Genomic DNA, 57,026 nt, shown 5'->3' on the forward strand with positions numbered 1-57,026 from the left:
GTCGCCCACACCGTCGGCCGGGCCCTCAAGCGCGCCTTCGACGCCCCGCGGGTCGGCCTGATCGTCGCCGGTTTCGAGGTGCCACACGCCCACATCCACGTCTTCCCCGCCTGGTCCATGTCCGATTTCGACTTCGCCAAGGTCCAGCACGACGTCCCGGCGGCCGACCTGGACGCGGCCCACCAGAAGCTGCTGACCGCCCTCCGCTGACCCCCGCTCCCGGCCGGCGCCGCGGGATTACCCGCACGCCGGCCGAACAACGCGAGCCCACCCTCCCAGCCGGTGCACGGAGGTCGTCCTGTCGGCCCATCCGGTGCGGGCCAGGCGACGCACGCACCCAAACGGCAGCGACCGAGCCGCGGGCACACACGAACAACGCCGACCGGGCGGCACGCACACACCAACACCGCCGACCGGGCGGCACGCACACACGAACAGCGCGGGCCGGGCGGCGCGCGCACACGAACAGCACCGACGGGGCCACGGGTGCACACGATCAAGCGGGTGCCGGGGCGGCGGGCGAGAGATCACACGTCGGACTCGTGGCCCATCGCGCGGTTGCGGCCCATCCGCTTGGCCTCGTACAACGCCTCGTCGGCCAGTTTGATCAACTGGTCGGGGACGGCGCCCGGGAACGGGACCGCGGAGGCCACGCCGATGCTGATCGTGACGATGCCGATGGCCGAGGCCTCGTGCGGCTCGCGCAGGTCGGCCACCGAGCGGCACACCCGCTCGGCCATCACCAGGGCGTTCGCCGGGGCGGCGCCGGGCATCACGATGCAGAACTCCTCGCCGCCGTAGCGCGCGACCAGATCCGTGCTGCGTACCCCGGTCCGCAGCGCACCGGCCACCAGCCGCAGGCAGTCGTCCCCGCCCTGGTGGCCGTAGTGGTCGTTGTACTTCTTGAACTCGTCGATGTCGATCATCGCGAGGCCGATCGGTTCGCCGGAGCGCTGCGCCCGCCCCCACTCCTGGTCGAGGGTGTCGGTCAGGTGGCGGCGGTTCGGTAGTTCGGTGAGCGGGTCGGTCACCGTGAGCAGTTCCAGGCGCTGGTTCGCCACGGCGAGTTCCGCGGTACGCTCGGCGACCTTGCGCTCCAGCGACGCGTAGAGCCGGGCGTTGTCGAGCGAGACCGAGAGCTGCCCGGCCAGCATGGTCACCGCGTTCAGCCGGGCCGTGGTGAACGCCCGCCGGATCAGCGTGTTCTCCAGCACCAGCATCGCCCCGTGCACCGGCACGACCAGCAGCGAGCAGTGTTCCTTCCCGGTCAGGTACGGGTCCCGTGCCACCCGGTCGTCGCGCGCCGCGTCGTCCACCAGCATCGGTTCGCCGAGCCGTTCGGCGTAGTGCACGGCGGACATCGGCACCACCTCGGCGAGCGCCTGCGACGGCAGCCCCGCGGCGGTCGGCAGCGTCCAGCCCCCGGCTTCCGGGTCCGCGATCAGCAGACGTACGGAGGTCGCCCCGGTCATCGCGCCGAGCACCCGTTCGACGGTGGTGCGCAGGCTATCCAGATCGGTCTCGGAACTCAGCACACGGGCGGCTTCGAGCATCCCGACGACGTCGATCGCCTCGATCGACAGGTTGACGCTGTGTGAGGTGTCCACCCGGCCCTCGGCGAGGAACGGGTACTCCCGGGCGAGCCGGACGGTCTTGCCGTGCGCGCCCCAGGCGGCGTACGCCCGCAGCGCGGTGCCGAGCAGCTGGCGGCCGGTGTGCTCCATCCCCTGCTCCAGGTGGAACCGGGCGGCGTGCTCGGCGATCAGCGCGGCGTGCCAGGGCCGGTCCACGCCGGCGACGTCGGTGAGCGCGATGTTGAAGGCACGGGCGGCGGTCAGGTGGTCACCGGTGGCCCACGCGTGGACGGCCTCGGCGAACCGGTGCAGGTGCCCGTAGTTGCGCACCTGGTCGGCGGCGCGGGCGGCGAGGAAGTCGCGACACTCCGTGAGATCGGCGAGAGCCCGGGCCCGTACGTCGGAACCGGACTCCCGAAGCCGGACCGCGGCACCCAGCGCGCCCATCAGATGGGCCTGCGGGACCACGTAGGTGCCGGGGACGGCCGGGGTGAGCGCGACCGCCGCGGCGCCGGACCGGGCCAGCGCCCGGTCGTCGAGGAAGACCGCCGCGGCGATCGCCCGGACCGTTTCGAACCAGCAGTGCAGCGGCGGGTTCTCCGCCAGGCCCGGCGGCGGCGCGAGATCACCGGGATCCGCCTCGCCCCGCAGCACGCTAACCAGCTGACCGTGAATGGCCGCCGCCTGGATGATCACGCCGTAGCCGATCCGCTCGGCCATCGCCCGGACCGTGCCGACCTCGGCGGCGTAGGTGTCGACGTCGGCGCAGTCCAGGATCTGGGGCACCGAGGCGAACGCGGTCGACACCGCACCGGTCACGTCGCCGCCGCGCAGCAGCCCGTCGCGGGCCTCGTGGGCGGTCCGCAGCCCGTGCTCCACCGGTTCGAAGTAGGTCAGCCCGGCGAGCGCGTGCAGGTACCGGGCGTGCGAGACGGCCGGCTCCCAGCCCCGGGCGGCGCCCACCGCGATCAGCCGCCGGTTCGCCTCGTAGCCGCTGCGGAAGTCGCCCTGAGCTGCGGTGATGAAGCTGATGAAGGCTGCCGCGCCGACCAGTTCGGCCGCCGTGCCGTGCCGCCACCAGAGGTCGACGGCGAGCATCACCAGCCACGCCATCGTCGTCTTGTCGGCGTAGAACGCGGCCGGCCCGAGCCGGTCGATCAGCCGCGCGGTGACCAGCAGCCGCTGATCGGTGATGGTCGGCCGCCGCAGGTCACTCTCCGCGTCGCCGTCGGCCAGCCAGGCGTGGAATCCGGCGAACCCGGCCGCCACGGCCGCGCCCGGATCCTCCGGGACATCGACGCCGAGCGCCGCGAGCTTGGCCCGCCCGAGGTCGAGGGCGGCCAGCATCTGACCGCGGTTGACCAGGCTGACCACCTGCTCGGCGGCGACCGCGGCGACCAGGACCGGATCGGCGCCCGGCTTATCGATCTCCGCGTAGACCTCGTCCGCCTCGTCGAAGCGCCCGAGAACGCACAGCGCGGTGTGCCAGGCGGCCAGGGTCTCCCGCCGGTCCGGGTCGCCGGTGCCGAGCAGGGCGACGGCGGCCGCGAGGAAGGTGCCGGCCGCCGCGTGGTTGGTGTACGAACGGGCGATCGCGCCCGCCTCGCGCAGCAGCAGACCCACCGCGTGCCGGTCGTCCGGCTCGGTGATCAGATCCAGACACACGAGGTACTGGGTGGCCGCGGCCAGCTCGCATCCGGGAGTGCCGGCGAGCCGGACCGCCACCTCGTGCGCCAGCCGGGCGTGCCGCTCCGGCCCGATCCTGCGGTACGCGCTCTGCTGCACCCGGTCGTGCCGGAAACCCTCGGCGGTGACCAGGCCGTCCTCGACCGCGGGCGCCAGCGCGACGTCGACGTCCGGCATCCCGGCGGCCGCGCAGAGCAGCTCCCGGCCGACCTCCCCGCCGAGGCACGCCATGATCTCCAGAAGCTCCCGGGTGGCCTCGGGCAGCGCCTCGATCCGCGCGTCGAGCAGGTCCGCGACGTCGGTGCTGCCGACGAAGCGGCGCAGCTCGTACGCGTCCCAGATCCAGCGATCGCCCTCCGGCACCAGCCGGCCCTCGCCGCGCAGCGCGTTGACCAGCTCCACCGTGTCGAACGGGTTCCCGCCGGTGCGTACCGCCAGCTCCGCCGCGAGACCTTCGGTCTCGACGACCGACATCCGCAGCATCTCCGCGAGCAGCTCACTCATCTCGGCCGCCGGCAGGTTCTCCAGTCTGATGTACGCGGTATTGCCCGCATCCCGCTGCAGCCGTGAGACGACGGCGGCAAGCGGATGGGACTCGTCGACCTCCGCCTCGCGATAGGCGCCGATCGCCAGGACGCCCGGCAGATCCGGGTGTTCCAGGATGTCGTCGAGCCAGCCGCTCGCCGCCGGGCCACCCCACTGCAGGTCGTCGACGACGATGACCAGCGGCCGCGCCGGGCTCGCCACGGTGCGGAGGATGTCCCGCCCCATCTGCCGGATCCGCGCCGTCGCGTGCCAGGGGTCGTCGACCTCCTCGGGCGGCACCCCGAGCAGCGCCGCGAAGGTCGGCAGCACGGCCGCGGCGAGCCCGGCGTTGACCCCGAGCGCGGTCCGCAGCTCGTCGGCGTCGAAATCCGATTCCGCCAGCAGTTGCCCGCCGAGCGCGGTGAACGCCTGCCGTACCGCGTCCGCGCCCTGATCCCGCCGGAACTGATCGAACTTCCCGGTCACGAAGTGCCCGCCCGCCGCGGTGACGACGGGCCGCATCTGCTCGATGACCGCGGTCTTCCCGACGCCGGGCGGCCCGCTGACCAGCGCGAGTCCCCGCTCCCCCGCGTTCAGGAGGGCCCGCAGCCGGGCGACCGGCTCCTCCCGCCCGACCAGCCGGACCGGCGGCGTCAACCGGATCGGGAAGTCCCGCTCGCCGAGGAGGAACCCGGTGTTCCCGCTCTTCAGGCGCTCCAGGTCGTACGCGAGCCCCTCGCCGCTCTGATACCGCTGCTCGGGCTCCTTGCTCAGCAGTCGCAGCAGGATCGCCGACAGCTGCCCGGGTATCCGCGGATCGATCCGGCTCGGCGACTCGGGCTGCTTCGCGAGGTGGTCGTGGACCAGGTGCAGCGGCTCCCGGTCCCGCCCGAACGGCGGCTCCCCGGTGGCGAGCTCGTAGAGGGTGGCCCCGAGCGCGTAGAGGTCGGCCCGGTGGTCGACGGCGCGCCCGGTCCGCCCGGACTGCTCGGGGGCGAGGTACGGCAGCGTCCCGGAGAGCATGTCGAACTCCGCCCCCGGCACACCCGCCAGGTCGAAATCGATCAGCGTCGGCCCACCGCCGGACTCGCCGCCGCTGGGCACACCGCCGGACTCGCCGCCGCCGATCCCACCGCCGCCGAGTCCGGCGGCCGGGATGAGCACGTTGGCCGGGCTCACGTCCCGGTGCACGACGCCGCGCCGGTGCACCGCGGCGAGGATCCGGGCGAGCCCGTCCCCGAGCTCCAGCAGCGCGGCGACATCCCAGGGTTTGGCCTGCTCCGCGAGGGGAACCCCGTCGGCACCGAGCAGCCGCAGCGCCCCGGCCTCCTGATCCACCGCGAGCTGCGGCACCCCGTGCACCCCGGCGAGGCGGCGCAACATCGCGAGCTCATTGCTCAGCCGTTTGGGCGCATCCGCTCCGAACGGCTGCTTCCGCACCACTTCCCCGTCACGCACCACACGCGTCCGGGCGCCGTCGTAGAGGACATCGCTCACAAACCTCTCATCGGCCCGACCCCCGCCCTCGTTAACGCCGCAGCCACCGGCAGGCACGCACGCGGGTGACACCGGAGCCATTCCGTACCCAAGCGCAGGTTCGTGTAGGTCGACACCCCGGCGTTGTCGACCAGCAGGGTCACGTCGGTGGCCCGCTCGGCCACCGCGGCGATACACACTCGGATAGCCTCTTTACATATGTAAGTAGTTTACCTATGGTGGCCGGATGAGGGAGCCGACCTACTTCATCCTGGCCGCCCTGCGGGAGGAGCCCCGGCACGGTTACGCGATCATCAAGCGCGTCGCCGAGCTCTCCGGTGAGCGGGTGGCGCTCGCGACCGGCACGCTCTACCAGGCACTCGACCGGCTCGGGCGCGAGGGCCTGGTAGAGGTCGTCCGCGACGAGGTGGTGAACGGGCGCGCCCGGCGGCACTACGCGCTCACCCCGGACGGCGAGGACGCGCTGCTGGCGGAGGCCGCGCGGATGGCCGAGGCGGCCCGGGTCGTGCTGCGAGCGAGGCCCGCGTGACCACGAACAGGATGACCGGTTACGACCTGCTGGTCCGCCTCTACCCGGCCGGGCACCCGCGCGACGAGATGCTCGGCGTCCTCGAGGAGAGCGGCCGCCCCTGGCACACCGAGGCGCCCTCGCTGATCGTGGGCGGGTTGCGGGCCCGGACCGGCGCGGGTCAGCCGGTCACGCGGCGCTGGCTCTACGCCGCCCGGGCCGCCGCACTGATGCTGCTGACGGCGAGCGCCACCGCCCCGCTACCGGACCTGCGCTACGGCACGGTCCTGCTCAGCACGCTCATGATCGCCACCTGGGTCTGCGCCGGACTCGCCGCCGCGGCGGTGGTGTTCGGCGCCCGGCTGCCCGCGTTCGCGCTGGCCACGAGCGCTCTCGTGCTGTGCGCCACCGATCAGTCCAGTGTGCCGGCGGTGGCCGGTTACACCCTCGCCGCCGTCCTGCTGCTCCTTCCCGGAACCCCTTCTCCGGTACGCAATCCGCTGCCGATCCTGCTCGGGCTGGCCTGGTCCGCCGACTACCTGCTGCCCGGCTGGCTGCAGAACGCGCTGCTCGCCGCCGTCCTGCTCTGGACCCTGATCGACGAGCGGGTGCTGCTCGCCGCGGGCCTGGCCCTCTTCGCCGGCCTGATCACGGTGACCGACGAGGTGGCCGCGCTCGACAGCCCTCTCAGCGCCCTGATCCTGGCCGGCTGGCGTCTGGGCGCCCCCGCCCTCCTGGTCGCGATCGCCACCACCCTGTCCCACCACCGCGCAAAGATCTAGATCAAGTGCAGTCTCCGGTACGCCGTACCGCAGGCGTCGACGCACCCGGCCAGGATCAGGTCGGCCGGGAGGCTCTCGCCCGTACCGAGGAGAAAGGCTTCGCGATCCACGCGCTCGACCGTTGTCGTCCAGGGGGCCGCGGCCAGGACCTGCTCGAACGTGTCGGTGCCGGGCCGCGACAGGTCGAAGACGATCAGCATCCCGTCCTCGAGACTGAGCGCCCACTCCCGCCCGTCCCGGGTGGCGACGGCCAGGTAGCCGGGCAGGTCCGCCAGCACCGGCTCCGCGGGCAGCCGGGCGACCGCGGCGGCCACCGCCGGACGCCCGGCCAGGCTCTCCCCGGCATAGACGTCCCACCCGTCACTGCGCACCGGCTCGACCCCCTCGACGGCGTACACGGGACGGGACCGTCGCCACCAGCTCATGGCGTCCACTATCGGGCAGCGGGGCCGGGGTCACTCGGGCAGGGCGTCCCGCAGGGGCGCGGCGGGCGACGGGATACAGTTCGGCGGGGTTCCGAGCAGTGGGATTGGGCAGTGGAATGGGGAGTCGGGCGTGAGTCAGAACGTGCTGTCGTCGGTAACGGGTGTCGCCGCGGAGGCGGGCCGGAGGCGGACGTTCGCGGTGATCTCGCACCCGGACGCCGGCAAGTCGACGATGACCGAGGCGCTGGCGCTGCACGCGCGGGTGATCGGGCAGGCCGGCGCGGTGCACGGCAAGGGTGACCGCAAGGGCGTGGTCTCCGACTGGATGGCGATGGAGCAGGAGCGCGGCATCTCCGTCACCTCGGCGGCGCTGCAGTTCTCCTACCGGGACGTCGTGATCAACCTGCTGGACACGCCCGGCCACGCCGACTTCTCCGAGGACACCTACCGGGTGCTGACCGCGGTCGACAGCGCGGTGATGCTGCTCGACGCGGCGAAGGGCCTGGAGCCGCAGACGCTGAAGCTGTTCGAGGTGTGCCGGCAGCGCGGCATCCCGGTGATGACGTTCATCAACAAGTGGGACCGCCCCGGCCTCGACGCGCTCGCGCTGATGGACGAGATCGAGCAGCGGATCGGGCTGAAGCCGACCCCGCTGACCTGGCCGGTCGGCATCGCCGGGCACTTCCGTGGCGTGGTCGACCGCCGCACCGGCGCGTTCGTCCGGATGGAGCGCGCGCCCGGCGGCGCCGACCTCGCCATCGAGGAGGAGATGAGCGCCGAGGAAGCGGCCGAGCGGTTCGGCGCGGACTGGACCACCGCGACCGAGGAGCTGGAGCTTCTCGAGATGACCGGCGCCGACTTCGACGAGAAGGACTTCCTCGCCGCCAAGAGCACCCCGGTGCTGTTCGGCGCGGCGGTGGCCAACCTCGGCGTCAGCCAGCTGCTGAACATCCTGGTCGAGCTGGCCCCGCCGCCCACCGCCCGGCCGACCGTGGCCGGCGGCGAGCATCCCGTCGACGGCGCGTTCTCCGGTTTCGTCTTCAAGATCCAGGCGAACATGAACCGTACGCACCGCGACCAGCTCGCCTTCGTCCGGATCAACTCCGGCAAGTTCGAGCGCGGCATGATCGTCACGCACGCCGGCACCGGCAAGCCGTTCGCCACCAAGTACGCCCAGCAGATCTTCGGCCAGGGCCGGGACACCATCGACGAGGCCTACCCCGGCGACGTGGTCGGCCTGGTCAACGCCACGACGCTGGGCATCGGCGACACGCTCTACGTGGGCACCGCGGTGCAGTACCCGGCGCTGCCGTCCTTCCCGCCGGAGCACTTCGCCGCGGTGACCGCCAACGACACCTCGACCTACAAGCGCTTCCGCCGCGGCATCGAACAGCTCGACGGCGAGGGCGTGGTCCAGGTCCTCCGCTCCGAGCAGCGCGGCGACGGCGTCCCGGTCTTCGCCGCGGTCGGCCCGATGCAGTTCGAGGTCGCGACCCACCGCCTCGAGGCCGAGTTCAACGTCAAGGTCACCCTCAACCACCTCCCGTACGAGATCGCCGCACGCACCGACGAGGCCGGCCGCGAGATCCTCCGCAAGGAGTCGAACGTCGAGGTGATGACCCGGGTCCGCGACGGCGCCCTGCTCGCCACCTTCCCCCACAAGTGGCGCATGCGCTCGATCGTCGGCCGCTACCCGGACCTCAAACTCGACGTCTGACCCCCAGGCCCACTGGCTGACTCCCGAGTCGGAGATCATGCTGCACTGCGACATGTCATCGCACCCGTCAGCACCGCGGAGCCGATGATGAGATGCATCGCAATCCCTCTCCGCTCCGGCGCGATGCCCCGAAGGCGGTGCGCCGGAGCGGAGAGGGAACCGCGCGTCAGGCGGCCGGGATCTCGCCGGTGGCGACGATGGTGGCGCGGGCCAGGGTCTGGGTGTGCATGGTGAAGCCGAGCACCGCCGGCGTGGCGTCCGGGCCGACGCCGATCTTCTCCGTGCTCAGGGCGTGCACGGTGATGAAGTATCGGTGCTGCCCGTGCCCGGCGGGTGGGGCGGCGCCGATGAAGCCGGGCTGGCCGGCGTCGTTGCGGAGCTGGTAGGCGCCCTCGGGGAGGTCGCCGCCCTCGGGCAGGGACGTGACCGAGGCCGGGATGTCGGCGACCGACCAGTGCCAGAAGCCGGACTGGGTCGGGGCGTCCGGGTCGTAGACGGTGACGGCGTAGCTCTTCGTGCCCTCCGGGGCGCCGGACCAGCTCAGCTGGGGCGAGACGTCCTCGCCGCCGGGGACGCCGAAGGCGCCCGAGTACTGCGCGGACTTCCACGCCTCGCCGTCGGCCACGGTGGTGCTGGTGACCGTGAAGGTACCCGTCTCGGGATGACGGGCGAACGGGTCGTTCATCGTGCTGAGTCCTTCCACGAACGATCAGGTGGGATCGACCGTAGCACGCAAAATCGATTATCGAGCAGATGGTCTACGATGTTCGGCATGGTCGAAGCGAAGCAGATGCTGTCGGAGCGGGTCTACGCCTCGCTCCGGGAGCGGATCCTGAGCGGGCGGTTCGCGCCCGGCGCGGCGCTCAAACCCCAGGAGCTGGCGAGCGCGGACGGGGTCAGTCTCGCCGTGGTCCGGGAGGCGCTGGTCCGCCTGGTCGGGGACGGGCTCGCCGACCGGCTCACCAACCGGGGCTTCGCCGTGCCGGCCGCGTCCGACCGCCGCTGGCAGGACCTCGCCGAGACCCGCGCCACGTTCGAACCCGCGGTGCTGCGGCTCGCCGTCGAGCGCGGGGATCTGGAGTGGGAGGCCCGGGTCAAGGCTTCTCATCATCGGCTGGCGCGCACTTCGACGTACGATGAAAAGGTTTGGAACGGAGCCCATCGGGACTTTCATCGGGCCCTGCTGGAGGGCTGCGGCAATGCGGTGATGCTGGAGACGTTCGACCGGCTGTGGCTGGCGAGCGAGCTGGTCCGGGCGTGGGCGACCGATCTCGCACCCCCGCGCGACCATCTCGCCGAGCATCGCGCGCTGGAGGAGGCGGCGCTGGCCGGCGAGATCGACGCCGCGGCGGATCTGCTCGCCCGGCACATCACGCTGACCGCGGCGGGCCTATGCGAATGAGCGGGTCACTGGGTCCGCTGGAAGGCGTCCAGCCGGGCGCGGGCCTCGGCGTCCACGTCCACGAAGAGCAGGCGGACGTCGCCGACCTCGTCACTGCCGCGCACGTGACAGGTGAAGTCCGCGGGGCCGTCCGGCAGCAGCACCTCGAGGGTGACCAGCTGGCCGGGGGCCAGGCCGTCGACCAGGTCGAGCAGCGCCGCGTCGCCGAGGTCGTCGACGTCGAGGTCGACGATGACGCGCGCCCCGCCGAGCGACAGGTCGATCGCCAGGCCGGGGAACATCTGGCCGGAGGGCAGGATCAGCACGACCGGCACCTGCACCGAGACGCGCCGGGAGCGCCGCCGGTCGACGGCACCCACGTTCTTGTCCACCCGCACGTACACGCCGGGCATGCCGCCGGCGGGCGGGGTCACCACCGTGCCCACGATGCTGAAACCGGTGCCGTTCTGCGTCCAGAGCAGGACCACGTCGACACCGACCATGGCGAACCCGGTGAGGTCCAGCCGGAGAGTGCCGTCACTCTCCCGCGAGACCCGGCAGGCCCGGGTCGGACCGCCGCCGAGCGACGCGCTGGCGGTCGGGGCGGTCCACGGCTGCGGTTCCTCGGTGGTCTTGACCATCGCTGTCGGATCTCTCTGGGCGTACGAGTCGCGGGTCCTCTTCACCGACGGTACCGCCCGCACGGGTCGATACTGCCGGAATCAACCGCCTGCCCGGGCACGACGGCGGGCCGCGTCGACGATGTCCGGGCGCAGCAGGTGACCGAAGGCGGCCCGGTCCAGGCGCTGCGCCAGCCCCTGGCGGCCAGCCCGGCCGCGATACCCGTACGGCCGTTCGAGGCGCGACGGGATATCGGGCCGGACCGGCCGCCCGGGCTCAGCGGACCTGTTTGACCGCGAACTGCAGGCGCGGGGACGCGTAGAACTCCTGGGCCTGGATCAGCTGGAGCTCGCGCTTCCCGGAGCTGAAAGTGGCCTCCAGCAGATCGAACACGCTCGACGCGGTCCGCTCCAGCGCCACCGCCGCGCTCTTGGTCTCCACGTAGTGCGCGGTGAACAGGGCGGCCGTGACGTCGCCGGACCCGTTCGCCTTGAACGGCAGGTGCGGCGTGGTCACCAGCCAGGCACCGGCACCGTCGACGGCGAGCATCTCGATCGTGCCCTCGTCCCGGTCCGGCCGCTCCACGCTGGTGACCAGCACGGTCGACGGCCCCATCGCCCGGGCCAGGTCGACCGCCTCGAGCGTCGACTCGATGCTCGCCGGCTCGGTACCGGTCAGGAAGCCCAGCTCGAACTGGTTCGGCGTGATGATGTCGGCGACCGGCACCACGGTGTCCCGCAACAGCACCGGGATCTCCGGCGCCACGAAACAGCCGGACTTGGCGTTGCCCATGACCGGGTCACACGCGTACACGGCCGCCGGATTCGCGGCCTTCACCCGGCGGACGGCGTCGACGATGACGTCACCGATGCCCACCCCGCCCTGATACCCGGAGAGCACGGCGTCGATCTCCGGAAACACACCCCGCTCCTCCACCCCGAGGAGGATCTCGGCCACATCGGCCGGCGGGATCAGCGGCCCGCGCCAGGCGCCGTACCCCGTGTGGTTAGAGAAGTTCACGGTATGGACCGGGACGACCTCGACCCCGATACGCTGCAACGGGAACACGGCCGCGGAGTTGCCGACATGACCATGGGCCACCGCCGACTGGATGGACAGAACCTTCATCCTCCCAGCGTAGATTGCCTCCCACCCCCGCTCCCCAGTCGGTGCCGCCGCCGTGAAAAGATCGGGATCAGTCAACGGCATAGTGCCGTACGATGCCGCGCCGCCCGCGCCCCGCGAGCCGCCCTGAGCATGCTGGTCAATGCCGGTCAGGGTCCTCGCCGCGGTCGTGCCGATCCTTGCTCGTGAGCTCACCCGACACGGAGTTATCCACAGACGGCCCTCCAAGATCACCAAGTTTCCGGCAGGATGCCTGTTGGGATGGGGGACTCCCCCGGTATGGGGTGGGCCCCTCTCCAGACGGTTTGCTCCACCAAGATCCATATCGACTCATGATCTTCGACTTACCGGGTGCGGGCACGGGGCGGTCCGGGTTCACGATCATGCTCCGCGGCGGGCGGCAGGGATCCACAATCGGCGCCCGTGTCCTTCCGGCGCCCCCATGACGGCTGCGGGCGCACACGATCACGGATTGTGTACGCCCGCAGCCCTTGCACCCGCTTGATCGTGAGCACCCACCGCCCCGCCAGCGCCGACCGCGTGCACCCATCGCCTCAGGACTGCTGGACCACGGCGCCGCAGACCACACGATGCGGGGCCGACGCGACTGCGGGTCACCCCGCCCGAGATCGACTGCCGGTGTACGCGACTCACTCCATCGGAAACGCACTCCCCGACCCGGGAAGTCAGTGGAGCTCGACCTCCCAGCCCTCCAGATCAGGTTCCCCAGGGGGCAGCGAGCCGGTGCAGTACTGGTAGAGGAAGACGGCGGCGCGGTGCTCGGCGTGTTTCTCGTTGAGCGGGTTGCCGGTCTCGTCCAGCTCCAGGACGTTGGCGAAGACGGCGAAACACGTCTCCATCTGGGACGGGGAGTCGGCCAGCTCGGACCAGTAGTCGATGCCGGTCAGCAGCGGGTGGCCGACCGAACCCTGGGCGACCCAGCCGGCGAAACGGCGGATGGCGCCGGACGTGCCGGGAGTCAGGTGAGAAGGCATGGGGACAACCTAAACCGGTGGGGTACGGCTGCCGACAGGGTGCGGCATGCAGCCGAAACGGTGGAAGCGCTGGGCCTGGATCGCCGATGTCGGCGGGCGGAGACCGGTGGGGCGGTTCTGCGTGATGGGGATCAGGGTCGTCAATGTGAGTGATGCGACGCGGGAGCCCGGGATCTCGTTCGCGCGGCTGCGGGATCGGCAGGGGAAGGAGTATCTCGCGGATGCCGCGGCGCAGATTCGGGCGCGGTCGAATCTGTTCGACGAGTTCCCGACGGGCGGGAGTATCGACGGGCGGCTGATCTATGACGTACCCGTGGATTCGGTGGTTGATGGGGTGATGCTCAGGGAGACGCCGGAGTCGGCGGGGACATACGTGCCATTGGGCTGAGTCGCGGCGGCGATCTCCAGGGCGGCGCGGCGCGGGTCGCCGTGCCAGCGGGTCGGGAAGGCGTCGAGTAACCGCCAACCGGCGCGGTGCAGGGCGCTCTGGCGGGCCAGGTGCGCGGGGACGCCGTCCGGGTGGACGCCGCAGAGGACGCCGACCGGGTGGGCCGGTGCGCCGGCGACCAGGTCGATCGTCCACGGGCCGACCGTGTAACCGGCGAGCACCGGGATCTCCAGCTGGGCGAGTTCGGTGGCGATCCGGGCGGCCCAGCCCATCGGGGAGAACGGGGCGGCGGGGACGGAGAAACCGGCCGCGTACGTGAGGAAATCGCCGATCAGGCCGGACGGTGCGGTCAGGGAATGGACCACCACCAGGCGTTTTCGGGCGCGTGTCACCATCACGTTGAACAGTTGGGGATCGGTGACGAAACGCCGGCGGCTCGGGCCGTCCGTGTCGTCGAGGCCGAGGGAGACGACCACCGCGTCGGCCTCGCTGCCCTGGAAGGCGTGCACCGTGCCGACCCGGAGCCGGAGGTCCTCGATCTCCGCGGCGGAGAAGGAGGTGATCAGGGCGGCTTCGAGAGCGTCCGCCTGGGCGCGGAACGGCGAGATGACGGCGATACCGCGGTGGCCCGACGATGCCAGGGAACGGATCTCGCGCAAGGCGGCGGGGACCTCGTCGCCGGGGGCGTGCACCACGTCGATCGCGTCGAGGGAATCGGAGGTGGGCGTACGCGTCATCACCGCGACGCGGTCCTGGTAGAAGCGCTTCGCGGAGAAGCCGATCAGGTGTGGGACGCTGCGGAAATGAGAAGCGAGCCAGGTCACCGGGGCGGCGCCGGCAGCCAGGTCGTACGTGCTCATCCGGCGGACGTCGAGGCGCTCGTCGGCGCCGTGCCGGTCGAGGACCTGGGATACGTCGACGTCGCTGACGAACGAGACGAAACGGAGCTGGCGGGGATCGCCGACCACCAGTGCGCGCCGGGCGCGGGAGAGGACCGGTGCGGCGCGGATCTGGTCGACGTGTGACGCCTCGTCGATGACGACCAGGTCGAAGAGGCCCGGGGACGGCGGAAGCAGGTCCTCGACGTCGGCGACCGTTCCGATCCAGAGCGGCAAGGCGCGGACCAAGGGCGCCGCGTCCATTTTCGTGAGCAGTTCGCGGCGACGGTTCCGGCCGGCCCGTAGGGCGGCGGCGAGGGCTCCGGCGGCGCGGCGGGACGCGTGGTCCCAGCGGGCGGCGCTGCGGGCGTCGTTGCGCATCGCCGCGCCGATCGCCGTTCGTAACGCGTCCTCGGCGGCGTGCAGGGTGGCCCATCGCCGGGCGAGATCGGTGCCCCCGGTCGCGGCGAGATGGGCCGCGGCGCGCTGCGCGGTGCTCGCGGCGAGGGCTTCTTCAACCCTTTCCCGGGGTACGCCGGGAAGCGGGCGCACCATTCTCCGGGCCCGCCGATGGGCTGATCGGGCACGCAGACGGGACCACCAGCCCCCGGCCGCGGACCTGCCCAGCAGATCTCGGACGAGAGCCGGATCGACGTCGTCGTGGAAAGCGCCCGGAACGTCGGCGGCCAGCCCGGGGAGACGGGGCGCAAAGGTGTCCAGCGTGGCCGCATTCTCCGCCTGGGCCAGGGCCTCCTGTAGCGCGGTGCGGATAGCGCGTACCGCGGAGAGAGCGGAGGCGACCGCCGCGCGATCGGCCCGCAGCACGCCGGCGGAGACGCCCTGATCGGCGCCCCTGGTCAGGTCGGTGGCGAGGTTGTCGCGGGCCGCGGCGTCGCCGAAGAGGACCGGGACCGGGCCCGGATAGCGGGCGAGCAGACCGGCCAGCACCTCGGCGGCGTGCGGTGACTGGGTCGCGACCAGGACCGATCCGCCGCGGTGGACCACCTCGAGGGCGGCGGCGACCACCGTGTGACTCTTGCCGCTGCCGGGCGGGCCGGAGACCACGGTGACCGGGGCGGTCCGGGCGTGCCGGACGACGTCCTCCTGGTCCTCGCTCAGCGGGAGCGGCGAGACGACCGGAGTCTCGTCCTCGACAGCGGATGACCGATTCACACCATAGATCGCGGCGAACGCCGTCCCGGTCAGATCACGGGCGGACCAGTTGCGGAGGCTGTTGCCGAGGCCGCCGCCGAAGACGTCGCGGACCACGAAGAGCGCGGAACCGGTGATCAGGATCAGCCGGTCGGTGGGCATCCGGCGCGGCGGCTCGGTGATCGCGTCGAAGCGCAGGCCGGTCGCCTCGGCCACCGAGCGCAACCAGGCGCGGCTGCCGGTCGCGGAGAGCCACCCCGGCGCGGCGAGGCCGGGCGCGGCCTCCATCGCGGCGGCCAGGTCCCGGTCCTCGACCAGCGGCGTCACCTCGACGTCGCCGGCCGGGATCAGCCGGTAGCCGGGCAGCGAGCGCTCCAGGTGCACCGGCTGGGTGAGCAGCGGGACGCGGATCTTGCGGTTCTTCCCGTCGATCTCGACGCTGCCGGCCAGGAAGCCCCAGCCGCGGTGCAGGATCCGCTCCTCCCGGTGCAGGACGTCCAGCGCGGCGAGCCGGTCGGTGGCCCGGGTCCGCGGTGCGCGCTCGGCGTCCAGCCAGACCAGGGACTGACCACCGCGCGTGACGTCGAGGGGTCGCTCGGCGGCGGCGGGGGCGAGTTCGGCGAGGACGGCGAGCACGTCGGGTGGCAGCATCGCCGCCGAGGCTACCGGTCGGGCGCATCCTCCATCTGCCGCACCACCTCGGGCATGTCGGCGTTGAAGGTCTTGCTGTCGTTGAGGCGCGGGAACGGCTCGGCGGGGATCGGGCGGTTCAGGAAGTCGCAGAGCGGCTCCCAGCCCTGACCGATCGCGAACTCCAGGAGCCGGTCCGCCGGGACCGTCCGGCGGACCGCCTCGTTGTGCCGCAGGTAGACGTCGATGGCGTGATCGCGGTCGCCGAAACGGCCGCCGAACGCGCCGGTCCAGTTGGTGGCGTCGCACATCTCGACGAAGTCCTTCATGCCGGGCGGGAGCGGGCTGTTCCAGATGGTCCAGATCGTGCGCTCGGCACTGGCGTACCACTCCTCCGGATCGCGTACGGTAAGAATGATCTTGGCTTTTGGATGTTGCTCGGCCAGTTCGCGCCAGAAGTAGCAGCCCGGCCAGTCGACGGTGGCGCGATAACCGTCGAAGGCCTTCGTGAGACCGGCCCGGTCACCACGGGCGGCCCGGGTGAAGTGCCGGCAGCGCTCGTCGTCGCCGAGCATGTCGACCATGTGCGCGCAGGGGCCCTCACCGAGCCGCTCCAGCGCCGTCTTGAGGCTGAGAGTTCCGGTACGCCCGAATCCTGCTCCGATGACGTTCATGCCGACTGTCTACCCAACGAAGTTGACCCGAACAGTCAAGTTTCATCGGGCGCCGGCACGCTCCAGACGCCGGCTCAGGACCCGCTCGGTCAGCGCGACCAGTACGGTCTTGACCGAATCGCGGCGGCGCGCATCGCACTCCACCACCGGAAACCCGTCCGGGATGCCGAGCGCCTCCCGGACCTCGGCGAGGTCGAAACGGCGGGCGTCGTCGAACGCGTTGACGCCGATGATGAACGGAATGTCGTGTTCCTCGAAGTAGTCGACGGCCGGGAAACAGTCCTCGATGCGTCGCGTGTCGACCAGCACGACCGCGCCGAGCGCACCGTCCACCAGGTCGTCCCAGAGGAACGCGAAACGGTCCTGTCCGGGCGTACCGAAGAGGTAGAGGAGGAGAGAATCGTCGAGAGTGATCCGGCCGAAGTCGAGAGCCACCGTGGTGCTGGTCTTGGCGGGCACGATCGACGTATCGTCCAGGCCGGCCGAGCGCTCGGTCAGCTCCGCCTCGGTGACCAGCGGCTCGATCTCGGAGACCGCGCCGACGAAGGTGGTCTTGCCGACGCCGAAACCGCCACTGATGACGATCTTCACGGCGACCGGCGTACGCGGCTCAGCCGGTTCAGAGCGCCCGAACACGGTCCACGATCCTCTCGATGAGCGCGACGGAGAGCTCGCCCCGCGCGTCCTCCACCAGCATGTATCCCTCGGCGATCAGGTCGGCGACGATGACCCGGACCACGCCGAGCGGCGCGACCAGCGCCGACGACAGGTCCGCGATCGACATCGGCCGCTGGCACAGCTCCACGATCTGGCGGGCCTCGAACCGCAGCGGCGCGGAGAGCGCGGCGGGCACGGCATGCAGCTGCGTCTCGATCCGCAACCCGTCCTGCACCGGCTGGGTCCGCCCGCCGGTCAGCATGAACGGGCGGACCACCGGATCCTCATCGCGCATCCTCATCGGGGTAAGTGCTCCCGCGACTCGGCGATCAGGGCGGGCGTCAGCAACTCACCGAAGCGCTCGGCGAGACGGGAGATCTCGTAGCCGATCAGGCCGACGTCGCCGTCTGCGGTGGAGACCACGCCGAGGCAGCTGCCGCCGGGGATCACCGAGATCACCAGGAAGCCGCGCTGCATCTCGATCATGACGAGCTTGAGGCCGTCGAAGTCGTAGCGGCGGGAGGCGGTCCGGGCGAGGCTGGCCATGCTGGAGACGATCGCGGCGAGCTGGTCGCCCTCGGCCCGGGTGAGCCCGTCCGAGCCGGCGATCAGCAGGCCGTCGGAGGAGACCGCGACGGCGTCGCGTACTCCGGAGGTCTGATGGACGAAGTTGCCGAGCAACCAGTTGAACTGGTGCCGGTCGGCGGTGAGTGGTTCGACGCTCATGATCTGTTCTCTCCCCTTCTGATCCCGTCGCGCAGTGCTGTCAGGCGGCTACGGACGGCCTCGGGCTCGCCGGCGGCCTCGCGTCCCGCCCGGGGTGTTCCCGGAGTGGGACGGGCCGCTCGGGGGATGCGTTTCCGCAGGCCGTTCGCGGTGCGGCGGGATTGTTGTTCGGTTCGCGTCGCGGATTCGACCAGGCTGAGGACGGGTGCCGGGGGTCGGGGCCGGGGGATCTCCGACTTCTTGCCGGGGATCTCGGGAAGCACTATGTAATCCACCTCGACGGCCAGCGGTTGCGGCGCGATCGCCTCCTGGACCGCGAGGACCGCGGCCGGGAGGGTGATCCGGGCCGTCACGCCGGTCACCGCCGAATGGTTGAGGCGTACGTCGATACCCATCTCCGCCGCGAGCCGGCCCACCACGTAGTGGCCGAGGAACCGCGCCGGGACCGTCATGAAGTCGCCCTCGCCGCGCAGCCGCTCGTTGGCGCGCGCCAGCTCGGCGTCGTTCATCCCGATCCCCTGGTCGCAGACGGCGATCAGGTAGCCGTCGCCGACCCGCCGGCCGTGCACCTCCACCTCCATGTCCGGCGGCGAGAAGGCGAGACCGTTCTCGATCAGCTCGGCGAGCAGGTGGGCGAGCCCGGTGCCGGCCGAGCCCTGCACGGTCGCCTCGTCGATCCGGCGCAGCACCACCCGGCGGTACTCCTCCACCTCGGACACCGCGGCGCGGATCACGTCGGTGAGCGGGATCGGGGTGGTCCACTGCCGAGGGCTGGCCGCGCCGACCAGGACCAGCAGGCTCTCCGCGTTGCGGCGCATCCGGGTGGCCAGGTGGTCCAGTTCGAAGAGGTTCGCCAGGCCTGCCGGGGTGGTCTCCTCCCGCTCCAGCGAGGTGATGAAGCCGAGTTGCCGGCGGAGCAGGTTCTGGTTGCGGCGACCCAGGTTCGCCAGGGACTCGGCGCTGGCCCGGCGCAGTTTGACCTGCTCGGCGGCGAGGGCGTACGCGGTGGACTGCACCCGGGAGAACGCGCCGGCGACCTGGCGCACCTCGGTGCTGGCGCCCGGCTCGACCGGCACCGGACCGGGTGGTCCGGCGTCCTCGCCGGCGACCACCCGGCGTACCGCCTCGGGCAGCCGCTCCCCCGCCAGCCGGTCCGCCGCCTCGGCCAGCCCGGTCAGCGGTTCGGCGATCGCCCGGGTGGCCGCGATCGCCAGGTACGCCGAGCCGGCCAGGCAGAGCAGGACGACACCGGAGAGCCCGAGCAGCCGCATGGTGGCCCGGTCGCGGAGCTCGACGGCGCGCTCCTGGGTGCCGGCGGCGATCTTCTCGGCCAGGACCGTCATGTCGTCGAGCATCGTGGTGACCGAATCCCACCACTGCTGGACGTTGCCTACCCGGTTCTGCAGCGCGGCCTTCTCCAGCGCGCTCGCCCGCAGCGCCGCCTCCGAGCCGAGCAGCTGCGACTTCGCCGCCGCCGACTCCGGGCTGGCGAACTCGTCGAACTCGCCCAACGACAGGTCCCGGGACGCGATGATCGCCAGGAACCTGGCGAACTCCCCGTCCCGGAACCGGCCCGCCGCGAAGACGCCGTCCAGGAACACCCACTCCTGGGCGGTCGCCTCCTTCACCTCGGTCAGCATCTCCAGCGACTCGGCGCCGAGCCGCAACGAGTCGTCGTCGACGATCTCCAGGTGCCGGTAGTTCTCGCTGACCTGCTCGATCAGGTCGCTGTAGTCGTTGAAGACCGCGTCGCGGCCCTCGCTCCGGGCGTCCGCGCGGGCCCGGACCGCGGCGAGGCCGCTCTCCAGCTCACCGACCGCTTCCGCGGCCTGCCCCGCCAGATCGTCACCGCCGCCGAGTTCGCTCCTGACCTGGGTACGGCGGCTGTCCACCCGCCTCCTCGCGGCGTCGACCTCGGCGCCGAGAGTCGCGTTACCGCCCAGCACCGCTCCGGTGATGCCGCGCTCCTGCTGCAGGTCCTGGACCAGGCTCTGCACGGCGAGGATGACGGTGACCCGGCGCTCGGTGGCGGCCGCGGTGCGATAGCCGGCCACCTCGTCGGCATAGATCACGGCGAGCAGCACCAGCATCGCGGCCAGCGGCAGCGCCAGCATGCGGACGATACGGCTGCGGATCGTACGCCCACCCTCGGCAGACACCGACCCCGTTGCGCGGCCCATTCCGCTGCCCCTCCGACGCTCACGTTTTCTGGTGGCCCGCGCCATATCCGGCCCGGACCCGCGCCACAGAGTTGACTTCCGGTCACGTGGGGTCAACACCCCGATCGAGGGATGTGGTTCCAAGCCCAGCTCCGATCCGCTGCGGGACGGCCCGGCCCACCCGACCGGGGTACACCCGTCATCTCGTCACGAGTCGCTACGTCGCCGCCGCGGGAAGCGCCGGTTCGCCGGCCGGCGGAGCAGGAGTGGGGTGGACCATCGGCTCTCAGCCGGGCTGGCCGGGATAGCTCGACGTCGGGGCGGGGGTCCATGCGGCACGCCAGGTGGTGGCGCCGACGATGCCGTCGATCTGGAGGGCGGACTCCTGCTGGAGGGCGCGGCAGGCCTCCTCGGAGTCGGGGCCGTAGACGCCGTCGACCGTCAGGCGCCAGCCGCGGGCCGTCATCTGCTGTTGCCAGCGGCGGACGTCGTCGCCGCGCATCAGCGGGGGCTGGGTCAGGAAGCGGCCGGGCCACGGCGGGGCGGCCGACGCCGGATCGGCGGGGGGCGGCGGGAGCGGGGCGGCGTAGCGGATGCCGGGGACCAGGGCCGTGTGGGTCCAGCCCCGGTCGGCGACCGTCCAGCAGCCGACTCCCCAGTCGGTGCCGCGGGCCTCGATGGTGCTCTGGTTGCCGAGGCTCACGGCGACGTGGGCGCTGGACGGGCGGGCGCCGTTGAACGGGCTGCTGCTGAAGCGGAAGAGCAGGGCTCCCTGGGTACGGATCGCGACGTCCAGCGGGACCATGGTGTCGTAGGTGCGGCAGTGGCGGGCCTGCATCCACGAGCCGTCGGGCATCGGCGGGCGGACGCCGAGGCGGGCGCAGCCCCACTCGACGAGCTCCGAGCAGTCGAAGGCGCCCGGGTCGTCGCCGGTGGCCTCGACGCCGTACACGTAGCGGTCACCTGCCTGTTTGAGCAGGAGGCCGACGAAATCGGATGCATAGATCACCGCCTGACGGTACGGCCGTGGGGTGGGCGTACGGAGGACGCACGAGCGGTGTAGCTCGGGTGAGCTACCCGCGATGCGGGTCCCGCCGATGTGTGACTTCCCGGGGCGGCGGGGTGGGCGGTGCCATGTCGGGAGGACAACCGCGCCGAGCGAGGAGGACCCCATGTCGCGTCAGTCCACCGACCTCGAGGATGAGCTCGAAGCCGAGTACGAGGACGAGTTCGAGTCGGAATACGAGGACGAGTTCGAGTACGAGGACGAAGACGAGTGGGAGCAGGAGGACGAGGACTTCTTCCCGCTCGGCGCCATCGCCAACACGATCGGCGGGCTCCTCGGTGAAGAGGAGGGCGAGGAGGAGGACGAGGCGTTCCTCGGCGGTCTCGTCGGCCGGCTGCTGGGCGGCGGGGGCGGTGACGGCGAGGAGGAGTACGAGGGCGAGTTCGAGTCCGAATATGAGGACGAGTACGAGGCCGAGGACGAGGCCGAGGAGTTCTTCGGCCGGCTCCGCAACGTCTTCAAGAAGGCCGCGCCGTTCCTGCGGAAGCTCGCCAAGACGGCCGGGCCGCTGGTGGCCACCGCGATCGGCGGGCCGGCCGCCGGTGCGCTCGCCCGGGGCATCACCTCGCAGCTGGAGGGCGAGATGGAGGCGGAGGTCGAGGCCGAGTTCGAGGAGATGGCGTCGGCACCGCTGACCGGGGCGCAGGCGCTCGGCGAGTATCTGGCGGCGCAGGCGGCGTCGAGCGAGTCGGAGGCCGAGGCCGAGGCGCTCGCGGGGGTGGCGGCGTACAACGCGCTCTCCGCACGGGACCGGCGGGACCTCGAGGCGATGCTGCCGGCGCTGCTGCGCGGGGCGGCCGTGGTGACCCGGATGCTGCACGGCAACCGGCGGACCCGGCAGGCGGTGCGCCTGACGCCGGGGATCGTGGACGGTGCCGCGCGGACGCTGCTGCGGCGTACGGCCGCGGGCGAGCCGGTCACGCCGGCCGAGGTCGGCACGGCGCTGGGCGCCGCGACGGCACAGGTGCTCGGCGGTGGCCCGGCCCGGACCGCGGTGATGCGCCGGCACGCCAAGGGGCTGGCCCGGGCCCGGCGGCGCTACCGCGGCCGGGGACGCGGACGGTACGGCAGCCGCGCCCGGTACGGCCGTGGCCTGCGCCCGCGGCGCCCGCTGCGGGGCCGTACCGGAATGATCCGGCGGCAGCCGGTCCGCAGCCGCGCGGTCGGCGGCGGCACCCGGGTCCCCCGGCCCCGCGCCGGCATGGTCCGCGTGGTGACGCCGATCCGGATCCCCGCGCGGGACGGCCGGGCGGCCCGGACCGTCCGGGTGGTCAGCGACGTCAAGGTGCCCCGTGGCGCGGTCACGGCGGGCCGGCCGATGAGCGTCAGCGGCAGCAGCCGCCGGCGATGAGCAGCGAGAACGGGTGGGGACGATGACGACTTCCGCGGCGAACTTCCGTTACCCCGCGATCCAGGGCGAGGACGGCCACGGCCGCCGATCCGAGTTCGAGGTCGAGCTGGAGGACGAGTTCGAGGACTTCGCGCAGCTCGGCGAGTTCGAGTTCGAGGAGGAGGACGAGGCCGAGGACGAACTGGAGGAGGAGTTCGAGTTCGAGTACGAGGTGGAGGCCGAGCGCGAGGAGGAGGACGAGGACTTCGTCAACCCGGTCCGCCGGATCTACCGCGACGCGGAGCTGATGGCGCACCTGGCCGGCCGCGCGGCGAAGGCGGCCGACGAGGCGGAGGCCGAGGCGTTCCTCGGTGCCATGGTGCCGATGGCCGCCCGGCTGGTCCCGCGGGCCGAGGAGATCCTGTCCCGGAGCGCGCCCGCGCTGGTCCGCGGCGTCAGCCGGCTCGGCCGTCAGCTGCGGAAGAACCCGGCCACCCGCTCGTTCCTCACCACGGTCCCGGTCATCCTCCAGCGGACCGCGCAGAGCCTCGCGGACCAGGCGGCGTCGGGGCGGCCGCCGCGTCCCGAGTCGGTGATCCGCACCTTCGCCACGGTCGCCTCCCGGGTGCTCCGGCAGCCCGCGGACCGGCGCCGGGCGGCCGACGCGGTAGGCGTCTTCGACCGCCGGTTCCATGACCGGCACGGCGGCGGGGGTTCCCCGTCACCGCGGCCCGCCAAGCGCCCGGCACCCCGCCGTGGCCGGCGTCGCCGCTGAGACGGTGCCGCGGCCGGTTCCTCCCGTACGGGATCGGGGGCAGGCCGCGGCACCCGATCTCCTGCGGTCCTACCTGTCCGGTCAGTCGCTGAACGTCCGCCGGCATCTGGACGCGCTGCGCGACTTCACCCGGGAGGAGTTCGGCACCGGGGTGGCGCGGCCGAGCGAGGGTCACGTCCAGGCGGTGAACCGGCTGCTCGTCACGCTGCGGCGCCCGCTGCACGCGATCGTCGAGGAGCTGGAGTCGGCCTCCCGGGACGCGCGGCGGATGCTCGATCCGGCGGTCACCCGGCGGATGCTGGAGCTCAAGACCGCCGCGCATGACCGGGTACGCGCCGTCGAGCGGGTCTGGGACTTCTACCTCGAACTCTTCGGGCAGCGGCAGAGCGCGTACGGGGAATGGCTGGTGGCCTGTGATCGGATCTCGCTCGACTGCTATCAGCACGTCTTCATGCACCTCGGCAACGCGCGGAGCATCCCGGCGCCGCCGCCGTTCGCGTACATGCGGACCGGGTTCTCGCCGGCCACCTACCGGCGGGGCGTCCCGCTGCGCCGGCTGGGACGGCAGCTCAACCCGTTCCCGCTGGTCCAGCTGCCGTATCACCGGCTGATCAACCCGTGGACGATGGGCGCGATCCTGCACGAGGTCTCGCACAACCTGCAGAACGAGCTGGAGCTGGAGAGGGCGGTGCCCCGCGCGATCGTCCGGCGCCTGGACGGCGCGGGCGTCGATCGTACGGTGGGAAGGGTCTGGGCCCGGTGGAACCGGGAGATCTTCGGCGACATGCTCGGGGTGATGCTCGGCGGCGAGTCGTTCGTGGCCTCGCTGATGGACGTGATCGGGCGCAGTCCGGAGCAGGCGCTGCACTACGCGCCGACCGGGGTGCATCCGACGCCCTACCTGCGGACGTTCCTCTCCTGCGAGCTGCTGGCCCGGATGGGTTTCGGTGAGCGGGCCGGGGAGTTCCGGCGGGCCTGGCGGCGGCTTTACCCCGACATCCGCGGTACGTCCATGCCGCGTGCGCTGCTCGACAGCTGGCCGACGGTGATCCCGCTGGTCGTCGAGGCGGTCTGCTACACGCGGTTCCGGTCGCTCGGCGGTAGGGCGCTGCGTGAGGTGATCACGTTCGAACCGCGGCACCAGCTGATGATCGAGGAGGCGGCCGGGCGGCTCGCGCGCGGCGTCGACCCCGGTGTGGTGCCGGAGCGCTTCCTGATCGGTGCCGTCCGGACCGCCCTCGACCGCGGGCTCGCCCCGGCCGACCGGCTGATGCGCAACTTCTACGTCGAGCTGTCCAGGAGATGATCCCGTTGACCCTGCCCGCCGCGGCCTCCCAGCTCGCCACCAGCGTCGACGAGCTGTGGCGGTCCGTCTCCGAACTGGTCCTCACCGTCGAGGAGGACCGGCCCGAAGGCCTCGACCTGGCCGCGGTGGACGAGTTCTCCGAGCGGGTCATCGAGATGCAGGGATCCGTGGCCTCCGCCCGCGACCTGCTGCGGCCTGGCGCGCCGCTGGTGCCGGTGCTGCCCGAGGTCGCCGCGAGCCTGGACGACGCGCACCGCCGCTACTGGCGGGACATGCGCGGGTACGCCGCGGTGGCCGCACTGCGCGGGGCGAGCCGTCGCCACGGCGGCGGGCTGCCCGCGTGGCGCGGCGCCGTGGAGGCCAGTGCCGAACGGTGCGAGGCGCCGTTCGCCCGTACCGCAGAAGCCGTGAACGCCTGCTGGCAGGAGATCTGCCACGCCTCGATGCCCAGGAGGTCGTCGTGACCAAGAAGCTCCCCGTGGTGGACGTCGATCAGGCGTTCCCGCTGCTCACCACCGCTCCCGGCGGGGGCCCGCCGTCGTCGCCCGGTGACCAGACCCCGGCGGTGGCGGCCGCCATCCGCGACGTGCTCGGCTGGCGGCCCCGGCCGCAGGACACCAAGGCGTTCACCGCGGCGCTCGACGCGTCGTTCCGGCTCTCCACCGTGGAGGGGCACGTCGAGGCGAGTTACGTGCCGCGCGGCTACGCCATCCAGGCCGATCTGGGCGGGGTGACCGGCGGGCAGGCCTCGCTCTACACCCGCGCGCAGGCCGGGCACGAGCAGATCACCCGGATCCTGGACGCGCTGAAGCCGCTGCGGCCGGACAGCGATCCGGAGGACTGCGAGGCGTACCGGGCGCTGATCCGCGACTCGGTGCGGCGGCTGGTGATGGAGCTGGGCACGCCCGGCGGGCCGCGGGTGGAGCTGGTCGACGCGGAGTTCGGCGTGCTCAGCGGCTACCGGCCGGGCGGGGACACCGGACATTCGGCGACGTTCGACACCGTCGTCCCGTCCGCCCGGGCCCGCGCCGCGTTCCGGAAGACGCGTTCCGGGGCCGCACCGACCGAGGTGGCCCTGGTCCAGCCCGGTACGGCCGCCGACGACGTGCCCGGGCAGCTGGGCGCGCTGCGTGACCGGTTCGGGCTGACCGACGACAACGTGAACACGGTCGACGAGGAGAAGATCCGGACCTCGTTCGTCACCCTGGTCGACCTGGTCATGGATCTGCAGCGCTCCTGGAACGAGCAGCGTGCGGCGTTCGGCAAGGACGTCGGGCGCGGCTTCCTCGGCACCGAGCTGGTCCTGATCAACCGGCTGCTGGCGGCCGCGGCCGAGCAGGTCGAGGAGGTCGAGGCGGTGCTCGACTCGGCGCTGGTCTCGGCGGCCGAACGGCAGACGGTCATCCTCAACGCCGACACCCGGCTCACGCTGGACGGGCTGCTCAGCTGGCTGCGGGTCTTCCTCACCGAGGACGGGCCGCGGATCGCCCAGGACACCGGGCGGGACGGGCTGACCACCGCGTTCGCGCCGACGCTGGCCCAGATCCTGCAGACCGTACGGCAGACGCTGGTGGGCCGGCTGGTGCCCTGCGGCTCGCCGTCCTGCGGCGGTGCCGGTGCCTGCCGGTGCGGCCGGGCGTCCGCGGTCAGCTACCTCCCGCTGGGCTGCTGCACGCCGCTGCCGCCCGGGATGTACGCGGCCCGGACCCGGATCGCGGTCTCCGGGCTGTGCGGCCTGCTGCAGCGGCTGGGTACCGCGGTGGCCCGGATCGGGCGGTTCTCCGGCGCCGTCCTGCTGGACGTCACCATCTCGCAGATCTCCGACCTGAGCGGCACCGTGCCGCCCTACACCGTCGAGGAGAACCAGAACTTCTTCCGGGTCGAGGTACGCGGCCTGCACCTGCGGCCCAGCTACATCCCGGCCTTCGTGGTGCAGGCCCGCGGTGGGCGCAGGCTGGAGGACCTCGTCCTCCCGCTGGCCGGCAGCGCCACCGCTACCGGCGACTCGGTCTCCGCGATCTTCGACGGCACCGACCGGGATCGGCTCTTCCAGGACACGGGCGGCCTCCGGTTCCCGGCCGTCTTCGCGGCGGCGGAGGTGCCGATCGCGCTGGTCGACGGCGAGACCGGGCGGGTCGTGTCGGCGCCGCCGGTGCTGACCTGGCCGGCGCTGCGCCCGGCGGTCGACGCGTCACTCGACGACGGGCCGTCCACGTGGACGGATGTCCGGTCCGACCAGCGGTTCGCCGGGCAGCCGTCGTCCCGTGAACCGTTCGTGCCGCACGACGGCGAGGACGCGTGTGAGGAACCCTGCGCGGACGACGCCGAACCGCCGAGCGACGCCGAGCTCGAAGCCTGCCTGGAGGAGCTGGGCCGGGAGATGAAGCGCGTCAAGGGGGAGCTGAAGAGGCGCCAGGACAAGGGCTCCGACAAGAAGCGGAGAGGGTGAGTAGGGATGCTCTCGGAACGGGAGTACCAGGATCGGCTGGACCGGATCCAGGCGCTGCGCCGGCAGGTCGCCGAGCGGCTCTCCGGCAGTCTGGTCTCCAACCCGGCGCTGGCCGAGGAGCTGAACCGGCAGATCGACGAGCTGGTCGACGCGAGCGCGGCGGCCGACGCCGCGGCGGCCACACCGCCGGACCGGGGACTCGCGGAACTGGTCGGCATCGGGCCGGACGCGGCGCAGCGCTTCGGCGAGGTGAAGATCCCGGCCGGGGTCGCGCCGTACGACGAGAACGTCAACTCGGAGCGCGTGGTCGCGGTCGGCGATCTGTACTACATCTACCAGCACGAGAAGATCGGCGTCTTCCGTGTCGTACAGAAGCTCAAGCAGCTCTTCGAGGCCGGGGCGGTGCGTCTCTCCGGCGGCGAGGGCGCCTACCGGCTCTACCAGTTCGACCGGCGTGACGTGCTGCGGTACACCCGGCAGGACCGGATCTCCGCCTATCGGCGGGTGCTGGGGTACGGCAAGGGCCTGGGCTCCGCGCAGAGCCGGCCGAACACCGACTTCCACATGCTGTTCGCGCACTTCGTGAACCAGGTGACGCTCTTCTGGCGGGACAAGCGGATCAGCGACGTGATCCGGGAGCGCGCGCACGACCCGAGCTTCGGCTCGATCGCCGTGGTCCGGCGCTCCGGTCTCGACCTGCGCAACAACCTCAAGTTCACCTCGTACGGCCACCTCAACGTGCTGCGCGTCGAGGTCATGCAGCTGCTGGAGGAGTGTTTCCGGATCCTCGGCTCGGACGACGTGAAGGACCTGTTCGGCGCGGACAACGCGTGGGACGTGGTCGACGAGGTGCTGATCCGCTACTTCGACGAGCGGCTGCAGAGCAGTCCCCGGCAGCGGATGGCGGTCAACGGGCGCGACGTGCTGCGCTGGCTGGCCGGGAACCACATCATGGAGACCACCCGCGGGGAGTTCGAGGCGCTGCTCATGGAGATCGCCGAACCGTCGGAGGAGTGGCTGACCTCGGCACAGGCGATGAGTCTCGCGCGGCGTACCGGCACCGACCGGGTGCTGCCGTGGGAGCAGCAGGGACAGTCCGGGATCGCGACGCCGTACGCGGAACGGGCCCCCTCGGCGATGCCCCCGGCCGGGCGGCACGGCGGGCCGGTGTATCCGCGGCGCGGTGGGCTGGGGACCTATCGGGGCGGGCGCTCGGGCACCCGGCCCGCGGCCCGCCGGTGATCCCGCCCGGCGCCGCGCCGCGCCCCCCGCTGGCCGGCACCGTGCCGCGCGCCCGGCTGGCCGAACTCACCGACTGGCTCTCCCTCGCCTCCACCGGCGACTCCGCGCGCTGGCTCGGTGCCTGGCTGGCCGGGTTCGGCGCCCGGGTCGAGCACCTGCCGACGCCGGGCGGCCCGCCCGTGGTGACCGGACGGTTCGACGGGCGCCGCCGTCGCCCGGTGGTGCTGGTCTACGGGCACTACGACGTACGGCCACCCGGGCCGGGATGGACCGCACCGCCGTTCACCCCGGTGATCAGGAACGGACGGCTCTACGCGCGCGGCGCCAACGACGACAAGGGCCAGCTCTTCGCGCACCTGGCCGGGCTCGCCGCCTGGCGGGCGGCGGGCGGCCCGCCGGTGACGGTCGTGGTGATCGCCGAGGGCGCCGAGGAGATCGGCAGTCCGGGCTTCGCGGCGGCGGCCGTCGAGGTGCGGCGGCGGATCGGCGCGGTGGACGCGATCGTCGTCTCGGACACCGAGCGCGCCACGATGGACCGGCCCGCCGTGACCGTCTCCCAGCGCGGGCACCTCACGCTGCGGCTGGCCGTGGACGCGGGTGGTCCGGCCGTACACCCGGGCCGGTTCGGCGGCGCGCTCGTCGACCCGTCGCTGGTGCTGGCCCGGGTCCTGCTCGACCTGGAGCGGTCGTCCCGCGGCTGGTTGCCGCCGGCCCGCGGGCCGCTCCCGGTGCCGGTCACCCGGGTCGGGGGCGCGGAGCTGCGGCGCCGGGCCGGGGGCCGTGCCACGCGCGCGGGCGACCTCGATCGCCGCGTGGCGCTGCTCCCGGCCGTGACGGTCACCGGGTTGCGCGCCGGGGACGGTTCCGGGGGTACGCCGGGGCGCTCGCTCGCCGACGTGGACATCCGGCTTCCGCCGGGAGTCGCCCCGGAGGCGGTGGCCGCCCGGGTGCGGACCCGCCTGCGCCGTCTCGTTCCGGTGCGGGTACGCCTGGACGCCGAGGTCACGGCCGCGCACCGGGGTGAGCACCTGGTGCCTGGACCGGCATTGCGGCGGGCTGTCGAGTTCGCGACAGCGGCCGGGTTCGGCACGCGTCCGGCGTACGTCCGCTCCGGTGGCTCGATCGCCGCCGTGAGTGATCTGCGCCGGGTCTTCGGCGTCGTGCCCCTGCTGCTCGGACTCGGTACACCCGGCGGCGGCGCGCACGGCCCGGACGAGCACATGGACGTACGCGGGTGGTTCGCGGCGGTCGACACGTGCGCCGCCCTGCTCGCCGCGATCGGGGGAGTCGATCGATGAGCGGGAATTCCAGCCGCACGGCCCTTGTCCGAGGTCCCGCGCCTCGCCGAGCATGGCGGAGGGGGTGGTGGCGGTGATGCCAGAAACCGAAGTGCCAGGCGTCGCCCACCAGAGCATCGTCCTCGCCCTGCGCGAGATGCTGCGGCAGGCCGAGGACGGCGGGTTCGCGATGACCGAGGAACCGCGCGGCGGCGTCGCGGTGGTGATGGAGCACGCGAACGTCCGCTGCGTCCTGGTGGTGAAGGCCCCGACGGTCCGGCACCGGCTCAGCCCGCGCGAGCAGCAGATCGCCCGCCTGGTCGCGGAGGGGGCGACGAACCGGATGATCGCCAGCACGCTCGACATCAGCCTGTGGACGGTGTCGACCCACATCCGCCGGGTCTTCGTCAAGCTGGACGTCTGCTCCCGGGCGGAGATGGTGGCCCGCCTCTTCAGCTCCCCTTCATGAGGGCTCGACTGGCCGCGACCATCAGCAGCGCCCCGATGGCCAGAGCGACGCTCGCGATGGTCCACATGCGGGTGTAACCCACCGTCTGGGCGACCGTGCCGAGGCCGAGCGGGCCCAGGCAGGCGCCCGCCTGGGCACCGGTCAGGGTCACCGAGCTCGCCGCCGCCGGTGCCTGCGGGTGCAGCCGCACGACCGCGAAGTTGAGCAACCCCGGCCAGGACCAGCCGAAACCGAATCCCAGGACCACTCCCCAGGTCATCGTGGCCGTACCGGAGAAGCTCAGGAAGAGGAGCCCGGCGGAGCCGCAGGCCATCAGGGCGGCGATCACGCCCACCTGGGAGTCCGGGCGCAGGTCGGCCTGCCAGCCGCCGGCGACGCGGGCGACGACGCAGACGGCGCTGCCCACGGTGAGCAGGACGCCGGCGAACTGTGGGGAGACGCCGCGGCTGACCGCCGAGAGGGGGACGAAGGCGCCGAGCGCGTTGGCACCCGAGGAGCCGATCGCGGCGGCCACCCCGAGGATCAGGATCGGACGCGGGACACGCTGCCGCTCCTTCCTGGACGGTACGGCGTCATCCGGCGGCACCGCGAGCACCGGGAGGCAGAGCAGGCCCGCCGCCACGAACGCCCAGCGCCAGCCGAGCGTCAGGGCCACCGCCGGGACCGCCGCGCCGGCCAGCAGGGTACACGCGGGGATGGACGCCTGCTTCAGGCCGAACGCGAGGCCCTGACGGCGTACCGGAACGCGGCGGGAGAGACTGGCGTTGCCGGCGAGCTGGCCCATCGCGTTGCCCAGCGCGCCGAGGACGAGCAGGGCGATCAGGGAGGCGAGCGAGTGCGCCGCGGCACCGATGGCGATCAGCGAGGCGGCGGAGAGGGCGATGCCGTACCGGGAGACGCGGCGGGCGCCGAAGCGTTCGACGAGGGCGCCGGAGGGTACGGCGGTGAGCGCGGCCGCGGCGAAGTAGGCGCCGGTGGCGAGGCCGGTCCCCGCGGCCGAGAAGTGCAGGTCGGCGCCGATCTGCACGGCGAGGCCGCCGACGAGGAAGACCGGGATGGCGACCACGATGGTGGTGGCGATGGCGCGGGCCATGGCGGGGAGGGTCCCGGAGCCCGGCGCCGCAATCGACATCCATCACAGTCTAGGGGCGATGGGAGCGGCTGGGGAGGTTTCGAGATCCGGGCGCCCCCGGCCTACGCGCCGAAGCGCCGATGTCGCGCCGCGTACGACCGCAGCGCCCGGAGGAAGTCGATCTTCCGGAACCCCGGCCAGTACACGTCACAGAAGTGCAGCTCGGAGTAGGCCGCCTGCCACAGCAGGAAGCCCGACATCCGCCGCTCCCCACTGGTCCGGATGACGAGGTCCGGGTCGGGCTGACCGCTGGTGTAGAGATGGGCCGCGATCCGGTCGGCCGTCAACCGCTGCGCGATGTCGTCGACGGAGTGACCGGCGCGGCCCTCCTCCTCCAGCAGCGACCGGATGGCGTCGACGATCTCGTCACGGCCGTCGTACCCGATCGCGATGGTGATGTGGAAGTCCGCGCCCTTGTCCCGGGTGGCCTCCTCGGCGAGCTTCAGCGCGTGCCGGGTGGTGTCCGGCAGCACGTCGAGCCGGCCGGCGAGGTGCACCTGCCACCTGCTCACGGGCTGGGCGAGGCGCTCGGCGACGACCTCCTCGATCATGGTCATCAGGTTGCCGACCTCCCCCGAGTCCCGCTTGCGCAGGTTGTCCACCGAGGCCACGAACGCGGTCACGTGCCGTACGCCCATCTGCGCGCACCACTGGAGCACCTCGTCGAGGTGCTCCGCCCCGTAGCGGTGCCCGATCCGGGCGTCCGGGAATCCCTCCTGCCGAGCCCACCGCCGGTTGCCGTCCATGACGATCGCGATGTGTCGCGGCAGGTTCGCCCCGGCGAGACGCCGGGTGAGACGCCGCGCGTAGATCGCGTAGACGACGCCCTTCACGGTTTTCCACATACGAGTCATCGAATCACCACCGACGGCCGATTCCGATCAGGAACAACGTATCTGCACAGGATCTCCACACATCGGGGGTCAGCGCAGGGCGAGTACGGCAGCCAGCAACCCGAACGCCGCGATGATGACGGCGACCCGGACGTAGCGGAGGCGGTCCCATCCGGTTGGAGATGCTGGTGGACCGCCTCGCCGAACCGCCAACGGATAAGCCCTCCGTCTCCTGGCCCTCTGTCCGAATCCGACCGCATGATGCATCCTCGTGCAGTGGCGACGTTCATCCTTACCTGGAATGCCAGCGACTCCGTCTATCCACCCGACGAGTATCGGGAGGACGTGGCCGTCACCCAGGCCGGCGACACCATCGAGGGACGGTGGAGTGTCGGATCCCGACGTGGTGGCATGGCCCGCGGTGATCGGGTCTTCCTCCTCCGCCAGGTACGGGAGCGAGGGATCGTCGGAAGCGGACGGCTCACAACAGGTGACGTCGTGGAGGACGCCCATTGGGACGAGTCCGACAGAACCGCGCACTATGTGGACATCGTCTGGGACACCATCGTAGATATCGCCGATCGGGTCACGATCGAGGAACTTCTGGAAGCCGTCCCCGGGCACAATTGGAATTACGTACTCGGCTCCGGCCAGAAGGTCTCGTCACCTGCGGACGAGGAGCTGGAGGAACTGTGGTGGCACCATGTTCCCGATGTCGCCCCCAAACGGAGCCCATCCACGCTGGTCCAGCCAGTCCCATTGGAGTCACTACGGAAGACACGCTACGCCCGGCCGCCGCAGCCGTCCGAGGTACGGGAGGCGTGGAAACGCGAGGCCGAGCTGTCCGAACGATTCGCGGCCCGTCTGAGGGCAGACGGGCACGAGTGCGAGCGCTACAAGATCAGGTCGCCCGGCGAGAAGAGTGCTCTCTACACCGACCTGTTCGACCGCACGGACAACGTTCTGTACGAGGTGAAGGGCACGGTGCGGCGTGAGGACATCCGGATGGCGGTCGGGCAGCTCCTCGACTACAGCCGCCACATTCCGTCCGAACCGAATCTCGCTGTGCTCCTGCCCACACGTCCCTCGAGCGATCTTCTGGACCTCCTCGATCGCCACGACATCACCTGCGTCCACGAGTCCGCCCAGGGAGTGTTCGAAACCGCCGTCCTCTGACGCATTGCTCACCTGACGAGGCGCCGGTCGTCGACGGACGGGGAGAACAGCAGGATGGCGGTGCCGAGGGCGCAGGTCAGCCACCACACGGTGGCGGGGTTTCCGGCGAGCGCCACCCCGAGCGCCGTGCCGGTCTGGCGGGCGGCCGACGGCAGTGACGTCGCCAGCGCGGCCATCGAGGGCGGCATGCCGGAGAGCGCGGTCGCCGTGATCGGGGCGATGAGCATGCCGAGGGAGATGCCGAACATCAAGAAGCTTATGAGTACGACGGGAAGCGCGCTGCCCGGTCCGCGCCCCATCGACATGAGACCGCCCGCGGCGAGAGCGGCCCCGGAGATCGCCAGCGGCAGCCGGGCGCCCCGGGCGGCGACCAGGCGACCGGCCAGCGGGGAGGCGAGCGCCACCCCGAGTCCGACCGGGATCAGTGCCACCCCGGCCGCCACCGGGGACATGCCGCGGACGGTCTGCAGGTACCGGGTGGTGACGAAGAGGAACGCCCCGAACCCGCACATTCCGCAGAGCGAGATCAGCATGGCCGCGCGGAACGGCGGGCGGCGGAACAGGTACGGGTCGAGCAGCGGGTCGGCGCGGCGTGGCTCGTAGGCGAGCAGGCCCGCGAGGGCGAGCCCGGCGACGACGGCCGGGAACGCCCAGCCCTCGATGAGGGCGGCGACCGTACCGAGCAGCAGCAGGGCGATCAGGAGCTGACCGACCGGGTCGAAGCGGCGGGTACGCGCGGCACGCGACTCGGGGACGTAACGGGCGGCGCAGAGCATCGCGACGGCGGTGATCGGCACGTTGACCCAGAAGACGGCGTGCCAGCCGAAGCCGCCGATCAGCGCGCCGCCGGCGACCGGGCCGAGCGCCTGGGCAAAACCGGTCGTCGCGCTGAACACGCCGAGCGCGCGGGCCCGGGCGGCCGGGTCGGGGAAGGCGGTCGCGACGATCGCCGCCGCGACCGGGTTGAGCATGGTGCCGCCGACGGCCTGCACGACCCGGGCCGCGATCAGCCAGCCGATGCCCGGGGCCAGGCCGCAGAGCAGCGACCCGAGCCCGAACGTGACCAGGCCGAGCTGGAACACCCGGCGCCGGCCCCACCGGTCGGCGGTGGAGCCGGCGAGTACCAGGAAACCGGCGAGTACCAGCACGTACGCGTCGACGGTCCACTGCAGGCCGGCGACCGAGGCGTGCAGGTCGCGGCGGATCGACGGCAGCGCGACGTTGACGGCGGCGATGTCCAGCACCACGACGGCCACACTGGAACAGCAGATCGCGAGGACGGCGTGGGGGCGGGTCACCCGAACAGACGACCACGCGATGTCGGCGCGGTATAGGTCTGCTGGAAGAGTCCGCGTTTCTGCAGGATCGGGACGACCAGCCGCTCGAAGTGGGCGATGTCGAGATACGCGAGCGGGTCCACATGCGGCAGGCGCCACGCGTACCGGAAACGTCCCGGTGTCATCAACGGGTGTCCCGGTACTCCGGCACGCCGGGCCCGGCCATAGGACGTGGTGCGACCGGCCCACAGATAGCCGTCGACGTTGTCCCCTGGTCATCCAAGCCATCGACGTCTTAATATCTGTGAATCTTTTTCGCGTCACGCGTTCCCCCGAAGGCGGTCCCCATGCGCCGACGCTTTTCCCTGGTCAGTGCCCTTGTCACTACGACGCTCCTCACCACCGTCGCGGTCTCGCAGGTGGATCCACCAGCCGCCGAGGCGGCATACGCGAGCAACGACTACTGCCTCGGCGAGTGCTCCGACATCCTGCCGCCCGGGCAGAACGGCGACGCCACCCTCGCGGCGATCCTGGCCCACCAGGTCTTCGGCACCCAGCCCTCGCACGCCGACGACCAGCTCGCGCCCTACGCCAACCTGGCCTACAACTACACCGGTCTGACATCCGGGCAGATCAACACCTTCTTCAACGATTCCGCGTACGGCGTGGCGGCCGCCGACGTGGCGAGCACGGTCAGCCCGCGCTCGGACGTCACCATCGTGCGGGACAAGACGCTCGGCATCCCGCACGTCACCGGCACCACCCGCTCCGGCACCATGTACGGCGCCGGATACGCGGGCGCCCAGGACCGGCTCTTCCTGATGGACCTGATGCGCCACGTCGCGCGCGGCACGCTGACCAGCTTCGCCGGCGGCGCCGAGGGCAACCGGGAGCTGGAGCAGAGCGTCTGGCGGAACTCGCCGTACAACGAGGCGGACCTGCAGTCGCAGCTCGACACCCTGAAGGCGTCCGGCACCCGCGGCGCGCAGCTCTACACCGACGTCGCCGACTACCTGGCCGGCGTCAACAAGTACATCGACGACTGCATGGCCGCCCGGAACTGCCCCGGCGAGTACGTGCTGACCGGGCACCTCGACTCGGTCACCAACGCCGGCGGTCCCGAGGACTTCGTGATGACCGACCTGATCGCGGTCGCCGGTGTCATCGGCGGCCTCTTCGGCGGCGGTGGGGGCACCGAGATGCAGTCGGCGCTGGTCCGGATCGCGGCGCGGGCCAAGTACGGCACCACCGTCGGCGACCAGGTCTGGCAGCAGTTCCGGTCGCAGAACGACGCCGAGACGGTGCTCACCCTGCACAACGGGCAGACGTTCACGTACGGCACCGGCAACCCGGACGCGGCCGGCGTGGCGATGCCCGACGCCGGGACGGCGACCCCCGAGCAGCTGGTCTACGACGAGACCGGCTCGGCCCTGACCACCGGTTCCACCTCCGCGATCGCGGACTCGCTCTCCACGCTGACCATCAGCAGCGCGCAGCGCGGCATGTCCAACGCGGCGGTCGTGTCGGCGGCGAACTCGGCCACCGGGCACCCGGTCGCCGTATTCGGGCCGCAGACCGGGTACTTCGCGCCGCAGCTGCTCATGGTCCAGGAGCTGCAGGGCCCCGGGATCAGCAGCCGGGGTGTGGCGTTCAGCGGGCTCAACCTCTACACGCTGCTCGGGCGCGGCCCGGACTACGCGTGGAGCGCCACCTCCTCGATCCAGGACATCACCGACACGTACGCGGTGAAGCTCTGCAACGCGGACGGCAGCACGGCGACCACCGCCTCGACCAGCTACCTGTACCACGGCACCTGTACCGCGATGGAGGCGCTGAGCCACACCAACGCGTGGACGCCGACCACCGCGGACGGCACGGCGGCGGGTTCCTACCGCCTCAACACGTGGCGTACCAAATATGGGCTGGTGACCTGGCGGGGAACCGTCGGCGGCGTGCCGGTGGCGTTCGCCCGGCTCCGCTCCACCTACATGCACGAGGCGGACTCGGCGATCGGCTTCCAGATGTTCAACGAGCCGGACCAGATGGGCACCGCCGCGGCGTTCCAGAACTCCGCGTCGAACATCCCGTTCGCGTTCAACTGGTTCTACGTGAACTCGACCGAGAACGCGATGTACACCTCGGGCGCCCAGCCGGTCCGCCCCTCCACCGCCGACCCGAACCTGCCCACCTGGGGTGAGGCGGCCTACGAGTGGACCAGCTGGAACGGCAACACGGTCCATCCGACCGCGGTCAACCAGGACTACTTCGTCAGCTGGAACAACAAGCAGGCGCTCGGCTACTCGGCCGCCGACGGCAACTTCAGCTTCGGCTCGGTGCACCGCGCGGAGCTGCTGGACACGCCGATCAAGGCCGGGATCGCGGCCGGCACCAAGTACGACCGGGCCTCGCTGCTCAAGGTGGTCGAGGCGGCGGCCCTGACCGACCTGCGCGGCAAGGAGGTGCTGCCGGTGATCCTGCGGGTCATCGACACCGCCACGGTGACCGATTCCGCCCAGGCAGCGGCGCTGACCAAGCTGCGCACCTGGCTGACCAACGGCGCGCTGCGCAAGGAGACCGCCTCCGGCAGCGAGACGTACACCGACGCCGACGCGATCCGGATCTTCGACGCGTGGTGGCCGCGCCTGGTCCAGGCCGAGTTCTCGTCGAACCTGGGCACCGGCCTCTTCGACTCGCTCGTCGACGCCATCCAGATCAACGAGTCGCCCTCCGGCGGCCAGACCGGGCCGGTCTCCGACCTGCCCACCTCGGCCAACGAGTCGGTCGCCCACAAGGGATCGTCCTTCCAGTACGGCTGGTGGGGGTACGTCGACAAGGACCTCCGCTCGGTGCTGGGTGACACCGTCTCCGGCTGGTCGACGAAGTACTGTGGCAGCGGCACGGTCAGCACCTGTCGCAGCGCCATCCTGACCAGCCTGACCGCGGCGCTCTCCGAGACCGCGGCGACCACGTACCCGGCCGACGACTACTGCTCGGCCGGCGACCAGTGGTGCGCGGACGCGATCGTGCAGTCCCCGCTCGGCGGCATCACCCACGATCTGATCTCCTGGCAGAACCGGCCGACCTACCAGCAGGTGGTGTCGTTCCCGGCCAAGCGGGGCGACACGATCAGCAACCTGGCCGCCGGGAAGACCGCCACGGCGTCGAGCTACCAGTCGGGGTATCCGGCCTCCAACGCGGTGGACAGCAACGCGTCCACCCGATGGGCCAGCTCCTGGGCGGACGGGCAGTGGATCCAGGTCGACCTCGGGTCCAGCCAGTCGGTCGGGCGGATGACGGTCAGCTGGGAGTCGGCGTACGCGAGCGCGTACACCATCTCGACCTCGACCGACGGCAGCACCTGGACCACCCGGGCCAGCGTGACCGGTTCCAACGGGGGCATCGACAACACCGGCTTCACCCCGGTGACCGCGCGCTACGTACGGCTGACCGGGGTGACCCGGGCGACCTCCTACGGGCTCTCCACGTACGAGGTGGAGGTCTACGCCCACTGATCATTAACGTCCGTTTACACGCTGATTGATAAATCGACATGCAACCAAGTGTCGGCGTCCAGGAGGGACATCGAGACTGAGGACCGTTCGGGTGACTCGTCGGTAACTTCGATCACCCGAACGGTTCACGTCGTTCGATAAGGAGACCGGATGTCCCCGCGCCGTACCCTTCTCGCCGTGGCACTCGCCACGGTGACCACCCTCGGCCTGGCCACCCCCGCCCATGCCGTGGCCGCCGACAAGGCCGAGGTGCTCGCGTCGTTCACCCAGACGACCGTGAGCAGCTACAACTCGTGGAACGCCGCCCGCCAGAACCAGTCCGCATGGGCCGACTACGAGTTCGACTGGAGCACCGACTACTGCTCCTCCAGCCCCGACCAGCCGCTGGGCTTCGACTTCCGGCTCTCCTGCTACCACCACGACTTCGGCTACCGCAACTACAAGGCGATCGGCACCTTCGACGCCAACAAGGACCGCCTCGACTCGATGTTCTACGCCGACCTGAAGCGCCTCTGCGCCACGTACTCGACGGTCGTCCAGCCCGCCTGCTACTCCCTGGCCTGGACGTACTACGAGGCCGTCTCCCTCTTCGGCTCCACCGCCTCGGTGAGCACCGCCGACATCAAGGAGGCCGCCGAGCTGGAGAACGCCGCCTGACCCTGGCTCCCCGGCAGCTTCCTCACTCCCCCACGGCAGAGGCCGCACACCTCGGTGTGCGGCCTCTGCCGTCTGCGGTTACCGGTTGTCCTGCGGCGGCTGCCCGGGCGGCCATGCCGCCTGCTGACCGGGCGCCCCCTGCGGATAGCCGGGCGGCAACGGCTGCCCCGGGATCGGGTACTGCTGCTGCGGATACGGCTGGGGAGGCACAGCACCGGGCTGACCTGCCGGATACCCGGGTGGCGGGTAACCCGGCGGGTACCCGGGAACCTGCTGTCCCGGGTATCCGGGCTGCTGCTGCCCCGGCGGGTAACCCGGAGGCTGCTGACCGGGCGGGTAGTTGGCCTGCGGATAACCGGCGGGCGGGAAACCGGGCGGCTGCTGCCCCGGCGGATAGCCGTACCCGGGCGGGCCCGCGGCGCGACGGCGCCCGGCGGACCTGGCCACGAGAACGATCAGAAGCACGACGATGACCCCGATACCGACGACCAGGGTGCCCCGCGCCTCCGGAGTGCTCAGGATCCCGCTGGTCAGATTGCCACCGGACGCCTCCGCGGTAGCGCTCGGCGACACGGCCACCTCCCCCAGCGGATTCTTGTCCACAGACGCGACATCCGCCGTCAACGCCTTCTGCGCATTGACCACGCCATACCCGTAAATATCGTCGCGGCCTTTATTACCTTTGTCAGTCGCAGTTTTGATCAGACGGTTGATGACGTTGGCGGCGCTCATCTTCGGATATTTCGACCGAACCAACGCGGCAACGCCGCTGACAATCGCGGTCGCGTCGCTCGTCCCGTCGGAGATCGAGTAGCCGGTCTCCCGCTGCGCACGTTCGCCGGTCGTGACGATTTGCTCTGCAGGCGCAGCCAGGGCGATCTCCGGACCGGTCGATGAGCCGGACCACCCAAAGCCATCCTCACCGATTCCGGATACCGCAATGACACCGGGGGTATCAGCGGGCGCGTTGACCCCTAAGCCATCCTTCTCGAGGTTACCTGCGGCAGCGATGACAACGACGTCCTTGGACTGGGCATATGCAATCGCCGCCAATTCCTCAGGACGAGCCTCACCGTCGGATCGGCCATTCGAGAGATTGATGATGTCAGCACCCTGATCAACCGCCCAGCGAATAGGTTCGGCCACCGAGATGTCGTTCCCCGTGTTGATCGCCACCGGGAGGATCTTCGCGTCGGGCGCAATACCGAGTGCGTGATTTTCTCCGCCGCCCTGGGCCGCGATGAGTCCTGCCATGCTGGTGCCGTGCCCGACCGGGTCGGTATGCCCAGCGTCGCTGGTCGAGCCACCAAACGTCTTCCCTGCCAGAAGGACCCCGTTGAGATCAGGATGGCCGGCATCGACGCCGGTGTCGATAAGCGCGACAGTCACGCCGCCACCCTTAGTGATCTTCTGAGCCTGCGGCGCCTTGACGGCAGCCAGAAACCACTGACTCCCTCTGACCGTCTCCGCCGAGGCGGGCAGTGCGGGAGCAAGGGCGATGACCGTCGCAGTTGTGACTGCGGCGGCCATACGCCAACGGGAAATCACGAATCAGCTCCTAAGCGCCCAGCACCGGAGGCGCCAGATCATTGTCCGAACCCCACGGATCATCATCCTCATTCAGCCAAGTGCTGTGCTCATCGCCGTCACCAGCGCCCTGACCACCGTGGCCCGCACCGCCCATACCCATACCGGCCGACGCGCCCTTACCCAACGCACCAGCACCAAGGCCAGAACCGGCCAGACCACCGAGACCAGCAGCACCGGCACCAAGACCGCTAGCGGTTCCGGCACCGGACAGACCACCGAGACCAGCGGTACCGCCCCCAGCACCGGAGCCCAGACCACTCGCACCGGAACCGAGACCACCCGCGCCCGCGCCGGTCAGACCCCCACCACCAGCACCGGCAAGACCGCTGCCGAGATCAGGGTCGGTCGTCGATCCCGAGTAATCACTGGAGCTCGGCGAGGTAGTGCCGGTGTCGTACGACGGGCTCGTCGTATCCGGCGTCGTCGTACTCGAACTCGGTATGTCGGTACCCGTGCTGCCATCCGGCACGCTGGTGCCGGTACTCGGGGTATAGCCCTTGGAACTCAGATCCGACGCACCGGTACTGGGCACACCGCCTACGCTGCCGGACGGAGTCGACGAGGTGGGTGTGAACGTTCCGTCACCCAGCTTAGTGTCGCCATACGTCGAGCCGGTGGGCATGCTGTCCATCGTGGTGACGTGTTCGCCGGCCAGTTGCTGGTAGGCGGCCTTCGCCTCGTCGTCCTGGCTGCTGATCCAGTCGCGGAGGTTCTTCTGCGCCCAGTCCCAGCTGAACGTCTCCCGCAACTCGTCGACCCACTTGTTGCTGAAGATCGGCATCAGCGTCTGATAGATCGCGTCCGGACCCAGACCAGCCACATTGCCCGAGTTGATGAAGCCGTCCTTCGCCGCCTTCACCTCATGCGCCATGTCATCCGGGATCGGGATCTTATCGATCGCCGACTCCAGATTGTCAGCCGCGGTGTTGAGGCTGGTGATCACGGGCCGGTGGGTGTCGATCAGATCACCGATCTCCTTCGACACCCCGGTCAGGTGATCGCGGTAGGCGGTGCCCGCGTCGCCCTCCCAGGACTTCAAATCGCCGATACCGTCATCCAGCAGCGCCTTCGCCTGCTCGATACGACTGAAGATGACCTCCCAGACACCAGCGGCACTCCGGATGTGACCCGGCTCCCCCGGGATCACCACCATCGTGATCACGTCTTCCCACGAAGGATCACCCTCGTCGACGTACCGGTCGCCGCCCAGCATGTTCGTCGCCGGGCCCAGGGTTCCGATCGGAATACCCTGCCACCACGCATAACCCTGACTCTTGCCGGCCGCGTTGGTCGGGTCCTTGTACTGGTCGTACGAGTCAGGAATACCAGCGCTGCTGGTCGAATCCCCCGTCAATGCGCTCTCCTCACATGTACCCGGTGCTGCGATCACTCGCGGACATCCACTCGATGTCGTCCGTGATCGGTCTCGGCCTTGCCCGCGGCGGGGCTATCGATTCTGTGGTGGCTGCTGCCCAGGACCCCCGGGCGGCCACTGCTGCTGGCCGGGAGCGGGCTGGGGATAACCGGGCGGCGGCTGCTGACCCGAAATCGGATACTGCTGCTGCGGATACTGCGCTGGCACCGCACCCGGCGGCCCGACCGGATACCCCGGCGGCGGGTAACCGGGCGGCGGCTGCTGAACAGGCGGATAGCTTCCCTGCGGATAACCCGGAGGCTGCTGACCGGGCGGCCAACCGTACCCCGGCGGGCCGGCCGGGCGACGACGCGAGGCAGCCCGAATCACCAGGATCAACACAACCACGATGATGACACCGACACCGATCACCAGAACGCCGCGGGCCTCCGGCGTACCCAGGAAACCGCCTGTCGTGCTGTCACCAGGAGCAGCCACAGACTCGCTCGCCGACGTGTCCGCGACACCGAGCGGGTTGGCGTCGACCGACGCGACATCCGCCGAGACCGCCTTCAGCGCGTTGACCACGCCGTAGCCGTACAGGCCGTCACGACCCTTGTCGCCTTCGTCGGTCGCCGTCTTCAGCAGACGGTTGATCACGTTAGCAGCGCTCATCTTCGGATACTTGGACCGCACCAGCGCAGCGACCCCGGTCACGATGGCAGCGGAGTCACTCGTCGCGCCGCCGGTCGAGTATCCGCTCTCGTACTTCGTACGATCACCGATCGTGACAATGTCCTCCGCGGGCGCGGCCAGCGCCAACTCTGGCCCGTGCGCGGATCCGCTCCAGGCATCACCAGACCGGGTCACGCCGGAGACCGCGACCACACCGGGCACATTCGCCGGTGACTGGACCTCCTCCTTGCCCTGCTCGACGTTGCCCGCGGCGGCGATCACGACGACGTTCTTCGACATCGCATAGGCGAGTGCCTCCGTCTCCGCAGAAGACGTACCTTCGCTCGCGTCCCGGCCCACCGACAGGTTGATGATGTCAGCGCCGTTGTCGACCGCCCAGCGAATGGGCTCCGCAAGCGAGACGGAGCCCTCCGTGTTGATCGCAATCGGCAGGATCTTCACCTTCGGCGCGATACCCAGGGCGTGATCGGCACCGCCGCCTCGGGCCGCGATGATCCCCGTCATCCTGGTGCCGTGGCCCTCCGGATCCGTGTGACCGGCCTGGCTGGACGAGCTGCCGAACGTCTTGCCTTCCAGAACGGCTCCAGCGAGATCCGGGTGACCGGCGTCAACCCCGGAATCGATGACCGCGACGACCACCCCGCTGCCGTCGGCGACCTTCTGAGCCTGCGGGGCCTTGATCTCGTCCAGAAACCATTGGTCCTGCCTGACAGAAGCCGAGGCGGGCAGCGCCGGGACAAGGGCGATGGCCGTCGCAGCCGAGGCTGCGGCGACCATACGCCAACGGGAAATCACGAGTCAGCTCCCTAAACACCCAGCACCGGAGGCGCCAGGTCGTTGTCCGAACCCCACGGATCGCCATCCTCATTCAGCCAGGTGCTGTGCTCCTCGCCGTCACCGGCACCCTGACCACCATGACCGGCACCACCCATACCCATGCCCGCCGACGCACCCTTACCCAACGCACCCGCACCGAGACCCGAACCAGCCAGGCTACCGAGACCCGCCGCACCGGCACCGAGACCACTGGTACCTGTAGCCATACCGGACAGACCACCGAGACCAACCGCGCCACCACCGGCACCGGACCCGAGCCCACCCGCACCGGACCCCAGGCCACCCGCACCAGCACCGGTCAGACCACCGCCACCAGCACCCGCAAGACCACTACCAGAGTCGGGATCGGTCGTCGAACCGGAATAGTCGTTGGAACTCGGCGAGGTAGTGCCGGTGTCGTACGACGGGCTCGTCGTACCCGGCGTCGTCGTACTCGAACTCGGTATGTCGGTACCCGTACTGCCATCCGGCACGCTGGTACCGGTACTCGGGGTATAGCCCTTGGAATTCAAATCCGACGCACCCGTACTGGGCACACCACTAGGCTCGCTAGGGCTGGTCCCCGACGTGACCGGCGTGTATTCCCCGGCACCAGGTTCAGCCGCACTGAAGGAATCACCCAACGGCATGTTGTCCATCGTGGTGACGTGTTCGCCGGCCAGCTGCTGGTAGGCGGCCTTCGCCTCGTCGTCCTGGCTGCTGATCCAGTCCCGCAGGTTCTTCTGCGCCCAGTCCCAGCTGAACGTCTCCCGCAACTCGTCGACCCACTTATTGCTGAAGATCGGCATCAACGTCTGATAGATCGCGTCCGGACCCAGACCAGCCACATTGCCCGAGTTGATGAAGCCGTCCTTCGCCGCCTTCACCTCATGCGCCATGTCATCCGGAATCGGAATCTTATCGATCGCCGACTCCAGATTGTCAGCCGCGGTGTTCAGAGCCGTGATCACCGGACGATGCTGATCAATCAGGGTACCGATCTCCTTCGACACCCCGGTCAGATGCTCCCGGTACGCCGTACCCGCGTCGCCCTCCCAGGACTTCAAATCGCCGATACCGTCATCCAGCAGCGCCTTCGCCTGCTCGATACGACTGAAGATGACCTCCCAGACACCAGCGGCACTCCGGATGTGACCCGGCTCCCCCGGGATCACCACCATCGTGATCACGTCTTCCCACGAAGGATCACCCTCGTCGACGTACCGATCACCACCCAGCATGTTCGTCGCCGGGCCCAGAGTCCCGATCGGAATACCCTGCCACCACGCATAACCCTGACTCTTACCCGCCGCGTCAGTCGGGTTCTCGTACTGATCGTACGAACTAGGAATGCCGGCGCTACTGGTCGAATCCCCCGTCAATGCGCCCTCTCCCCACATGTCCCGGTACTACGATCATTTCACGGATGGAAGCGAACAACCTCCGTGAAAAGGTCTCCGCCCTATGCCGGGGCTATCGGTTCTCCGGCGGCTGTTGCCCGGGGGGCCACGGTGCCTGCTGGCCGGGCGCACCCTGCGGATAACCGGGAGGCGGCTGCTGACCGGGAATCGGATACTGCTGCGGGGGTATCGTCCCGGGCGGATAGCCCGGCGGTGGATAACCCGGCGGCGGATAGCCCGGAGCCTGCTGAACCGGCGGATAGCCCGGAGGCGGATAACCGGGAGCCTGCTGAACCGGCGGGTACCCTGCCGGCGGATAACCGGGAGGCTGCTGGCCCGGCGGCCAGCCGTAGCCCTGCGGCGGAGTGGCCGGGCGACGACGGCTGGCCGCCCGGATCACCAGGATGAACAGCAGAACGATGACGGCGCCCACGACGGCGACCAGCGTGCCGCGCGCCGTCGACGTGCTCAGCAAGCCGCCTGGCGTGCTGTCTCCCTCGGCGACCGGGCCGCCGGTCGAGGACGTGGTCGCCGCGGCCAGTGGGTTGGACTGGACGGAGTCGACGTCCGCCGACAGGGCCTTCGACGCGTTGACCAGGCCGTAGCCGTAGAGCTCGTCGCGGCCCTTGTCGCCTTCGTCGGTGGCGGTCTTCAACAGGCGGTTGATGACGTTGGCGGCGTTCATCTTCGGGTACTTCGCCCGGATCAGCGCGGCGACGCCACTCACGATCGCCGTCGACTCGCTGGTGCCGGTGCCGACGGAGTAGCCGCTGTCGTGCTTCGACCGTTCGGCGGTGGTGACGATCTCCTCCGCCGGGGCTGCGAGCACCGCCTGCGGTCCATGCGCCGAACCGCTCCAGGCATCGTCGGACCGGGTGGTGCCGACGACCGTGATCACACCGGGGACGTTGCCCGGCGAGCTGACCGCCGACCCGGTCTGGTCGACGTTCCCGGCGGCGATCACCACGACGACGTTCTTCGACAGGGCGTACGCGATCGCGGTCCGCTCGTCGGAAGGTGTGCCCTGATCGGCGGGGCGGCCGGCCGAGATGTTGATGACGTCGGCGCCGTTGTCGACGGCCCACCGGATGGGCTCGGCGAGTGAGTCGATGCTGTCCGGCTTCGTGGCGACCGGGAGGATCTTCGCCTCGGGGGCGATGCCGAGCGCGTGACCGCTGCCGCCGCCGCGGGCCGCGATGATGCCCGCCATCCGGGTGCCGTGCCCGTCCGGATCCGTGCGCCCGGCCTTGCTGGACGACGCGAGCCCGAACGTCTTCCCCTCCAGGACCGCGCCGGAGAGATCGGGGTGACCGGCGTCGACACCGGTGTCGATCACCGCGACGACGACGCCGTCACCCTTGGTGACCTTCTGGGCCTGGGGCGCGTCGACCGCGGCGAGGAACCACTGCTGGCCACGGATGGTGTCCGCGGCCGCTGCGGGAAGGGTGGGAACGAGAGCGACGGCCGTCGCAGCCGAGGCCGCGACGGCCATGCGCCAACGGGAAATCACGTATCAGCTCTCCTAGGCACCCAGCACCGGCGGCGCCAGATCATCGTCCGAACCCCATGGATCGTCGTCCTCGTTCAGCCAGGTGCTGTGCTCGTCGCCGTCGCCGGCGCCCTGACCTCCGTGACCGCCGCCGCCCATGCCCATGCCTCCGGTCGCGCCCTTTCCGAGCGCCCCGGCACCCAGGCCCGAGCCGGCCAGACCGCCGAGGCCGGCCGCGCCGGCGCCCAGGCCACTGCCCGCGCCGGCGCCCGACAGCCCGCCGAGGCCCGCGCCCGAACTGGGCAGGCCGCCGACGCCGCCGGCACCGGAACCCAGTCCGCCCGCGCCGGCGCCGGTGAGACCACCGCCGCCCGCACCGGCGAGACCGGAGCCGAGCTCGGGATCGGTGCCGGACCCCGAGTAGTCACCCGTGCTGGGGTAACCCGTGCCGGTGCCCGTGTCGTACGACGGAGTGGTGGTGTCGGGTGTGGTCGTGCTCGAACTCGGAATGCCGGTGCCGGTGCCGGTGCCGGAGGTGGGCACCGTGGTGCTCGGCGTGTAGCCCTTGGTGTTCAGGTCGGACGCGCCGGTGGAGGGCACGCCGCTCGGCACCGTGCCCGGCGTCGTCGGGACCGAGGTCACCGTCGTGTCGCCCGGGTCCAGGTTGGTCAGCTTCTGCCCCTCGGGCATGTTGCTCAGCGTGGTGACGTGCTGGCTGGCCAGTTGCTGGTAGGCCTTCTTCGCCTTGTCGTCCTCGTCGCTGATCCAGTCGCGGAGGTTCTTGCTCGCCCAGTCCCAGCTGAACGCCTCCCGCAACTCGTCGACCCACTTGTTGCTGTAGATCGGGAGCAGGGCGTTGTAGATCCAGTCCGGGCCGATGCCGGTGACCTGGCCCGTATCGAAGTAGTTGGCCTTGGCGGCCTCCACCTCGTGCGCCATGTCGTCCGGGATCGGGATCGCGGTGATCGCCGCCTGCAGGTTGTCCGCCGCGGCGTTCAGGCTGGTGATGACGCTCCGGTGCTTGTCGATCAGCTCGCCCAGGCCGGTCGAGACCTTGGTCAGATGCTCGCGGTACTTGTCACCGGCGTCGCCCTCCCACGTCTCCAGGTCGCCGATGCCGTCGTCGAGAAGGGTCTTGGCCTGCTCGATGCGGCTGAAGATGACCTGCCAGACGCCCGCGGCGCTGCGGATGTGCCCCGGTTCGCCGGGGATGACCACCATGGTGATCACGTCTTCCCAGGACGGGTTCGCCTCGTCGACGTACCGGTCGCCGCCGATGAGGCCGAGGACCGGACCCGCCTGCCACCAGGCGTACCCTTGACTCCTGCCCGTCGCGTCGGTGGGCGTGGTGTACTGGCTGTAGGCGTCCGGGACCGAGCCGCTGGTCAGGTCGTCGGTCATGACATCCCCTTACACCCAGATACCGGTGTCGTCACTCGCCGCCGGCGTCTCGGTGCCGCCGAGGGTGGGGTCCGTCTCCTGGCCGGCAACGGCCTGCGCGTCCTTGGCCGTGTAGCGGCCGGCTTCCAGGAGACGCTCGATGTCCGCCGCGGCGGCGTTGTTGCGCTCCTCCGCGGTCTTGTAGTTCTCAATGATCTTCCGGGTGGCGTCGGCCGCCTTGCCCAGGTGCTCCGCCGTGTTCTTCAGGCTGTCGTGCACCGCCTTGTAGGACGAGTCGTGCTTGGCCTGGATCCCGTACGCGCTGTAGAAGCCGCCGAACACGGTGGCCTGCTTCAGCAGCTTGTAGTCCACGTCGGACATGTCGATGCTCGTCGCGTACCCGAGCTCCTTGCTGATCTGTGGCATGCCACCGACGCAGTACGTCTCGATGAACTCCTGGATCTGCTCGAGCCAGGTCACCGCCTGGTCGAGCTGGGTCAGGTCGACCTTGGTTGGCAACGACGGGTTCTCCGCCATGATCCGCCTTCCTCTCTATCGCCCCCGACACCGAGCCCGGCCACAGCGGCGTCCCCTACATCAGCTCCAGAGGTTGGAGTTGCTCATCTCGGTGTTGACGTAGTTCTCGCGGGCGATGCCGACCGCGTTCCCGATCTCGTTGAGGATCGAGTTGATGTCCTTCACCGCGGCGTCCCAGGCGGCCTGGTGCTGCTGGTAGGCAGCCTGGTCGGAGCCCTCCCAGACGATGCGCTGCAGGCCCGAGCGCAGGGTGTCCAGCTTCTCGTCGATCGCCTTCGAGATGGCGGTCATCTGACCGTGCGCCGACTCCAGCGCCGCGTGATCAACCTTGACCAGAGACATGACGGTTACCTATTCCTTTCCCGGATGCCGATCAGGGGTTGAGGGCAGAGTGGAACTTGTCCAGCATCTGCTCCTGCTCCTCGTCGTTGACCTGGTGCGTGGTGCCGGTCTTGTCGAGCAGGTCGGCGATCTCGTCCATGGCCGTGAGCAGCTTGGCCGAGTCCTCGTTCCAGCGGGTCATCAGGTTCTGGAACCCGGTGGAAGCCTTGCCCTGCCACGCGATGGCGAGGTCGTCGACGACCCCCCAGAGCTTGCGCAGGTCGCCATCGATGTCCTTACGCGTGTTCCGCGTGTCGGTGGCCGCGGTGTGTAGTGTCGCGTGATCGACTTCGAGCGGACCGGTCATCTTTCTCTCACCCCTTTGCATCTTTCGATGGACACGCCGGGGAAACCATGAAAGAGCACGGGGCCCCCGCCGTCCGTGGCAGCAACCGTAGCTGACCACGGCAAGAACATGAACCACCCGGGTCGATACCGGGCCGCTTCCTGTCCCTTTGTCCAGATCATGAAGGTTATGACTATAGAAACATCCGGGATTCTCCATGGATGCCGGATGTAACCACCTGCTCACGCACGCGGACCAAAGCGGACGTTACCGACCCTTGCCCGTACGCACCATCGACGACCGTCATCCCCTTCCGTCCGCCGACACAGACGTATACCCCCCACCGCGCCGGCCGGTTCACCGAGGGATTCCCGGGCACCACGACGGCGCACCCGGTCCCGGCGAGCATCCGCCGGGACCGGGTGCGAACGGGCACGGTACCGGGCTACCCCTCCGGCACGATCCGGCGCAGGCGGGCCAGTTGCTCCGGCTTGAGCAGCCCGGACAGGCCGCTCACCCCTGACGCCTCCAGAACCCGGTCGTTCAGCGCGCCGCGCGCCGCCAGTTCCGCCGCACGAATCGCCTCGGTCACCGCCTCACCGAGCGTGATGTTGTCATATGCCCGCTTCGCGGTGACGTGGATGTCGATGCCGCGCAGAGCACCCATCCCGCTCACGGTCACGGTCACGCCGCCGTCGAGTGCCGTACCCGTGAAGTCCGCCTCGCGGACCTCGCTGATGGCACCTTCCACACGCTGATGGATCCCCTCGGTGTCACCCAGGAACCGCTGCATCTCCGCTGCCAGGTCGTTCGTGTTCACCGTCGTCTCCTAGTAGCGCAGCAGGGTCGTGGGATCGACGCCGACGAGATCGGCCGGCGGCGGCCCGATCCGTTCCTTGAGCTGCTCACTCGCCACGGCCCGGGCCGCGAGAACCGCCGCTTGGCAGGCCTCTCCGAGCGCACCCGCATCGAGATCCCGCATCGCATACGCCGAGATCCGCACTGCCTCCACCCGCCCGGCCAACGTCACCGTGGCGGTCACATACCCTGCGTCATCGGTAGCCTCGACAGTCTCCGCGAACAGCTCGTCGAACCCCCGCCGCATCTCCTGGGCCGCCTCCAGCATCCGGGCCGCCGCACCCGCCTCCGAACTCCGGGAGTAGCGGCGTCCGACGGCCGCGTACGAGGCAAGACGTTCCTCCATCACAGGCTCCAATCCGGGTTGAAGAGCAGATACACGGTGCACATGACCGGAGCCAGGGCAGCCACCATGTAGAGCCACTCCATCGCGCGGCGCATCCGCACGACGAACGGCTGTGCGCCGGGGCCGGTGGCCGTCGGCCGAGAGTGATAGCGAAGGTTCGCGAAGATGGCGAGAGCCACCGCCCCAGCACCGAACATGCAGGCGAAAACGGTACCCCCGCCGCTGGTCCGGGGAGGTTCCTGCATCCGGTCGCTGCCGATCGAGCAGATCGAGATGACCGAGAACGTCACGACGCCGAGGAACGACGCCAGCCAGTTGAACGTGTTTCGGGGCATACCACGGCTCATTGCTTCGCCAGCTTGGGATTGATCCACCCGTCGTTCTCCCACGACTGAATCGCGGTCATCTTCTCCGTGCTCAAGGCGAGGGAATTGACGTGCAGCTTGTCGCCCTTCTGCCCGAGATACGTACTGACCGTCCGCAATGACGTCTGGACCGTCGCGCTGGCGACCGCCATCTCCGCGTAGAGCAAGGCGATCTCGCCGACGAAGACGAGCACCTCGGAGACCCAGGCCGCCGCCCCCGACCACCCGATCGCCTCGCGGGACACCGGTTCCGGGTCGACGGCCGCGGCCTCGATCACCTTGGTGGCGACGATGGTGGCGACGATGTACCCCACGACGACAGCGGACATCACCAAGCCGGTGGCGAGGCAGTTCTGCTTGAGATCGCCCACCAAGTCCTTCAGCGCCCCCAGAGCAGGGCCCAATTGATTGGCGATGAAATCGCTGAAGGCGTCCGCACCGTCGCCCTCCCATTTGGCGTCCGAGGTGATCTTGTTCGCGAGCAACGGCACCTGTACGGCGGCATCGGCGAGGATCGCCTCGAGTTCGGACCAACCACCCTCCGCCTGGAAGTACGGCACGGGATCCCGCAGATTGGCGAGTGCGGCGATGCCAGCGAAGTGCGTGATCAGAGCCGGAATCAGGGCCGATGCCACGAACATCTCGTATGTCAACCACTGCACCGTCCCGATGGCGAGGCCCTCGGCTGCCACGAACCGGGCGGCGTCGCCACCGCTGACCCCACTGGGCATCGGATTGGCCGAGGGGAACTCCGGCGCCGGGATCGGCTTCTCACCGAATGCCTTGGCATTCTCCGAGTCCTGGCCGTCCCAATGGTTGGCCACCCGGACCAACGCGTTACTGACAGAGGTGAGGATGCCACTCACCGCGCGACAGCCCTGGTCAGCCGCACTATAGGCCTGCTCGTACATCTCCTTGAACCCGAAGTCCGTGATCGGAATCGCGGTACCCGGCAGCGCACACTTCGCCAGCGCCTGTTGAGTCTTTCCGCTCAGCTCATCCGCGAAATTCGCGAACGCCGTAGCGCTGTCCCGCAGCACCTGTGTCTCTACTGAAGGCAAACCTGTCCCCTCCCCCGTGGTGAAGATCCGCAGTGTAGGCAGGCCGTCTATGAAATAAGCCGAATCCGCAACGGGGGTTGCCACCGAGCTGGTGGCAACCCCCGTTGCGGGACGCGTACGTCAGGCGGGGACGTCCGGGTCGTTCCAGGCGGTCTGGATGAGGTTGACGCCGTCGCTGCGGCGGACCAGGACGCCGCGGCCGGCCGGCTGCGGGCCCGGGCGGACGTTGCCGAACAGGGCGCCCTCCTCCCGGCTGCCGGACATGATCAGGCCCGGGCTGTCCAGCTCCTTCAAGCGCTGGAGCAGCGGCTCGTACATCGCCCGTGCGGCGCCGCCGGAACGGCGGGCGATGATCAGGTGGAAGCCGACGTCACGGGCCTGCGGGATCAACTCCAGCAGACCCGAGAGCGGGTTGTTGCCGGCGGTGACCACCAGGTCGTAGTCGTCGACCAGGATGTACAGCTCCGGGCCCTTCCACCAGCTGCGGTTGCGCAACTGCTCGGTGGTCACGTTCGGGCCGGGCAGACGCTGGTTGAGCGCGCCGCGGATGCCCTTGACGGCCTCCGTGAGCATCTGGCCCGAGGTGGCGTACTCCAGGAGGTGTCCGCTCTCGACCGCACCCAGCAGGCTGCGGCGGTAGTCGACCAGGACCAGGCGGGCCTCGGCCGGGGTGTACTTCCGGGCGACCCCGCGGGCGATCATCCGGAGCAGGTTGGACTTGCCGGACTGGGCGTCGCCGAAGACGACCAGGTGCGGCTCGGAATCCAGCTCCAGGCGGACCGGCGCGAGGTTCGACTCGTTGAGGCCGATCGGGATGCCCCGGGACGCCGGGTCGACCATCGCGGCCAGCTGGGTGTCCGGCAGCAGGCGGGGCAGCAGCCGTACCTTGGGGGCCGGGGTGTCGTGCCAGGCCGCCTTCGCCTTGCCGACCAGGTCGGCGGTGCCGTCGGCGATGGTCTCGACGTCGTTCGAGCCGTCGATGCGCGGCACGGCGGCGAGGAAGTGCAGCTTGTCCCGGGTCAGACCGCGACCGGGAGCACCCTGCGGGACGTTCTGCGCGGCGCGGCGGTCGACCTCGGACTCCGCCGGGTCACCCAGGCGCAGCTCGAGCTTGGAGCCGAGCAGGTCGCGCATGTTGATCCGGATCTCCGCCCAGCGGGTGGCGGTGATCACCACGTGCACGCCGAAGCCGAGGCCGCGGTTGGCCAGCGTGGTGATGCCCTGCTCCAGCTCCTCGTACTCCTGCCGGAGCGTCATCCAGCCGTCGATCACCAGGAAGACGTCGCCGAACAGGTCGTCCGGCACGCCGCCGGCGGCGCGTTTGCGACGGTACGCCGCGATCGAGTCGATCCGCTGCTCGGTGAAGCGGGTCTCCCTCTCCTCGATCATCGCGTTCACCTCGGCGACGGTACGGCGGACCGCCTCGACGTCGCGGCGCCCGGCCACGCCGGAGACGTGCGGCAGGCCCTCGAGGCTCCGCAGCGCGCCACCGCCGAAGTCCAGGCAGAAGAACTGCACCTCACGCGGGGTGTGGGTGAGCGCCAGCGCGGCCAGCATCGACCGGAGCATGGTGCTCTTGCCGGACTGCGGGCCGCCGACGATGACCACGTTGCCGGCCGCGCCGCTCAGGTCGACGGTGAGCGGGTCGCGACGCTGCTCGTACGGCTTGTCCACCACGCCGACCGGCACGGTCAGCCGTCCGACGCCGGGCCAGCCGGGAGCGACCAGACCGCGGGCGGGATCCACGTGCAGGCCGCCGAGCAGGTCGGTCATGCTCGGCGGGGCCTCCAGCGGGGGCAGCCACACCTGGTGCGCGGCGGGTCCCTTGCCCTCGAGCCTCTCGACGATGACGTCCAGCATCGAGACGAGCTTGCCGGTGCCCGCCTGGTCGTCCGCCGCCTGGGGCTGGACCTGCACCGGGACCTCCGGCATGGGCAGGTGGTCGACGGTGTAGGGCACGATCTGCCGCTGCACCGCCGCCTGCGAGCGCGCGCCCACTCCCGTACGGCGGTAGGGGCCGGAGACGTAGGCGGCGCGGAAGCGCAGCAGGGTGGAGGTGTCCGGCTTGAGGTAACCGTGGCCGGGCGGGTTGGGCAGTTCGTAGGCGTCCGGCACACCGAGCACGATGCGGCTCTCTACCGCCGAGAAGGTGCGCAGACCGATCCGGTACGACAGGTGCGTGTCCAGTCCGCGAAGACGGCCCTCCTCGAGCCGCTGGCTGGCGAGCAGCAGGTGCACGCCGAGCGACCGGCCGAGCCGCCCGATCATCACGAAGAGTTCGATGAAGTCCGGCTTCGCGGAGAGCAGTTCGCTGAACTCGTCACAGATGACCAGCAGGCTGGGCAGCGGGTCGAGCGGCTCACCGTTGGCGCGGGCCTTCTCGTACTCGAAGCGGGAGACGTAGTTGCCGGCCGCCCGCAGCAGTTCCTGGCGGCGGACCATCTCACCGGCGAGGGCGTCCTGCATGCGGTCCACCATGGACAGCTCGTCCTCGAGGTTGGTGATGACCGCGCTGGTGTGCGGCAGGACGTCGAGGGAGGCGAAGGTCGCGCCACCCTTGAAGTCCACCAGCACGAAGTTGAGCTCCTCGGAGGAGTGCGTGATGGCGAGCGAGGCCACGATCGTACGGAGCAGCTCGGACTTGCCGGAACCGGTCGCGCCGATGATCAGGCCGTGCGGGCCCATGCCCTCCTGCGCGGACTCCTTGATGTCCAGCGAGATGACCGACCCGTCCGGGCTCATGCCCAGCGGGATGGCCAGCTTCTCCCGGTTCGGCCGGGGCCGCCAGTTGACCGCCGGGTCGACCGCGCCGGCGTCGCCGATGCCGAGCAGGTCGGGCAGCTCCATGCTGGTGGCCAGCGGCTCGTCGGCCTTGGCCTGCTGGGAGAGGCGGAACGGGGAGAGCTGCCGGGCCAGGCCCTCGACCTGCACGACGGTGAGCGTGTCCGGCTTGCCGAGCGACGTCGAGCGCTTGCCGCGGTCGACGGAGACCGCGTTCTCGGTGACGTCCAGGCAGAGCAGCCAGCGGCCGGCGTCGCGCGGCACCCGGCCGGAGAGGTCGAGGACCGTGGTGGCCTGCGGTCCCACGCCGGCCAGCTGGCAGGTCGGTGCGACCTCGCCGCCGTCCAGGATGACGACCAGGTGCGCGGCGGAGGTGAGCGGCTTCGCCTCGGGGGTGTGCCGGGGCCGGTCGGAGAGGTCGCTGCCGAGCGCGGCCTCCAGCTCGGCCATGGTGTCGTAGACCAGGCGACCGGCACCGGCCGAGTCGGCGAGCCGGTCGGCCTGCGCGTGCGGCAGCCACTTCACCCAGTCCCACTCGCCGCGCCGCTCGGGTGCGGCGACCACGGCGATCCGCAGGTCGTCCGGCGAGTGCAGGACGGTGAGCTGGCCGATCGCGGCGCGGACCAACCCGGCGACGGGCTCCCGGTCACCGCGCAGCACGACCCGGCTGAACGCCCGAAGCTGCAGGGCGAGCGGGAGCTTCGGCACCGCGGAGTGCGCGCGGACGAACCGGCGCAGCGCGATCGCGGTGAGCGGCTCCAGGTCCTCGACCGGCTTGGTCTCCGGGGTGATGATGCCCACGGCCAGCTTCTGCGAGCCGACCGCGATCCGGATCTCGGCGAAGTCGTCGTCGGTGCTGCGACGCTCCCACATCCGGCGCGAGGAGGCGACCGACCAGAGCGCGTCCGGCTCCGGGTGGCGCCACACCAGCGCGGACCGCTGCTGCGCCGCGGCACGGCGGGCCTGGCGGCGCACCTGCGACAGATAGCGCATGTAGTCGCGCCGTTCGGCGTCGAGTTCCGCCTTCTTGTTACCGCCGCCCTGGCCCATCGTGCTGACCGCCATGCCCAGCATGGAGACGCCGAACAGCGCGCCGGCCACGTAGGTGATCGTGCCGCCGCCACGTCCCGCGTACAGGAACGCCATCGCGCCGACACCGCAGACCATCGGCAGGATCATGAGCATCTGCCCGACGCTGCGCGGCAACTGCTCGGGCAGTTCGGGGGGCGATTCGAGAAGAAGTTCGCCCCGCGGAAGCTGCGGCCCTGCCTGGCGTGGCGGTCGGCGGAACACCACCGTACTCACGCTGTGTCCTCCCCTGCTGGACCCATATTCAAGGCCATCGTATGTACTCTGCCCATGTCACCGGGGCCCGGTACCGTCGCCCCGGATGCTGACCTGAAAAAGGAGTCGTCGCGTGGCAAGCAGTACCAGTACCGGGCTCAGCCGGGTCACGATCGTAGCCCCGCACACCCGGGTGGATCTGGCCCTGCCCGCCGACGTCCCGTTGGCGGATCTGCTACCGACCCTGTTGCGGTATGCCGGGGATCGTCTCGGTGACGATCCGTCGGCGATCCAGGGCTGGGCACTGTCCCGGCTCGGGGGCATCACCCTCGATGCCTCCCGTACGCCCGCCCAGCTGGACGTCCGGGACGGCGAGCTGCTCTACCTGCGGCCGCGCGGCACCGACAACCCGGAGCTGGTCTTCGACGACGTGGTCGACGCGGTCGCCACGGCCACCCAGGACCGCGCGGGCCGCTGGCAGCCGGCGACCACCCGGTCGTTCGGTGTGGGCCTCGGCCTGATCGCACTGCTCGCCGGGGTGCTCGCGGTGCTCTTCGCCGGTCCCCCGCAGCTGCCGTCCGGCCTGGTGGGCCTGGGTGTGGCGGCCGCGCTGCTGGTCGGCGCGGTGGTGCTCTCCCGGGCGCTGGCCGACAGCATGACCGCCGTGGCGTTCGCGCTGACCGCGGTGGCCTACGGCGCGGCCGGTGGCCTGCTGCTGTTCGGCGGTGACCGCGCGCTGACCGATCTGGCGTCGCCGCACGTGCTGACCGCGGCCACCGTGGCGCTGCTGATCGTGGCGATCGCCAGCGTCGGTGTCGCGGACACCGCACCGGTCTTCCTGGGCGCGGCCATCTGCGCGGTCGCCCTGGCGGTCGGGTCGCTGATCGCGCTGCTCACCGACTCCGGTGGCGCGGGCGCGGCGGCCGCCATCGCCGCGATCGCACTGAGCGCGCTCCCCTCGATCCCGATGATCGCCTACCGGATGGGCCGTCTGCCGATCCCGTCGGTGCCCAGCGGCCCGGAGGAGCTGAAGGCCGACACGGAGAGCGTGGACGGCGCCGCGGTCCTGGCCGCGAGCCAGCGGGCCGACGGGTTCCTCACCGGCATCCTCTCCGCGATCGCCGTCATCTGCGCGTTCTCCGCGATCGTCGTCTCGACGGTCAGCTACGTCGGTGTCGCCACCGCCGCGGTGCTCGGCATCGTCCTGCTGGCCCGGGCCCGGAGCTTCCGCAGCCGCTCGCAGCGCGTCCCGCTGCTGGTCGCGGGCTCGGTGGCGCTCGCCGCGGCCGCGCTCGGCGGGTACCAGCCCAGCGCCCCGCTGATCCGGCTCAGCCTGGTCCTCGGCGCGCTGCTGCTGCTCGGTCTCTTCAGCATCGGGTACGGCCTGACCCGCGCCGGCCGCAAGACCTCCCCGGTCTGGGGCCGCACCCTGGACATCTGCGAGGTCCTGCTGATCCTCGCGGTGATCCCGCTCGCCGTCTGGGTCAGCGGCCTCTTCGACTGGATCCGCGCCGTCCGCGGCTGATCCACCGGCAGCACCACCGTCCACGACGAGAATCGCCGCCGCCCTGCTGAGCAGGGCGGCGGCGATTTCCGTCGGATCCGGTTCTACCTGGTCGTGCGGGGCATCGTCACGCTCGGCGGGGCCGGGGGCATCGGCGCCTGCGGGGCCCAGGCCTGCGGCGGTACGGCCGGCGGGGTGAAGCCGGGGCCGCTCAGGGCCGGCGGGATCACTCCGCCGAAGGACGGCGGGTGCCACGCCGCGGCGGCGCGGATCGCCGGCGGACGGGCCCGGGGCGCG

49 protein-coding genes and 1 pseudogene (1 of these 50 only partly in view) are annotated in these 57,026 nt (G+C 70.8%); 18 read left to right on the plus strand and 32 right to left on the minus strand.

Annotated features, from left to right (window positions below; genetic code table 11):
• On the plus strand, positions 1-210 hold the 3' portion of the coding sequence (locus tag AB0M08_RS15810; protein ID WP_364493093.1) for an HIT family protein. It extends 186 nt beyond the left edge of the window; the window shows 210 of its 396 coding nt (coding positions 187-396); its start codon lies off the left edge, out of view; the stop codon is at positions 208-210.
• Between the two features lie 317 nt (positions 211-527).
• Here AB0M08_RS15810 and AB0M08_RS15815 read toward each other — a convergent pair whose 3' ends face one another.
• Positions 528-5,282 carry a diguanylate cyclase gene (locus AB0M08_RS15815; protein ID WP_364493094.1) on the minus strand — a complete coding sequence of 1,585 codons (4,755 nt, stop codon included), beginning with the start codon at positions 5,280-5,282 and terminating at the stop codon, positions 528-530.
• A 226-nt stretch (positions 5,283-5,508) separates the two neighbouring features.
• Here AB0M08_RS15815 and AB0M08_RS15820 point away from each other — a divergent pair, with 226 nt between their 5' ends.
• Positions 5,509-5,811 (plus strand): PadR family transcriptional regulator, encoded by a 303-nt coding sequence (locus tag AB0M08_RS15820; RefSeq protein ID WP_364493096.1) that lies wholly within the window; start codon positions 5,509-5,511, stop codon positions 5,809-5,811.
• On the plus strand, positions 5,808-6,572 hold the full coding sequence (locus tag AB0M08_RS15825; protein WP_364493097.1) for a hypothetical protein: 765 nt from the start codon (positions 5,808-5,810) through the stop codon (positions 6,570-6,572). Before AB0M08_RS15820 ends, AB0M08_RS15825 begins: the two co-directional genes overlap by 4 nt.
• On the opposite strand, the gene AB0M08_RS15830 is transcribed toward AB0M08_RS15825, so the two are convergent.
• Positions 6,569-6,997, minus strand: coding sequence for a hypothetical protein (locus tag AB0M08_RS15830; protein WP_364493099.1), 429 nt, complete (start codon positions 6,995-6,997; stop codon positions 6,569-6,571). The two genes, AB0M08_RS15825 and AB0M08_RS15830, sit on opposite strands and share 4 nt — an antisense overlap.
• Positions 6,998-7,127: 130 nt before the next feature.
• On the opposite strand from AB0M08_RS15830, the gene AB0M08_RS15835 reads away from it, so the two are divergent.
• Positions 7,128-8,714 (plus strand): peptide chain release factor 3, encoded by a 1,587-nt coding sequence (locus AB0M08_RS15835; RefSeq protein WP_364493101.1) that lies wholly within the window; start codon positions 7,128-7,130, stop codon positions 8,712-8,714.
• A gap of 166 nt (positions 8,715-8,880) precedes the next feature.
• On the opposite strand, the gene AB0M08_RS15840 is transcribed toward AB0M08_RS15835, so the two are convergent.
• Positions 8,881-9,399 carry a YbhB/YbcL family Raf kinase inhibitor-like protein gene (locus AB0M08_RS15840; protein ID WP_364493103.1) on the minus strand — a complete coding sequence of 173 codons (519 nt, stop codon included), beginning with the start codon at positions 9,397-9,399 and terminating at the stop codon, positions 8,881-8,883.
• Between the two features lie 87 nt (positions 9,400-9,486).
• On the opposite strand from AB0M08_RS15840, the gene AB0M08_RS15845 reads away from it, so the two are divergent.
• On the plus strand, positions 9,487-10,116 hold the full coding sequence (locus AB0M08_RS15845) for a GntR family transcriptional regulator (protein WP_364493104.1): 630 nt from the start codon (positions 9,487-9,489) through the stop codon (positions 10,114-10,116).
• Between the two features lie 5 nt (positions 10,117-10,121).
• Here the strand turns inward: AB0M08_RS15845 and AB0M08_RS15850 are convergent, their stop codons facing one another.
• The 3 genes from AB0M08_RS15850 to AB0M08_RS15860 form a co-directional block, all read right to left on the minus strand.
• A complete protein-coding gene (locus AB0M08_RS15850) occupies positions 10,122-10,781 on the minus strand; it encodes a PilZ domain-containing protein (protein ID WP_364493106.1) in 660 nt (219 codons plus the stop codon).
• 211 nt (positions 10,782-10,992) lie between these two features.
• Positions 10,993-11,844 carry a pyridoxal kinase PdxY gene (pdxY, locus tag AB0M08_RS15855; protein ID WP_364493108.1) on the minus strand — a complete coding sequence of 284 codons (852 nt, stop codon included), beginning with the start codon at positions 11,842-11,844 and terminating at the stop codon, positions 10,993-10,995.
• Positions 11,845-12,527: 683 nt separating this feature from the next.
• Positions 12,528-12,836, minus strand: a complete 309-nt coding sequence (locus AB0M08_RS15860; protein ID WP_364493109.1) for a hypothetical protein — start codon at positions 12,834-12,836, stop codon at positions 12,528-12,530.
• A 124-nt stretch (positions 12,837-12,960) separates the two neighbouring features.
• Between AB0M08_RS15860 and AB0M08_RS15865 the strand changes: the two genes are divergently transcribed.
• A complete protein-coding gene (locus AB0M08_RS15865; protein ID WP_364493187.1) occupies positions 12,961-13,224 on the plus strand; it encodes a hypothetical protein in 264 nt (87 codons plus the stop codon).
• Here the strand turns inward: AB0M08_RS15865 and AB0M08_RS15870 are convergent.
• The 7 genes from AB0M08_RS15870 to AB0M08_RS15900 form a co-directional block, all read right to left on the minus strand.
• Positions 13,137-15,905: an ATP-binding protein gene (locus AB0M08_RS15870; protein ID WP_364493111.1), complete on the minus strand. Its 2,769-nt coding sequence runs from the start codon at positions 15,903-15,905 to the stop codon at positions 13,137-13,139. The two genes, AB0M08_RS15865 and AB0M08_RS15870, sit on opposite strands and share 88 nt — an antisense overlap.
• A gap of 11 nt (positions 15,906-15,916) precedes the next feature.
• The gene (locus tag AB0M08_RS15875; RefSeq protein ID WP_364493113.1) at positions 15,917-16,558 is read right to left on the minus strand and encodes a sulfotransferase family protein; all 642 of its coding nucleotides are present in this window, start codon (positions 16,556-16,558) and stop codon (positions 15,917-15,919) included.
• Positions 16,559-16,600: 42 nt separating this feature from the next.
• Positions 16,601-17,149: an ATP/GTP-binding protein gene (locus tag AB0M08_RS15880; RefSeq protein WP_364493115.1), complete on the minus strand. Its 549-nt coding sequence runs from the start codon at positions 17,147-17,149 to the stop codon at positions 16,601-16,603.
• 28 nt (positions 17,150-17,177) lie between these two features.
• Positions 17,178-17,516, minus strand: coding sequence for a DUF742 domain-containing protein (locus AB0M08_RS15885; RefSeq protein ID WP_364493117.1), 339 nt, complete (start codon positions 17,514-17,516; stop codon positions 17,178-17,180).
• A complete protein-coding gene (locus AB0M08_RS15890; protein ID WP_364493119.1) occupies positions 17,513-17,941 on the minus strand; it encodes a roadblock/LC7 domain-containing protein in 429 nt (142 codons plus the stop codon). Before AB0M08_RS15890 ends, AB0M08_RS15885 begins: the two co-directional genes overlap by 4 nt.
• A complete protein-coding gene (locus AB0M08_RS15895; RefSeq protein WP_364493121.1) occupies positions 17,938-20,055 on the minus strand; it encodes a nitrate- and nitrite sensing domain-containing protein in 2,118 nt (705 codons plus the stop codon). The genes AB0M08_RS15890 and AB0M08_RS15895 overlap by 4 nt, the downstream gene beginning before the upstream one ends.
• Positions 20,056-20,386: 331 nt before the next feature.
• The gene (locus tag AB0M08_RS15900; protein WP_364493123.1) at positions 20,387-21,109 is read right to left on the minus strand and encodes a peptidoglycan-binding protein; all 723 of its coding nucleotides are present in this window, start codon (positions 21,107-21,109) and stop codon (positions 20,387-20,389) included.
• A 163-nt stretch (positions 21,110-21,272) separates the two neighbouring features.
• Here AB0M08_RS15900 and AB0M08_RS15905 point away from each other — a divergent pair, with 163 nt between their 5' ends.
• The 8 genes from AB0M08_RS15905 (at position 21,273) to AB0M08_RS15940 (ending at position 30,014) form a co-directional block, all read left to right on the plus strand.
• On the plus strand, positions 21,273-22,517 hold the full coding sequence (locus AB0M08_RS15905; RefSeq protein WP_364493125.1) for a hypothetical protein: 1,245 nt from the start codon (positions 21,273-21,275) through the stop codon (positions 22,515-22,517).
• Between the two features lie 22 nt (positions 22,518-22,539).
• Positions 22,540-23,271: a hypothetical protein gene (locus AB0M08_RS15910; RefSeq protein ID WP_364493127.1), complete on the plus strand. Its 732-nt coding sequence runs from the start codon at positions 22,540-22,542 to the stop codon at positions 23,269-23,271.
• Complete coding sequence (locus AB0M08_RS15915; RefSeq protein ID WP_364493129.1) at positions 23,252-24,577, plus strand: hypothetical protein; 1,326 nt, start codon at positions 23,252-23,254, stop codon at positions 24,575-24,577. Before AB0M08_RS15910 ends, AB0M08_RS15915 begins: the two co-directional genes overlap by 20 nt.
• A complete protein-coding gene (locus AB0M08_RS15920; protein WP_364493131.1) occupies positions 24,574-25,041 on the plus strand; it encodes a hypothetical protein in 468 nt (155 codons plus the stop codon). Before AB0M08_RS15915 ends, AB0M08_RS15920 begins: the two co-directional genes overlap by 4 nt.
• Complete coding sequence (locus AB0M08_RS15925; RefSeq protein ID WP_364493133.1) at positions 25,038-27,026, plus strand: hypothetical protein; 1,989 nt, start codon at positions 25,038-25,040, stop codon at positions 27,024-27,026. Before AB0M08_RS15920 ends, AB0M08_RS15925 begins: the two co-directional genes overlap by 4 nt.
• 6 nt (positions 27,027-27,032) lie before the next feature.
• On the plus strand, positions 27,033-28,268 hold the full coding sequence (locus tag AB0M08_RS15930; RefSeq protein ID WP_364493135.1) for a hypothetical protein: 1,236 nt from the start codon (positions 27,033-27,035) through the stop codon (positions 28,266-28,268).
• Positions 28,265-29,566, plus strand: a complete 1,302-nt coding sequence (locus AB0M08_RS15935) for a M20/M25/M40 family metallo-hydrolase (RefSeq protein ID WP_364493137.1) — start codon at positions 28,265-28,267, stop codon at positions 29,564-29,566. Before AB0M08_RS15930 ends, AB0M08_RS15935 begins: the two co-directional genes overlap by 4 nt.
• Before the next feature lie 76 nt (positions 29,567-29,642).
• Positions 29,643-30,014, plus strand: coding sequence for a helix-turn-helix transcriptional regulator (locus AB0M08_RS15940; RefSeq protein ID WP_364493139.1), 372 nt, complete (start codon positions 29,643-29,645; stop codon positions 30,012-30,014).
• Here AB0M08_RS15940 and AB0M08_RS15945 read toward each other — a convergent pair.
• Together AB0M08_RS15945 and uppS are read right to left on the minus strand one after the other, a co-directional pair.
• Positions 29,998-31,146, minus strand: coding sequence for an MFS transporter (locus tag AB0M08_RS15945; protein WP_364493141.1), 1,149 nt, complete (start codon positions 31,144-31,146; stop codon positions 29,998-30,000). The genes AB0M08_RS15940 and AB0M08_RS15945 overlap by 17 nt on opposite strands.
• A gap of 62 nt (positions 31,147-31,208) precedes the next feature.
• Positions 31,209-31,991, minus strand: coding sequence for a polyprenyl diphosphate synthase (gene uppS / locus AB0M08_RS15950; protein WP_364493143.1), 783 nt, complete (start codon positions 31,989-31,991; stop codon positions 31,209-31,211).
• A 264-nt stretch (positions 31,992-32,255) separates the two neighbouring features.
• Between uppS and AB0M08_RS15955 the strand changes: the two genes are divergently transcribed.
• The gene (locus AB0M08_RS15955; protein ID WP_364493145.1) at positions 32,256-33,155 is read left to right on the plus strand and encodes a hypothetical protein; all 900 of its coding nucleotides are present in this window, start codon (positions 32,256-32,258) and stop codon (positions 33,153-33,155) included.
• 8 nt (positions 33,156-33,163) lie between these two features.
• On the opposite strand, the gene AB0M08_RS15960 is transcribed toward AB0M08_RS15955, so the two are convergent.
• Together AB0M08_RS15960 and AB0M08_RS15965 are read right to left on the minus strand one after the other, a co-directional pair.
• Positions 33,164-34,453: an MFS transporter gene (locus tag AB0M08_RS15960; RefSeq protein ID WP_364493147.1), complete on the minus strand. Its 1,290-nt coding sequence runs from the start codon at positions 34,451-34,453 to the stop codon at positions 33,164-33,166.
• The gene (locus AB0M08_RS15965; protein WP_364493149.1) at positions 34,450-34,617 is read right to left on the minus strand and encodes a hypothetical protein; all 168 of its coding nucleotides are present in this window, start codon (positions 34,615-34,617) and stop codon (positions 34,450-34,452) included. Before AB0M08_RS15965 ends, AB0M08_RS15960 begins: the two co-directional genes overlap by 4 nt.
• 162 nt (positions 34,618-34,779) lie before the next feature.
• Here AB0M08_RS15965 and AB0M08_RS15970 point away from each other — a divergent pair, with 162 nt between their 5' ends.
• A complete protein-coding gene (locus AB0M08_RS15970) occupies positions 34,780-37,944 on the plus strand; it encodes a penicillin acylase family protein (protein ID WP_364493151.1) in 3,165 nt (1,054 codons plus the stop codon).
• A 150-nt stretch (positions 37,945-38,094) separates the two neighbouring features.
• Positions 38,095-38,601, plus strand: a complete 507-nt coding sequence (locus AB0M08_RS15975) for a phospholipase (protein ID WP_364493153.1) — start codon at positions 38,095-38,097, stop codon at positions 38,599-38,601.
• A 78-nt stretch (positions 38,602-38,679) separates the two neighbouring features.
• Here the strand turns inward: AB0M08_RS15975 and AB0M08_RS15980 are convergent, their stop codons facing one another.
• The 14 genes from AB0M08_RS15980 to eccCa all read right to left on the minus strand — a co-directional run bounded on the left by AB0M08_RS15980 (position 38,680) and on the right by eccCa (position 55,246).
• Positions 38,680-40,131: a S8 family serine peptidase gene (locus tag AB0M08_RS15980; protein ID WP_364493155.1), complete on the minus strand. Its 1,452-nt coding sequence runs from the start codon at positions 40,129-40,131 to the stop codon at positions 38,680-38,682.
• Between the two features lie 28 nt (positions 40,132-40,159).
• Entirely contained in the window at positions 40,160-41,581 is a 1,422-nt protein-coding gene (locus AB0M08_RS15985; protein ID WP_364493157.1) for a hypothetical protein, read from the minus strand.
• A 57-nt stretch (positions 41,582-41,638) separates the two neighbouring features.
• Positions 41,639-43,018, minus strand: coding sequence for a S8 family serine peptidase (locus tag AB0M08_RS15990; RefSeq protein WP_364493159.1), 1,380 nt, complete (start codon positions 43,016-43,018; stop codon positions 41,639-41,641).
• Positions 43,019-43,047: 29 nt separating this feature from the next.
• On the minus strand, positions 43,048-44,457 hold the full coding sequence (locus AB0M08_RS15995; protein ID WP_364493161.1) for a hypothetical protein: 1,410 nt from the start codon (positions 44,455-44,457) through the stop codon (positions 43,048-43,050).
• 73 nt (positions 44,458-44,530) lie between these two features.
• Positions 44,531-45,949, minus strand: a complete 1,419-nt coding sequence (locus AB0M08_RS16000) for a S8 family serine peptidase (RefSeq protein WP_364493163.1) — start codon at positions 45,947-45,949, stop codon at positions 44,531-44,533.
• A 30-nt stretch (positions 45,950-45,979) separates the two neighbouring features.
• Positions 45,980-47,347 carry a WXG100 family type VII secretion target gene (locus AB0M08_RS16005; protein ID WP_364493165.1) on the minus strand — a complete coding sequence of 456 codons (1,368 nt, stop codon included), beginning with the start codon at positions 47,345-47,347 and terminating at the stop codon, positions 45,980-45,982.
• Positions 47,348-47,356: 9 nt separating this feature from the next.
• Positions 47,357-47,863 carry a hypothetical protein gene (locus AB0M08_RS16010; RefSeq protein ID WP_364493167.1) on the minus strand — a complete coding sequence of 169 codons (507 nt, stop codon included), beginning with the start codon at positions 47,861-47,863 and terminating at the stop codon, positions 47,357-47,359.
• A 60-nt stretch (positions 47,864-47,923) separates the two neighbouring features.
• Complete coding sequence (locus AB0M08_RS16015) at positions 47,924-48,205, minus strand: WXG100 family type VII secretion target (RefSeq protein ID WP_364493169.1); 282 nt, start codon at positions 48,203-48,205, stop codon at positions 47,924-47,926.
• Between the two features lie 31 nt (positions 48,206-48,236).
• The gene (locus AB0M08_RS16020) at positions 48,237-48,551 is read right to left on the minus strand and encodes a WXG100 family type VII secretion target (protein WP_364493171.1); all 315 of its coding nucleotides are present in this window, start codon (positions 48,549-48,551) and stop codon (positions 48,237-48,239) included.
• A gap of 424 nt (positions 48,552-48,975) precedes the next feature.
• Positions 48,976-49,350, minus strand: a complete 375-nt coding sequence (locus tag AB0M08_RS16025; RefSeq protein WP_364493173.1) for a YbaB/EbfC family nucleoid-associated protein — start codon at positions 49,348-49,350, stop codon at positions 48,976-48,978.
• A 9-nt stretch (positions 49,351-49,359) separates the two neighbouring features.
• Entirely contained in the window at positions 49,360-49,734 is a 375-nt protein-coding gene (locus AB0M08_RS16030; protein WP_364493175.1) for a YbaB/EbfC family nucleoid-associated protein, read from the minus strand.
• Positions 49,734-50,069, minus strand: coding sequence for a hypothetical protein (locus AB0M08_RS16035; protein WP_364493177.1), 336 nt, complete (start codon positions 50,067-50,069; stop codon positions 49,734-49,736). The genes AB0M08_RS16030 and AB0M08_RS16035 overlap by 1 nt, the downstream gene beginning before the upstream one ends.
• 8 nt (positions 50,070-50,077) lie before the next feature.
• Complete coding sequence (locus AB0M08_RS16040) at positions 50,078-51,139, minus strand: hypothetical protein (protein WP_364493179.1); 1,062 nt, start codon at positions 51,137-51,139, stop codon at positions 50,078-50,080.
• 141 nt (positions 51,140-51,280) lie between these two features.
• Positions 51,281-55,246 (minus strand): type VII secretion protein EccCa, encoded by a 3,966-nt coding sequence (eccCa, locus tag AB0M08_RS16045; protein ID WP_364493181.1) that lies wholly within the window; start codon positions 55,244-55,246, stop codon positions 51,281-51,283.
• Between the two features lie 112 nt (positions 55,247-55,358).
• Here eccCa and eccD point away from each other — a divergent pair, with 112 nt between their 5' ends.
• Positions 55,359-56,750, plus strand: a complete 1,392-nt coding sequence (gene eccD, locus AB0M08_RS16050; protein ID WP_364493183.1) for a type VII secretion integral membrane protein EccD — start codon at positions 55,359-55,361, stop codon at positions 56,748-56,750.
• Positions 56,751-56,833: 83 nt separating this feature from the next.
• Here the strand turns inward: eccD and AB0M08_RS16055 are convergent.
• Positions 56,834-57,026: pseudogene (locus tag AB0M08_RS16055) on the minus strand (hypothetical protein); the annotation flags it as partial.

Origin of the sequence: Actinoplanes sp. NPDC051851, from assembly GCF_040681165.1 — a bacterium.
In the GTDB taxonomy this organism is placed as follows: domain Bacteria; phylum Actinomycetota; class Actinomycetes; order Mycobacteriales; family Micromonosporaceae; genus Actinoplanes.

Excerpts from the sequence above, each read along its gene's own strand:
- AB0M08_RS15965 (WP_364493149.1), bottom strand. The coding sequence starts at position 34,617 with ATGACACCGGGACGTTTCCGGTACGCGTGGCGCCTGCCGCATGTGGAC.
- AB0M08_RS15940 (WP_364493139.1), top strand. The coding sequence starts at position 29,643 with ATGCCAGAAACCGAAGTGCCAGGCGTCGCCCACCAGAGCATCGTCCTC.
- AB0M08_RS16000 (WP_364493163.1), bottom strand. The coding sequence starts at position 45,949 with ATGGCCGTCGCGGCCTCGGCTGCGACGGCCGTCGCTCTCGTTCCCACC.
- uppS (WP_364493143.1), bottom strand. The coding sequence starts at position 31,991 with ATGTGGAAAACCGTGAAGGGCGTCGTCTACGCGATCTACGCGCGGCGT.
- AB0M08_RS15905 (WP_364493125.1), top strand. The coding sequence starts at position 21,273 with ATGTCGCGTCAGTCCACCGACCTCGAGGATGAGCTCGAAGCCGAGTAC.
- AB0M08_RS16035 (WP_364493177.1), bottom strand. The coding sequence starts at position 50,069 with ATGCCCCGAAACACGTTCAACTGGCTGGCGTCGTTCCTCGGCGTCGTG.
- AB0M08_RS15975 (WP_364493153.1), top strand. The coding sequence starts at position 38,095 with ATGTCCCCGCGCCGTACCCTTCTCGCCGTGGCACTCGCCACGGTGACC.
- AB0M08_RS15865 (WP_364493187.1), top strand. The coding sequence starts at position 12,961 with ATGGGGATCAGGGTCGTCAATGTGAGTGATGCGACGCGGGAGCCCGGG.
- AB0M08_RS15885 (WP_364493117.1), bottom strand. The coding sequence starts at position 17,516 with ATGAGGATGCGCGATGAGGATCCGGTGGTCCGCCCGTTCATGCTGACC.
- AB0M08_RS15890 (WP_364493119.1), bottom strand. The coding sequence starts at position 17,941 with ATGAGCGTCGAACCACTCACCGCCGACCGGCACCAGTTCAACTGGTTG.
- AB0M08_RS15875 (WP_364493113.1), bottom strand. The coding sequence starts at position 16,558 with ATGAACGTCATCGGAGCAGGATTCGGGCGTACCGGAACTCTCAGCCTC.
- AB0M08_RS16030 (WP_364493175.1), bottom strand. The coding sequence starts at position 49,734 with ATGGAGGAACGTCTTGCCTCGTACGCGGCCGTCGGACGCCGCTACTCC.
- AB0M08_RS15895 (WP_364493121.1), bottom strand. The coding sequence starts at position 20,055 with ATGCTGGCGCTGCCGCTGGCCGCGATGCTGGTGCTGCTCGCCGTGATC.
- AB0M08_RS15845 (WP_364493104.1), top strand. The coding sequence starts at position 9,487 with ATGGTCGAAGCGAAGCAGATGCTGTCGGAGCGGGTCTACGCCTCGCTC.
- AB0M08_RS15840 (WP_364493103.1), bottom strand. The coding sequence starts at position 9,399 with ATGAACGACCCGTTCGCCCGTCATCCCGAGACGGGTACCTTCACGGTC.
- AB0M08_RS15990 (WP_364493159.1), bottom strand. The coding sequence starts at position 43,018 with ATGGTCGCCGCAGCCTCGGCTGCGACGGCCATCGCCCTTGTCCCGGCG.
- AB0M08_RS15860 (WP_364493109.1), bottom strand. The coding sequence starts at position 12,836 with ATGCCTTCTCACCTGACTCCCGGCACGTCCGGCGCCATCCGCCGTTTC.
- AB0M08_RS15920 (WP_364493131.1), top strand. The coding sequence starts at position 24,574 with ATGATCCCGTTGACCCTGCCCGCCGCGGCCTCCCAGCTCGCCACCAGC.
- AB0M08_RS15930 (WP_364493135.1), top strand. The coding sequence starts at position 27,033 with ATGCTCTCGGAACGGGAGTACCAGGATCGGCTGGACCGGATCCAGGCG.
- AB0M08_RS15870 (WP_364493111.1), bottom strand. The coding sequence starts at position 15,905 with ATGCTGCCACCCGACGTGCTCGCCGTCCTCGCCGAACTCGCCCCCGCC.
- AB0M08_RS15820 (WP_364493096.1), top strand. The coding sequence starts at position 5,509 with ATGAGGGAGCCGACCTACTTCATCCTGGCCGCCCTGCGGGAGGAGCCC.
- AB0M08_RS15995 (WP_364493161.1), bottom strand. The coding sequence starts at position 44,457 with ATGTGGGGAGAGGGCGCATTGACGGGGGATTCGACCAGTAGCGCCGGC.
- AB0M08_RS15830 (WP_364493099.1), bottom strand. The coding sequence starts at position 6,997 with ATGAGCTGGTGGCGACGGTCCCGTCCCGTGTACGCCGTCGAGGGGGTC.
- AB0M08_RS16015 (WP_364493169.1), bottom strand. The coding sequence starts at position 48,205 with ATGTCTCTGGTCAAGGTTGATCACGCGGCGCTGGAGTCGGCGCACGGT.
- AB0M08_RS16005 (WP_364493165.1), bottom strand. The coding sequence starts at position 47,347 with ATGACCGACGACCTGACCAGCGGCTCGGTCCCGGACGCCTACAGCCAG.
- AB0M08_RS16020 (WP_364493171.1), bottom strand. The coding sequence starts at position 48,551 with ATGACCGGTCCGCTCGAAGTCGATCACGCGACACTACACACCGCGGCC.
- AB0M08_RS15980 (WP_364493155.1), bottom strand. The coding sequence starts at position 40,131 with ATGGCCGCCGCAGTCACAACTGCGACGGTCATCGCCCTTGCTCCCGCA.
- AB0M08_RS15970 (WP_364493151.1), top strand. The coding sequence starts at position 34,780 with ATGCGCCGACGCTTTTCCCTGGTCAGTGCCCTTGTCACTACGACGCTC.
- AB0M08_RS15945 (WP_364493141.1), bottom strand. The coding sequence starts at position 31,146 with ATGTCGATTGCGGCGCCGGGCTCCGGGACCCTCCCCGCCATGGCCCGC.
- pdxY (WP_364493108.1), bottom strand. The coding sequence starts at position 11,844 with ATGAAGGTTCTGTCCATCCAGTCGGCGGTGGCCCATGGTCATGTCGGC.
- AB0M08_RS15910 (WP_364493127.1), top strand. The coding sequence starts at position 22,540 with ATGACGACTTCCGCGGCGAACTTCCGTTACCCCGCGATCCAGGGCGAG.
- AB0M08_RS16010 (WP_364493167.1), bottom strand. The coding sequence starts at position 47,863 with ATGGCGGAGAACCCGTCGTTGCCAACCAAGGTCGACCTGACCCAGCTC.